This is a genomic window from Acinetobacter kyonggiensis, assembly GCF_900107285.1.
GTDB lineage: Bacteria > Pseudomonadota > Gammaproteobacteria > Pseudomonadales > Moraxellaceae > Acinetobacter > Acinetobacter kyonggiensis.
Genome location: NZ_FNPK01000003.1, coordinates 1 through 54,994, shown reverse-complemented (window position 1 = coordinate 54,994; position 54,994 = coordinate 1). Strand labels below are relative to the sequence as shown.

Genomic DNA, 54,994 nt, shown 5'->3' with positions numbered 1-54,994 from the left:
ATCACAATAAAACTTAAGAAACCCAGTGCTAGCAAGCTAGGTGGGCTCAGATTAATGGTATTGTGCTTTTTATTATGTAATCGATTCATATTTTATTTAAACCGTGCAGAAAGTTTTCGTAATGGTTCAAGTTCTCCTTCAACCACCAGAATATCCCCAACTTGTAAGATTAAATTTGGATCAATACTAAATAGAACGTCCTTACCACGTTTATGTAAAAGGGTTTTAATCTCGGGTGCATGTTCCATTAGGTGATTGAATCGTTCACCTTTGAGGCTATCTTTAATTTCAATTTTGACAATGAAATGATTGTCTTCTAAACCCATATATCGACTGACCATAGGGTAACTGAGGGATTGCGCAACGCGAACGCCCATATCTTCTTCAGGATGAATGATTTTATTGACTCCAAGATGAGTCAAAATCATGTGATGGGCTTTGGATTTAGCCTTGGCCCAGATCTTTTTAATACCCAAATTTTTAAGATGCAGTACGCATAAAATACTGGCTTCAATATCTTCACCAATGGCGACCACAACTGCTTCACAATTTTGAATGTTAAGTTCGTTAAGTACATGTTCATCGGTTGCATCGGCAATCACTGCATGTGTAATTTGATCTGAAATACTTTCTACAAATTTTTTATTGCTGTCGATACCAATCACATCATGATTTAAACTCACCAGTTGCGTGGCTATAGTGGCTCCAAAACTTCCTAATCCAATTACTGCAAACTGAGCCATTCAAGCATTCCTTATCCATTTTATGTGATTTAGATTCATAACGTGTATCTGAAAATCTATGTTCATTTTATAAGGTTATGGTTTATGCATCTATCAGGCTTACAAAATTATATATAACAAAAGCTTATTTTTAAGATGGAGCATTGTAGAAAAATAAAATGAATAGATAGCATATAAGCTTTTGCAAATTGAATAGCGTCATAAAACCTTCAAAAACTCTCGCTATAATTTTGTATATATAATTTTCTATTTTTATAGTGAATTTAAAGAAACTGAGCATAGAAGAATTAAAAATGGACGATAAAAAGATTTTTAAGATATTACAGCGATGGTTTTCGGTATTGGAACTTCGGGAAATTCCCAAGAAGAAATACCGATGTAATTTTGAGCAATTTTTGGTGTGGATTTCAGCTGAAAAATTAGGTAAGGATTTTCATGCTTATTTAATGTCGGTAGATTCTGAAAATCCCTATGAAAATGGATTGGAAAAGTGTGCTCATTTGCAGCATAAAAACATTGATATTGGTTTGGTACAGCAGGCTATTCGTAAAAAAACCACGCCTTTATATGAGCATTATGAGCAACATAAAGAAGTTATTGGGAAATATTACAATGTAAATGATCAGGTTTTTGATCTTGTTTTTGAAGAAATTTTTACGCTATTAAAGTCCCAGAATTTGGAATTGTTATTGATTTATGCAGATAGAACTTACTGGATGGCTGTTCCTAATGATGATGTTAAAATCCATAAATTTTGTAAATCTTTCACCAAGCAATTTAAGGATGAAGGTGTGTGTATAGAGCACTATACACAATTAGATTGTTTAAGATCGACTTGAAAATTTATCTTGTCCTGAAAATAGCTTGACACTGATTTTAAATAAAGTACTCCATAGATAATAAGAAACAGCAATATACTTTATCTATTTGTATTCATGCTGAATAGTCAATGTTTAATCATCATGGCTGATTTGGCACTCTTTGAATTCGGCTTCTCAATCATTATTTTTTGGCGTTGTATAGCTTTCAATGTTGGCAAAATTTGGGCATTCAGACATACGTTGCGTATGTTGAAACAGTACATCACCAAAAATATTTTTTACTGTATATTCAAATTGATGCTGGTCTTCTTTCATGATATTAAGCGTGGCTTTACGCTCAAGTTCAGGATATTGAGTTAAACGGTTTAAACCATAGCATGAAAAATCACGTACAAATATTGCGACATGGGGGTCAAGTTGTTTTTTCTCATAGTCATCGAGCATGATATACACTAAAAACTTAGGATATTGATTTAGCATTTCAGCTTTGGCACTATAACCCGCGATATTTTGTAAGTTGGTCGCGATCGCATTGTTTGGAATATTACGCATACTGTTTCGAATACGTTGTTCTTCTTGACTCAATTGATAAGCAGGATAGCCATAGAAATAAATGCCAAGTGTAGTGATGATAAAAATAAGAATAAGGCTTAATTTCATAAAAATTGGATTGTTTTATTTTTAGGCATTTTATAAGTTTAAAATTGTTTTGTCATTGTTTTTTCATAATTAAATTTCATTTATTTATCATTGTTTTTTATAGTAAAAAAACCGCCAGAAGGCGGTTTAAAAAATATTCAAAGCTTATTTCAAGAAACGTTGATAACCTAAGTTATTGGTAATTTCAGCATATGGATAAGTAATATTTTCCAATGTTTCAATTAAACCATCTGGGTTTTGTTTCGCGTCGCTTGCTTCAAGGCCCACCAGTACACGACCTTCAGCAGCACCATGATTACGATAGTGGAATAGGGTGATGTTATGCGTTGGCCCAAGACGTTCTAAGAAGGTTAATAACGCACCCGGACGTTCTGGGAACTCTACGCGGAATAAACGCTCATTTTCGATATCCGCATGTCCACCAACCAAATAACGAATATGCAATTTTGCTACTTCATCATCAGATAAGTCATCGACATCATAGTGAGCTTGTAAGAGCTCATGGATATCATGACGCTCTTTTTCACCACTTTTTAGACTGATTCCGACAAAGACTTGAGCGGCGCTTGAAGTGCTGGCACGGTAGTTAAACTCGGTAATGTTACGACCTTGTAAAGCACGGCAGAAGTTAAGGAAGGAACCTTTTTCTTCAGGAATAGTCACGGCAAAAATAGCTTCTTTACGTTCACCAAGTTCTGTTCGTTCTGCGATATAACGTAGGCGGTCAAAATTCATGTTGGCACCGCACACAATCGAAACCATGTTCTTATGTTCTAGGCCGTGTTGCTCGACATATTTTTTAATTCCAGCCAGTGCCATTGCACCAGAAGGTTCAACAATGCTACGACATTCATCATAGGTGTCTTTAATGGCAGCACAGATTTCATCTGTATTGACCAGAATGACATCACGTTCAACAATTGGCCCTGAATTATCCGATTTTTGTAGTTGGATCACTTGAAAAGGTTTTTCACCAATTTGTGCCACCGCCGTGCCATCGGCAAATAAGCCGACTTGTGGCAGAATTACACGCTCGCCAGCTTCAAATGCTGCTTTGAGGCATGCGGATTCATCGTATTCCACAGGAATGACTTTGACATGGGGTGCAACATCACCCAAGTAAGCCGCAACGCCCGCAATTAAACCACCACCGCCCACTGCAACAAAAACATACTCGACATCGCGCCATTGGCGTAGAATTTCATTGGCAATGGTGCCTTGACCCGCCATGACCAATTCATCATCGTATGGTGGAATAAAGGTCATGCCTTCATCTTTTGCACATTGAATGGCGTATTTATTGGCAACATCAAATGAGTCACCATGTAAAACCACATCACCACCTAAGCGTTTCACTGCTTGTACCTTAATGTCAGGTGTGGTTTTTGGCATCACAATAATGGCGCGAATTCCCAGTTTTTGACCAGATAGAGCCACACCTTGCGCATGGTTGCCTGCTGAAGCTGTAATAACGCCACGTTCTAACTGAGATTTCGGCAATTGACTAATACGGTTGTAAGCACCGCGTAGTTTGAAAGAAAAGACAGGTTGTAAGTCTTCGCGTTTGAAGCGAATATTATTGTTTAGTTTCTCACTAATTCGTGGCGCTGCTTCGAGTGGAGTTTCGATAGCAACGTCGTACACAGTTGCTTGTAATATTTGTCGAACCAAACGAGACAGCATGTTAATTTTCCATCTAACAGTTTAAAATAGATTTTTATTGTAACAAACCCCTGTACATTTGGGCTGTAAAATCAGCAACAAATGTCAAAAAATAGTTGAGCCAAGTTATGAGTCTGTATGCGACCCAAGATGAAAAGAAACAAGCTGCCGCGAAAGCTGCTTTAAAGCATTTGCCAAAGGGCGGTATTTTGGGTGTAGGTACAGGAAGTACTGTGAACTTCCTCATTGAGTTATTACCAGAACTGCAATTAGAAGCAGCAGTTGCAAGTTCTGAAGCGACTGCACAACGCCTTAAAAAGTTAGGTATTGAAGTGGTTGATATGAATCACGTCGGTGGTTTAGATGCTTATGTCGATGGTGCGGATGAAATTGACCGTCATATGCACATGATTAAAGGTGGTGGTGCTGCACTGACCCGTGAAAAAATTGTCGCGTCTATTGCGAAGAAATTTGTATGTATTGTCGATGACTCTAAATGGGTTGAACAGTTAGGGCATGATTTTCCACTGCCTGTAGAAGTGATTCCAATGGCACGTTCTGCTGTGGCACGTAAAATTGTGAGTCTGGGCGGCGATCCTGTATACCGTGAAGGTGTTGTTACCGATAATGGTAATGTGATTTTAGATGTGCATAACTTCAATATTTTAAATGCACTTGAACTTGAAAAAACCTTGAATAATATTCCGGGTGTTGTGACCAATGGTATTTTTGCCATTCAAAAAGCGGATATTGCCATTGTGGCAACCAATAACGGTATTGAAGAACGTACTGCTGTTTAAGAAATCCTCCCTGACCCTCCTTTTTCAAAGGAGGGGAAAGTCTGTAATTTAATAAGGCTCCTCGAAACTTTTAAAAGTTTGAACTTCCCCCTTTATCAAAGGGGGATCGAGGGGGATTAAAATAACGATTAAATATAAAAATGACCCTAAACGACCTGCCCGAAATTAAAATTGTCTATCATGCACGAGCGATACGATTGCGCTTGCGGGTCGAGCCAACACAAATTCGTTTGACGGCACCATTATTTTGTAGCAAAAAACAGATTCAAAATTTTATTGATCAATCAGAACAGTGGTTAGTCAAAACTTGGCAAGAACAGCAGCAGAAACAAGAAATACAGCTACAAAATAGGCTGTTCCCGACAGAACTTAAACTCTTTAATTTAGAACAATCTATACAGGTTACTTATCAAGCACAGCAGGGAAATTTTGTGTTTGATCATGAGCATTTGAAACTTAGTGTCAGTGATCGTCAGCCTGAACAATACTTAAAAGCGTTTGTAATCGCCTATGCAAAGCATCATCTTCCGATTTATTTAACGCAAGTGAGTACTGAAACGGGTTTGAGTTTTGCTCAATGTGCAATTCGGCAGCCAAAAACACGTTGGGGGAGTTGTACATCTAAACATGACATTATGTTGAATAGTGCTTTGGTGCTGTTTCCTCAAGAGGCAGTTAGATATGTATGTGTACATGAATTAGCACATACCCGATATTTTGATCATAGCCCACAGTTTTGGGCGCAAGTACAGCTACATGACCATAACTTTCAGCAGCATCAGAAAATGTTAAAAACAAAACAGTTACATTGTTGGTGGTTTTTTAGTAACCATTAAATGGATTGATGTTTTAATTTTTTATTTTTAAGTGTAGATTGAACCGTATAAAAACTGATTTAAAATTCATGTGTTGAACCTTTCTCCCATATCTTAATAAAAGAACTCAGATGTGAATTTTACAGATATTCATTATTTCGTATTAATCGTCCCGAGCTGTCTCATCTTGATGGGTAGTCTGTTCTTAATTTGTCATTTTTTCTTCAAAGCACCACATTATTTGTTGTGGTTGGGCATGGGCTATATTGTTCCAGCATGTGCTTTGGCAGCGCAAAGTTTAATGTCGAATCAACACATGACGATGTCTTCCCCCATACTAGGGATCATGTATTTGTTTGGTGCTTGGGCCAGTGCTTATGCGATGGCTTTAAGGAAAAATGCACAGGCACATTCTAAATTTGCATGGGTATTGATTGTGATGATTGCCGCCTTGCTTGCTTATTATGCCTTTGTAGATGAGCAGCTCTGGATACGCATGCTGATTTTGAATTTAGGTGTTGCTACGATTCAGGCCTTGGTTCTTATCTCAATGTTTTCCCATTTTAAACACAATGATCGGTTAAATAAAATCGTTGATCTTTCATATCTGTTTATTGTGTTTTATACCTTTGTTCGTAGCTTGATTATTTTTCTGTTTTTAAAAAATATTGATGCCAGCATGCTTTCGACTTCGGTTTGGTGGTTGATGATGTTAGCTGCCAGTATTTTATTGAGCATGTGGTTTGCTATAGTTTTATTGGGCACCATGGTGCGAGATATTGTCTTTAAACTCAGTGAGGAGCGTTCACGAGATTCATTAACCTATTTGCTCAATCGACGTGGTTTTTACGACGCTGCAAAAGTAAATTTAGCGCAAAGACCCGCGAAAAAATATTTTTTGCTGATGTGTGATATTGACCATTTTAAAAAAATTAATGATAGCTATGGGCATTTAGTTGGCGATCAGATTTTGCAACAAGTGGGTCAAATTATTAGCCAAAACGTGCGTGAAAATGATTTGGTTGGGCGTTTTGGTGGGGAGGAATTTATTATTTTATTACAAATAGAACAGGCCTCTGTTGCGTATCAAATTGCTGAGCGTATTCGCATGGCCATTGAGACTGAATTATTTTCAAAGAAAAGAATATCTGTAACGGCAAGTTTTGGTCTTGCTCATGTGAAAAACAAGAACCTAACCAATACAATTGATATTGCAGATAAATTGTTATATCGCGCAAAACGCGCAGGGCGAAATTGTGTTTTTTTGGAAATGCATGAAAGTACGAATAATAAAGCGCTTAGCAATGATGAGAAAATATCACTAAAACCAAGCAAAATAGTTCAGAAAACCTAAACTTCCTGTCATACTGTCTTGCTAAGAAATAGATACTTTGATTTGAGGTCGTGATCGTGATTAGTGTTGGTATTGTCGGCGGTACAGGTTATACAGGCGTTGAATTGTTGCGTCTTTTACTACGACACCCAAATGTACAGGTTAATGTACTGACATCACGTACTGAAAATGGTCGTCGTGTCGATGACATGTTCCCAAGCCTGCGTGGTCATACCGATCTTTGCTATTCAGATTTAAATATCGACGAACTTAAACAATGTGATGTTGTTTTCTTCGCAACGCCACACGGTGTGGCAATGAAACATGCAGCGGAACTGGTTGCTGCAAAGACTAAAATTGTCGATTTGGCGGCAGATTTTCGCTTACAAGATTTAGAACAATTTGAAAAATGGTATGGTCTGGAACATGCTTGTCCAGATATTTTAAAAGATTCGGTTTATGGTTTGTCAGAGCTGAACCGTGACAAAATTAAACAAGCCAATGTGATTGGTAATCCGGGTTGTTATCCAACAACCGTGCAACTGGGTTTAGCGCCATTGTTTAAACATAGCGACACATTGGTGAAACCTGAAAGTATTATTATTGATGCAAAATCAGGTGTTTCAGGTGCAGGGCGTAAAGCAAGCTTAGGCATGATTTATTCGGAAAATGCCGATAATTTTAAAGCTTATGCTGTTGGCGGTCACCGTCATCATCCTGAAATTGTGGAAGCATTGGAAAATATTTCAGGTCAAAAAGGTGTATTCAATCACATCGTCTTTGTACCCCATTTGGTTCCTATGATCCGTGGCATGCTTAGCACGATTTATATTGATTTAACTGATGCTGGTGATCAGACAGATTTACAAAGCTTATATGAGCAATTCTATGCCAATGAAGCTTTTGTTGATGTGATGCCTGCAAATAGTTCACCTGAAACACGTTCTGTTCGTGGTGCAAACCAACTTCGTATTGCTTTGTATAAACCACAGCCGAAAAAACTGATTGTTTTATCTGTGCAAGATAATTTGGTGAAAGGTGCAGCTGGGCAAGCGGTACAAAATATGAACCTAATGTTCGGTTTTGCCGAAAATGCAGGTTTAGAAGGAATTGGTTTATTACCATAAAAAACGTTTTTCAACTTCACACACATTTAGATTTGGATTTAAATGTGTGTTTTGAATGAATCAAAATAAGAGATGACGATGCTGGATACTGAATTAAATACTCCATCACAACAGGCTCCATTAAGTAAAAAGCCTTTTTTAAAGGGTAATTTACCTTTGGCGATGGGCGCTGCAATTTTGGTTGTGGGTAGTGGTTTTCTTGGCTATTCAATTGGGCATCGGCAAGGTCTAACCGTTGTCGGTTTTGAGGCGGATGCAGAACAACTGGTTGAAGTTGTACAAAAGCAAAAGAGTAGCTTAGAAACACTGAATAAAGGCTTGAATTTAGCAGTACAAGAGCGTGATGTTGCAGTAAGTAATTCAAATGATTTATTTGCTGAGCTGAATCAAGCACGTGTAGATAAAGTTCAATCTGAAGGTTTGGGTGCAATTTATCGTGAAGTATTGCGTCAACGTGGTGGTTTAAGTCTAACCATACAGAATATAGGGATTAAACCATTACCTGATAATGCTTATGAATATGAGCTGGATTTGGTACAAGTGAGTCCCAATAAACGCAGTGCATCTGGTAGTGTTGAATTACATTTAATTCAAGGTACGGAAGTTTTACTTGTACCGATGGACGACAAAAATTTCAATTTTCAAGATTCAGAGCGTTTAACTGGACGTTGGACAATGCCTAAAGGTTTTGCACCAGAATTTATTGAAGTTCGTTTAACTGGAACCAGTACGCCTGTAATTAAGCGGTTCAGTTGGGGGCGTGGAAAACCGATAGAAAGTCAATCAGCATTTATCTCTGATATTCCTCAAGCAGAAGCCAATGCACAATAAATGTGAATTTTAAATCCTATGCGAATGAATAAACGTCAAAATTGTTTAAATGACATCAAAAATTCTTTTCATCAATCTGGATATGTCGATTGGCATATTAGTCCACGCTTAAGCAATGAAACGCATGAGGAAGCAGAGGGTGATATTGCAGTACAAGCTGCGAAACCTGAATTAAAGCGTCCACCAATGTATTGTGTTGTTTTAATGAACGACGATTACACACCAATGGACTTTGTAATTGAAATTTTACAACAATACTTCGCTTTGAATCTTGACCAAGCCACTCAAGTAATGCTAACTGTACATTATGAAGGGAAAGGTATCGCAGGCGTTTATCCGAGAGACATTGCGGAAACAAAAGCGAACCAAGTAAATAATTATGCTCGGTCACAAGGTTATCCTTTGCTTTGTCAGATTGAGCCAAAAGATTAAGGGGATTACATGCTCAGTCGTCAATTGGAAGTATCTTTACGTTTGGCTGTTAGCATGGCTCGTCAAAAGAGACATGAGTTTCTGACGGTTGAACATTTATTGTTGGCGTTACTTGATAATGACTCTGCTGTAAATGCGCTTAAAGCGTGTGGTGCAGACATTATTGTTCTTCGCAAAGAATTAGAAGAATACGTTGAACAACATACCCCTAAATTAAGCGAACATAGCGATCAGGCACCACATCCGACTGAAAGTTTTGATCGTATTTTGCAACGTGCGATTTTCCATGTGCAATCTAGCGGTGGTGATCGTACAGTTGAAGGTGCGGACATTCTTGTTGCGATGTATTCTGAACGTGATTCATTTGCTGTTTATTTACTTAAACGCCATCAAATTAATCGTTTAACTTTAACTCAATATTTATCTCATGGTACGCGCAAAGAAGAAGTGCAAGCCGAAGAGGAAGTTGAAGAGTTGGATGGTGAAACATCTGCTTCTGCAAATGCAGGACCACTCGATTTATATACCACGAATTTGAATGTGGAAGCGCAAAAAGGCAAAACAGATCCTTTAATTGGTCGTGAAAAAGAAATTGAACGTGCAGCACAAATTTTATGCCGCCGCCGTAAAAACAATCCGTTGTTGGTGGGTGATCCAGGTGTTGGTAAGACATCGATTGCTGAAGGTCTAGCTTGGCTGATTGTTAATGGTAAAGCACCAAAACCACTTGAAAATGCTGAAGTCTTCAGTTTGGATATTGGGGCATTGGTTGCAGGTACAAAATACCGTGGTGATTTTGAAAAACGGTTAAAACAACTTTTAAATGCTTTGAAGAAGAAACCAGAAGCTATTTTATTTATTGATGAAATTCACATGATTATTGGTGCAGGCTCAAGTATGGGCAGCACGATGGATGCATCAAATTTAATTAAGCCAGCGTTGTCGAATGGTTCATTACGTTGTATTGGTTCAACGACTTTCCAAGAGTATCGTCAGGTCTTTGAAAAAGATCATGCTTTATCACGCCGTTTCCAAAAAATTGATGTCAATGAGCCATCTATTTCTGAAACAATTGATATTTTACGTGGTTTAAAATCTAGATTTGAAGATTTTCATCATGTTCAATATGACGATAGAGCGTTGGTTGCAGCTGTGGAATTGTCCGCGAAATTTATTAATGATCGTTTCTTGCCAGACAAAGCGATTGATGTAATTGATGAAGCAGGTGCACAACGTCGTTTGAAAGCTGAGCAAGATGATAGTTTAATTACGGTAGAAAATATCGAAGATATCATCTCTAAAATTGCGCGTATTCCACCGAAAACTGTATCGAAAGATGATAAGACTGTATTAATTAATCTTGAACGTGATTTGAAACGTGTGGTCTTTGGGCAAGATACGGCAATTGAAGCACTGGGTTCTGCGATTAAATTATCACGTGCAGGTCTGAAATCACCAGATAAACCTGTCGGTAGCTTTGTATTTGCAGGCCCTACAGGTGTGGGGAAAACTGAGGTAACCAAACAGTTGGCTAAACTGTTAGGTGTGGAATTGGTTCGTTTCGATATGTCTGAATATATGGAGCGTCATGCGGTTTCACGTTTAATTGGTGCACCTCCAGGTTATGTTGGTTTTGACCAAGGTGGCTTATTGACCGATGCTATTCATAAAAGTCCACATTGCGTCTTGCTACTGGACGAAATTGAAAAAGCACATCCAGATGTCTTTAATTTATTACTGCAAATTATGGATCATGGCTCATTGACCGATAATAATGGTCGTAAGTCTGATTTTCGTAATGTGATTCTTGTTTTAACCACGAATATTGGGGCGGACAGTATTTCTCGCGCCAGTATTGGTTTCATGGAGCAAGACAATAGTAATGACAATAAAGATGCAATGAAGAAGGCATTCTCACCAGAATTCCGAAATCGTTTGGATGGAATCATTCAATTTAATGCATTGCCGACGACGGTCATTGAAAATGTAGTGGATAAATTCTTAACTGAATTACAAGCTCAACTTGATGATAAGAAGGTAATTCTTGATGTCGATCAAAGTGCCCGTGAATGGATGGCTGAACATGGTTATGACCGTTTAATGGGTGCTCGTCCAATGCAACGACTCATTCAAGAGCATTTGAAAAAACCACTTGCTGAAATGATTTTATTCGGTGAGCTTGCTGAACATGGTGGTAATGTTGCCGTTTCTGTGAAGAAAGAAAATGGCAAGCCAGTAGGCTTGAAACTCGAAGTATTTGAAGATCAAACGGCTGAACCTGCATAATCACCAGAGTTGCTGAAATAACCCGTGTTCGCACGGGTTATTTTATTTCTACTCACCCTCATCTCGACCTTTTCCCAAAGGGAGAAGGAGAAACTGGTCTATATAGAAAGTTATGGATATTCAAATTACCAAGGTGATTATGACCTTTTGCCTTTTTTTTGTCACGGCGATTGCAGAAATTTTAGGTTGTTATTTTCCCTATTTAATTTTAAACCAAGGCAAGTCACACTGGTTCTGGCTGCCGACAGCATTAAGTTTGGCTGTATTTGTGTGGTTGCTAACTTTACATCCTGCTGCATCAGGTAGAATTTATGCGGCTTATGGTGGAATTTATATATTTACCGCTTTAATGTGGTTGCGTTATGTCGATCAGGTGGTGTTAACCCGTTGGGATATGTTGGGTGGTCTGGTAGTTATCTTGGGTGCGATGATGATTATTTTGCAACCTCAAGGTTTGATACGTTAGATGGCTAACGTATCAAATTATAATTTTAAAATTGACACTCACTGTTTTTAATTTTTAGATCATAGGTTTTATGAGGTGCACTCAATTTGACTTCAATATAATAAGGATTTACGCGTTGGAATTCATGCTCAAAAAATAAATGGCAATTGTTGATTAAGTTTTGTGTGATGAGTTGTTTCACTTCTTTATCGCCAATATCTTCAGCGAATTGTGTGAAATCTGGGGTGGTGATAATACCTTGGATATCACTGTGATCTGCATATAATCGTAATTGTTCAATCACTGTATTTTGATCAGCTTGATAGGGCATAGTGCGTGAGTCTTCATCACTCATAACAGTTAAAATTTCATTGAGCTTTTTGCTGTCTTTTATTTTATACGATGAGTCTATGATTTGATTTTTGACAAAATATTGATCCAGTTTCGTGCCTTTGGCTTGTGCCGTATGGATTAAAAAGAAAGTACTTAAGCATAAAACGATTTTTTTAAAAGACATGGTTAAAATCACTTATAAAAATTATGGATTTAATTATAGCGATTTGAATATAAAAAAAGCACCCGAAGGTGCTCAATTTTTAAGAATTTATCACTGAATTAGTCTTTCTTTAAATTTTCATTGAGTAAAAATTCAACCAAAGCTTTTTGTGCATGTAAACGATTTTCTGCTTCATCCCAAACCACTGCATTTTTATGGTCGAGTAAATTTTCAGAAATTTCTTCACCACGGTGCGCAGGTAAGCAGTGCATAAATAAACAATTTGAATGTGCTAAATCCATGAGTTTTTCATTGACTTGGAAATCAGCAAATGCTTTCTCACGAATTTTTTGCTCTTCCTCTTGCCCCATGCTTGCCCAAACATCCGTTACAATAAGGTCTGCATTGACCGCTGCATCTTCTGCTGAATCAACAAGTTCTACGCAGTGGGCAAATTCTGACAAGAATTTCGCTTGTGGCTCATAACCTTTAGGTGTAGCAATTTTTAATTTAAAGCCCCACATATGTGCCGCTTCAATATATGAATTACACATATTGTTGCCGTCACCAATCCATGCAACTGTTTTACCTTCGATAGAACCACGATGTTCAAGGAAAGTTTGCATATCAGCAAGAAGTTGGCAAGGATGATGATCATCAGTTAAGGCATTGATGATGGGTACTTTTGAATAAGAAGCAAAGCGTTCTACGATGTCATGACCAAAAGTACGGATCATAATAATATCAAGCATGCTTGAGATCACACGTGCAGAATCTTCAATTGGTTCACCGCGACCAAGCTGTGTGTCACGAGAAGATAAGAAAATCGCACTACCACCGAATTGACTCATACCTGCTTCAAACGAAACACGTGTTCGGGTACTCGATTTTTCAAAAATCATGCCCATAACTTTACCGACAAAAGGTTGGAACACCTCATTACTATGTTGCTTGCGTTTAAGTTCAATCGCGCGCTGCAAAATCTGGTTAAGTTCTAAAGTCGATAAATCACGTAAGGTCAGAAAATGACGTAGAGCCATGGTTACTCCACAATAATTGCTGAATAAAAAAACAAAACAACAATTAGTTGTTGGTTGGTTAAGTGAAAAAGAATCGATTAATATACTATACGTAGACAGAATTGCAAAAAAACTAGACTTTTTGATGGCCTTCTAAGAAGCGATCTACGCAATAATTGATGTATTTGATGGTTTCTTGATCATTTTCCTGAACTGGGATACCCATGAGTACGCGCCATTCAATATCACGGATAATCCCAAAATACAGTTGAGCAGAATAAATGGGTTGTTTACATTTAATTATGCCAAGTTCGTCGGCTTTGGTTAAAGCACAGGCTATTGCCATCTGAATATGCTTTGGCCCCTGTTCATGAATATACAGTGCCAGTTCTGGACTGCGCTGAGTCCGTTCAAGAATTAAACGAAGGAAAGCCGCATTTTCTGGAAGCACAAGATGGTGCTTAAAATTCATAAGGGTTTGAACTAAATAGGAGTGTAGATCATCTTTACCTTGTTCAAAAGGCACACAGATATCTTTAAAAAATTGCTCACGGCGATAATCACAAATAGCCGTAAATAAGCCTTCTTTATTACCAAAAAACTTATAAATTGAGGCTTTAGAGCCACCTGCATGGTGAACGATATCATCTAGAGATACTGCATCATAACCACGTTCTAGAAATAACTCATTTGCGCTAAGTAAAAGCGATAGGCATCGTTCATGACCACGTTTTGTTTGTGGCGTGTCGCGACCTAAGGGTTCTGGTTGAGCTAATTCTTGCATATGGCGTATAGAGTCAATAATTAAAAAAATGAAAACATTTGCAATTATAGCAAAAATATGCGCACATTTCTTAAAATAAAGCGGTTGTCTTGTTTTGGTCACAACCATGCAAAATGGAAATAACACTATAGGTTTGGTGAATATTTGACTAAAGTTTTAGAGTAGATGTTCTAAAAAGTCATAGATCTAAATATGTTTATGGATATACTCGAAATTCAATAAATAAAGTGAAACTGTGGAAAGGAATATGACACAACAAATGTCTGCAGGCTTAAGATTTAGACAAGCACTGGAAGTGGAAAAACCCTTACAAATCATAGGCACAGTGAATGCTTATGCAGCCATGATGGCGAAAGAAGTGGGCTATAAAGCCATTTATGTATCGGGTGCAGGTGTTGCCAATTATTCTTATGGTTTACCTGATTTGGGAATGACCAGTTTAGACAATGTGCTTGAAGATGTTCGTCGTATTACTGAACGGGTAGATACACCACTATTGGTTGATATTGATACAGGATGGGGCGGTGCTTTTAATATTGCACGTACTGTAAAGCAAATGATTGCTGCGGGCGCTGCTGCGGTTCATATTGAAGATCAGGTTGCACAAAAACGTTGTGGTCATCGTCCAAATAAAGAAATTGTGACGCAACAAGAAATGGTAGACCGTATTAAAGCGGCTGTCGATGCGAAAACTGATTCGAACTTTGTGGTCATGGCACGTACCGATGCACTACAAAAAGAAGGTTTGCAAGCAGTGATTGATCGTGCTTGTGCATGTGTGGAAGCGGGTGCGGATGCTATTTTTGCAGAAGCAATGACTGACATTACCATGTATAAAACAGTCTGTGATGCAGTCGGTGTACCTGTTTTGGCGAATATCACTGAATTTGGTGATACTCCTTATTACACCACTGAAGAACTGGGTGAACAAGGCATTTCAATGGTGCTTTATCCTTTGTCTGCAACGCGTGCAATGCAAAAAGCAGCATTAGAAGTGATGCGTTCTATCCGTGAAACCGGTACGCAAGTAAATGTATTGGATATTATGCAACAGCGTAAAGAACTGTATGAATTCCTTGATTATCATGCCTTTGAAAACACTTTAGATAAATTGTTTAAATAAAATATTCAACATGGAGAATTAAAAAAATGGCTGAAGGAAAAATACTCTCAGGCGCAGGATTGCGTGGACAAGTTGCAGGTAAAACAGCGCTTTCGACTGTAGGTAAAAGTGGTGCTGGTTTAACTTATCGTGGATACGATGTGCAAGACTTGGCTGAAAATTGCCAATTTGAAGAAGTTGCATATCTTATTTTCTTTGGTGAGTTACCGACTGCGGAACAACTTGCAACCTATAAAGCGAAATTAAAATCGCTGCGTCAATTGCCACAAGCATTAAAAGAAGTATTAGAGCGTATTCCTGCGGATTCGCATCCAATGGATGTGATGCGTACAGGTGTTTCAATGCTGGGTAACTTGGAAACTGAAAAATCATTTGCTGAACAGCAAGATGTTGCAGATCGTATTTTAGCAACTTTACCTGCCATTATTTGTTATTGGTATCGTTTTAGCCATGATGGCGTGCGTATTGAAGAAAATACCGATGATGATTCAATCGGTGCGCAATTTCTGCATTTGCTGCGTGGCGAAAAACCGAATGAATTGCATGAACAGGTGATGAATGTCTCACTCATTCTGTATGCAGAACATGAATTTAATGCATCGACATTTACTGCACGTGTATGCGCGTCAACATTGTCCGATATGCATTCATGTATTACGGGTGCGATTGGTTCGCTGCGTGGTCCATTGCATGGTGGTGCCAATGAAGCTGCCATGGAAATGATTGAAAACTGGACTTCTGCCGACGAAGCTGAACGTGAAATGTTGGGTAAACTTGAGCGTAAAGAAAAGATCATGGGCTTTGGCCATGCCATTTATAAAGATAATGATCCACGCAATGGCATTATCAAAATATGGGCAGAACGCTTGGCGAAAGATGTGGGCGATACGGTACTTTATCCAGTATCTGTGCGTTGTGAAGAAGTAATGTGGCGTGAGAAAAAATTATTCTGTAATGCTGACTTTTTCCATGCTTCGGCTTATCACTTTATGGATATAGCAACTAAACTGTTTACGCCAATCTTTGTGATGAGCCGCGTTACAGGTTGGGCAGCACATGTGATGGAGCAGCGTGCTGATAACCGTATTATTCGTCCAAGTGCGGATTATACAGGTCCTGAACTGCGTAAAGTTGTGCCAATTGAAGAGCGTAGTGCTGCGTAAGTTGCTCAAAGTTTTAATAAAGCCTCTTCGGAGGCTTTATTTTTTAGGCATCAATAAAACAGGATCTTCTATGGTATAACCCGTTTCAAAAGGAAGACCTAAGTATTTCACAGTGGCGATCACTTTCTGTTGATTAGGGATTTTATACGCTTGAGAGATACTCAAGCCTTGGCGATAATCTATCGCTTGATGTATTTGGCTTTTTAAATTTTTATTTGTTAACTGATATGTATAAGTATATTTAGGGATGTATTTATTTGGGTCATACCATGACTTTTCTTTCGATGTGGTTTTATTTAATACTTGAATTTTGATGGTATTTTTAGACAGAGTTGTAAGTGGTTGAAGGCGGTTTTTAATTTTATTAATTTTTTGATTAAACAAATGGTTATCTTGATCATAATCAATTTTTTGGGTTTTAGGGTTGATGTAGAGTGAGTTGACTTGAATGAGCTTTTCAGGATGTTGATTGTTCTTAAATTGATAATAATAGAGTTGTGGTAGACGACCACGACCATCTTCATAATGTTTGAGTAAGTAGACTTTTTGGTCTTGATGATCATAGCCTAATATTTCTATATTTTGCGGTCCACTTACCGTTGCAAAACTGGTGCAGGGCAGAAATATTAAACTGAGCAAACTGGTTTTGAGTTTCAACATAGCTAGATTTCCTCAATCATTTTTATGATGTCTTTTGCAATATATTCGGTTAAGACGGCTAGTCTTTCTGATGGTGTTCCATCAATAAAATAATGAAAATTATAGATCTCATTTAAATATAAAATTGAGATAAAAAATGTACCTTCAGGTTTTATTTCTGTTGCACTACCACCGGGTTTAAGTAACCCAGTACAAGCCACGATTATATCTGCTTGTGTAAATAATATTTTCCCGTGAATAGCCATTGCTTCAGTGACTTCAGCGGATTCAGCAGTATATTTTTCAATGAAAGCTGGCTCAATTTTGAGGATATTGACTTTTGTGGAAGGGTCGTAGCTCACTAAACCACCCAGTAATATTTCTGCACCACTATTTTTATAAATCGAAAATTGGCTTGAAAGATAGCCTGAGCTTGCGCTTTCAATAAAGGCAATCTTTAAATGATTGCTCTCTAATAAATCACAACATTTTTTTATCATCTATTAAACAACATGGGTGAAAAGCGTACGTATTGTAGCCTAAAAGCGATCACCTGATTGTTTGGTAATGATATTATTAATGTCAGCATGCGTTGGCTCACAATATTTTTTAGACCAGTATTTTGTTTCGTCTTTAAATATGTTGAGCGGAATTTATCTCAATAGAATAAAAGACTTGAAATGAATCAGTTTTAATTTATTTGGATATATGTAATCATATATTAATAAAATAGCATGTATGACTTTAATAGTAGATTTGGATTAGTATCGTGGAAATTGTGAAATTTATTAAAAGCTTTAATACCGTAAATACGTATTTATTGCTATCAATGTTTATTTTGGCTGTTATGGTGGTGTACTTTTATTTTATTAATCCTACTTAATGAATCAATATAATCGTTAATTTTTTGATCGTGATGTGGATTTACATTTTTATTTCATAAATTGGTCTGTGTTTTTGGCTGTATTTATTCGTGAATGAACTTAGATTTATTTGAAAAATTCAATCGTGATTCATTCTTATATAATATAGATCTACTCTTAAATAAAAACCCAGTGATTGCACTGGGTTTTTGCATTTCAAAAATGAACTTAGTTTTCAAGTGCAGGCGTGGCAGCAGCAATGGCAGCAGCAACAGCATCATCTTCCGACTGAGGTGTATTACTCGGTTTTTGTTGAGTGGCTTGAGTTGGTTTGTCTTCTGCTTTTGGTGCCTCAGCTTTTGCAGTAGGTTTGCTTTCAGTAGGTTTTGTTTCAACTACCTGAGGTTCACTTACTTCACGACGAATCTCTGTCGTTGTATTTGCTGTTTCGTGGCGTTCAACTTCTACATGCGTAGGAATTTCGATTTGGTTGCTTTCAACTGGAGTTAAAGGTTCTGCTTGTACCGGTTCAGTCACTTGCTCAGTTGTTGCAGCTTGTTCTGATTCATCTTCTTTCGGGGCTTCTTTTTTTACACACGCTGTTAATAATAAACCTGCTGCGATAGCACCACAAATTAAAAGTTTTTTATTCATAATTGCACAAAATAAAGCATTAATAGGATGTCAGCATTATAACAGCAAATACGAATATAAAAATCCTCTGCAACCCCTCTAATTTTTTATCGGAAATGCTGATAGAATAGCCAATTGTTTGTTGTTCTATGAATTGATGCGGATTGACTTTGCTTTATTGGTACAGAGTAAAGTAAAATTGCGCAACATTGTAGGCCGATTTAGGCTCGATTGTACGAGAAACCCAATGACCCATTTTATTTTCGTGACTGGTGGTGTAGTTTCATCACTAGGTAAAGGTATTTCAGCTGCTTCAGTTGCTGCACTTTTAGAAGCCCGTGGTTTAAAAGTAACCATGGTCAAAATGGATCCATACATTAATGTCGATCCAGGGACAATGAGCCCATTCCAGCATGGTGAAGTCTTTGTCACAGAGGATGGTGCTGAAACTGACCTAGATTTGGGTTATTACGAACGTTTCTTACGTCGTGCGAAAATGACCAAATTGAATAACTTTACTTCTGGCCGTGTATACCAAGATGTTTTAAATAAAGAACGTCGTGGTGATTATCTTGGCGGTACAGTTCAGGTTATTCCACATATTACGGATAATATTAAAGAACGTGTTCTTCGCGCAGGTGAAGGCTACGACGTTGCAATTGTAGAAATTGGCGGCACAGTAGGTGATATTGAATCTCTCCCATTTATGGAAGCTGTACGTCAATTAATGGTTGAGCTGGGTCATAAACGTACCATGCTCATGCATTTAACTTTGCTTCCATACATTAAATCTGCGGCTGAATTAAAAACCAAACCAACACAGCACTCTGTTAAAGAGCTATTGTCGATTGGTATTCAGCCAGATATCTTAATCTGTCGTACAGAATATGATGTTGATGCTGATACAACCCGTAAAATTGCGCTATTTACTAACGTAGAAGCACGTGCGGTTGTGGTGTGTAAGGATGCGCGTTCTATTTATCAAATCCCACGTACCTTCTATGAACAAAATGTTGATGATTTGATTTGTGAGCGTTTTGGTTATAACGACCTTCCTGAAGCTGATTTAACAGATTGGGATAATGTGGTAGATGCTTTACTTAATCCAGAATACACAGTACGTGTTGCAATGGTGGGTAAATATGTTGAACTTCCAGATGCCTATAAATCTGTAAATGAAGCACTTCTACATGCGGGTATTAAAAACCGCGTTAAAATTCAAATTGACTATGTCAATGCTGAAGAGTTAGAAAGCCAAGATGTAAGCGATGTATTGAAAGATGCGGATGCAATCCTTGTTCCAGGTGGTTTTGGTGAACGTGGTACTGAAGGCAAAATGAAAGCAATTCAATTTGCCCGTGAAAATGGTGTTCCATTCCTTGGAATCTGTTTGGGCATGCAGCTTGCTGTTATTGAGTATGCGCGTCATGTTGCTGGTATTACGGATGCAACGTCTACTGAATTTAATCGTTCAACGAAATCACCACTCATTGGTTTAATTACTGAATGGCTGGATGAGCGCGGTGAAGTTCAGCAGCGTAGTGTTGAATCTGACCTTGGTGGAACCATGCGTCTGGGTGCTCAAAAATCTGAATTGGTTGCAGGTACAAAGACTTGTGAAGTGTATGGTAGTGCGGAAATTATTGAACGTCACCGCCATCGTTACGAAATGAACAACCGTTTCATTCCAGCGCTTGAAGAAGCAGGGATGAAAATTTCAGGTTATTCACCAGTACAACACTTAGTAGAAACTGTTGAAATTCCTCAACATCCTTGGTTTATTGCTGTACAATTCCATCCGGAATTTACAAGTTCACCACGTGATGGACATCCGTTATTTGCTAGCTTTATTGACGCTGCTAAAAAACAGTATCAAAAAACCAAGTAACAATGGTCTGGGAATAAACTAGGAAAGTTTAAATGTCACAATTAAAACCACAAGAAATTGTACGTTTAGGCGATATACAAATGGCAAACCACTTGCCATTTGTACTATTCGGCGGCATGAACGTACTTGAATCTAAAGATCTTGCTTTTGAAATTGCTGAAACCTATGTGGATATCTGCACACGTTTAGATATTCCCTATGTTTTTAAAGCAAGCTTTGATAAAGCCAATCGCTCCAGCTTGAATTCTTTCCGTGGTCCAGGTTTGGAAAAAGGTCTTGAGTGGTTAGCAGACATTAAAAAACACTTCAATGTACCGATCATTACCGATGTACATGAGCCTTACCAAGCCGCACCTGTAGCTGAAGTTGCTGATATTATTCAGCTTCCTGCTTTTTTAAGTCGTCAGACTGACCTTGTTGAAGCGATGGCAAAAACAGATGCCATTATTAATATTAAAAAAGCACAGTTCCTCGCACCGCACGAGATGCGCCATATTCTAAATAAATGTTTAGAAGCTGGAAATGACAAGCTTATTCTCTGTGAACGTGGTTCAGCATTTGGCTATAACAATCTTGTTGTAGACATGCTTGGCTTCGACCACATGAAAGAAATGAATGTCCCTGTGTTTTTTGATGTGACCCATGCGCTGCAAACCCCTGGTGGTCGAGCGGATTCGGCAGGCGGTCGTCGTGCGCAAATCACGACACTTGCACGCGCAGGTATGGCGACAGGTTTGGCTGGTTTGTTCCTAGAGGCACATCCAGATCCAGAACATGCAAAATGTGACGGCCCATGCGCACTTCGTATGTCACAACTTGAGCCGTTCTTGGCGCAATTAAAAGAATTGGATACTTTGGTTAAAGGATTCAAAAAGTTAGATACTCATTGATGCTTTAAATAGCATCTAGTTATTCAATCAACTGAGGAATTGTTCATGAGTCAAATCGTTGACATTCGTGCACGTGAAATTTTGGACTCTCGTGGTAACCCAACCATCGAAGCAGACGTTATCTTAGCATCTGGCGTAGTTGGCCGTGCATGTGCACCATCTGGTGCTTCAACTGGTTCTCGTGAAGCTTTAGAACTTCGTGACGGCGACAAAGCACGTTACTTAGGTAAAGGTGTTCGCACTGCAGTAAACAACGTAAATACGTTGATTCGTGATCTTTTAATCGGTACTTCTGTATTTGAGCAAAAAGAAATCGACCAAAAGATGATTGATCTTGATGGTACTGAAAACAAAGAAAAATTGGGTGCAAATGCAACTTTAGCTGTTTCTTTAGCTGTTGCGCGTGCTGCGGCTGACGAAAAGAAAATTCCTTTGTTCCAATATATCGCAGACTTACGTGGTCAAACGATTTTGACTATGCCTGTACCAATGATGAACATCATCAATGGTGGTTCACATGCAGATAATAATGTTGATATTCAGGAGTTTATGATTGAGCCAGTAGGCTTTACTTCATTCTCTGAAGCATTACGTGCAGGTGCTGAAATCTTCCATTCTCTAAAATCAGTTTTAAACAAAAAAGGTTTAAACACTGCTGTAGGTGATGAAGGTGGTTTTGCACCGAACTTGCGTTCAAACGAAGAAGCAATCACTGTTATTCTTGAAGCTATTGGTCAAACAGGTTACAAAGCTGGTTCTGACATTATGCTTGCGCTTGACTGTGCATCTTCAGAATTCTACAAAAATGGTCAATACATCCTTGCAGGTGAAGGCAATAAAGCATTCACAAGCAACCAGTTCTCTGACTATTTAGCGGGTCTTGTAAACCAATATCCAATTATCTCAATTGAAGATGGTTTGGATGAGTCAGATTGGGAAGGTTGGTCTTATTTGACGTCTATCCTTGGCGACAAAATCCAGTTGGTGGGTGATGACTTGTTCGTTACAAACCCGAAAATCCTTCAGCGTGGTATTAATGAGAAAGTAGGTAACTCTATTTTAATCAAATACAACCAAATTGGTACGTTGACCGAAACTTTAGATGCAATTTATCTTGCGAAAGCAAATGGTTACTCTACAGTAATTTCACACCGTTCAGGCGAAACTGAAGATTCTACGATTGCAGATCTTGCTGTGGGTACTGCGGCTGGTCAAATCAAGACAGGTTCACTGTGCCGTTCTGATCGTGTTGCAAAATATAACCAATTACTTCGTATTGAAGAGTTGACTCATGCAGCGTATCGCGGTAAAGCTGAATTCAAAGGTTTGAACTAAGCGACTGAATGCTATTTATGTTAAGTATATTTAACTCCGCTGCGAGTAAAGTATTATTGGGCCTTGCGATCATTTTGATCGCAGGGTTTCAGTACTTATTCTGGTTTGGCGAAGGTGGTTATCATGATCATCAAAAATTAGCCCAAAAAATTCAACAACAAACAGAAATAAATACGGAATTAAAAGAACGTAATCGTGTTCTGGCTGCTGAAGTGTATGATTTAAAAAATGGCATTGAAGCGATTGAAGAGCATGCACGTTTAGATTTAGGTTTGGTTAAGCCAAATGAAACGTTTGTGCAAATGAGCATGATTGGAACGCAGTATAAGCCGATTTATATTGATCCAAATGCAAAAATAGATTTAAGAACCAATGAAGATGGCCAAGAAGAAGTGCCTGTAAATGCACCATAAAATTTGGGCGGTTATTCCTGCGGCAGGTTCTGGAAGTCGTTTTTCTAAAACTGAACTTAAACAGTATCAAATGATTCAAGGTCAGACTGTATTAGAACATACGGTGAGTCGTTTGAATCAATTGCCTATATTGGGTTATGTGTTGGCGATAAGTGAAGATGATTCAGTTGCTAAAACATTAAATTTTGTTCAGTTGGATAAAGCTCATTTTTGTGTGGGCGGTGCAGAGCGTGTTCATTCTGTGCTGAATGCATTGACTTATTTGAGTCGAATAGCTTCAGCTGATGATTTGGTTTTTGTACATGATGCTGCACGTCCATGCGTTACTCAAGAGTGTTTGAATCGTTTGGTGCATATGGCTATTCAAGAGGATTGTAGTGCAATTTTAGCCATTCCAGTCCGTGATACTTTAAAATTTGTGGCACAGCACGATAATATTGATAGGACTGTGAGTCGTGAGCATTTATGGCAAGCACAGACTCCGCAACTTTCAAAGTTAGGCATGTTGAAGTATGCCATTGAGAAAGCATTACAGGATGGTATTACGATTACGGATGAAGCCAGTGCTTTAGAGCATATAGGTGAAACGGTGAAAGTGGTGCAAGGTCGTTCAGATAATATTAAAATTACTTATGCCGATGATTTAGAACTGGCTAAATTAATTTTAGCTTCACAAAAATAAAATAAAAAATGGCGCCAGATGTATTATCTCTGGGGCTTTAAATTTATACTTTGCCATCTTATCTACACATTCAAATATTTCAAATGATACCATCACCTCAGTATCGTTTTTTACGTCACTCTTTACGTGATGGTAGAAGCATTAAAAATGATTCATCTAAATGGAAAAAATGGCATTTAGACCCTTGGTTATTATGCTTTTTAGTTCTGAATGCCGCGTTGGGTTTGATGGTTATTTACAGCGCATCAGCTCAAGATTCACAAATGGTGCTTCGTCAAGCCATTAGTTTTGGTGTTGGTTTTATCGCCCTGTTTATCTGCGCGCAAATTCCACCAAAAGTTTATCAAGCGGTTAGCCCTTATTTTTATATATTTGCCCTTTTTATGCTGGTGATGGTACTGGTCATTGGTGAAACTCGTATGGGGGCAAAAAGGTGGATTAGTCTACCGGGCATTGGCAGCATGCAACCCAGTGAATTTATGAAGTTTGCAATGCCTTTGATGATGGCATGGTATTTTTCGCGTCGTCCATTTCCACCTAAGTTCTTAGATATTATTATCGCTTTAGTGCTGATGATCATTCCTTTTGTACTTGTGGCTTTGCAGCCTGACTTGAATATTGGTCTGATCATTCCGGGCATCTTTGTTTTATTTTTAAGTGGTATGTCTTGGAAATTGATTGTAGGTGCGCTTTCAGCATTTGCGGTTGCAGCACCTGCACTTTGGATGTTCGTGTTGCAAGAGTATCAAAAAAAGCGTGTGTTGACTTTGTTTGACCCAGAATCTGATGCTTTGGGGGCAGGTTGGAATATTATTCAATCCAAAATTGCAATTGGCTCTGGCGGCTTAACAGGTAAAGGCTACCTTGAGGGAACGCAATCACACTTAGGTTACTTGCCTGAACATCATACCGATTTTATTATGTCGACTTATGCAGAAGAGTTCGGTTTTATTGGGGTGTTTCTGTTAATTAGTTTATTTGCTGCCATTATTATTCGTTGTTTAATGATCGGAATGAATAGCTTTCATAACTTTGGGCGTTTATTTGCGGGTGCGATTGGGCTGACTTTCTTCTTTTTTGTGTTCTTAAGTTCAGGAATGGTGAGTGGTATTCTTCCTGTGACAGGTGATCCATTACCATTGATGAGTTATGGTGGAACCGCTGTAATTTCCATGCTTGCCAGTATGGGAATTGTGATGTCGATTCATAGTCACCGTTAATGACGCAATAATTATGGTAAAAAAAAGCCCTTAATAAATTAAGGGCTTTTTGATTTTAAGCGAGGAGCCAAGTGTAGTAGCCCCAAAGCATGAGTGGCCATGCAATGAAAGGGCTAAATAACCATTTCCATAACCAAAACTTTGGAATAAAACCGACACCGTGAATAAAACCACCTGAAATACCAATCATAATAAACATCATGGCTCGATGGCTGTATTCACCATTGGCATCCAACATTGCAGCAGGATGGATGAGTAAAATAGCAGCAAGAGGCAATGCCAACAAAAATGAGAGGGCCATTGCAAATCTATTCGGCTTTTTTTCTGTTGTTGTCACTGCCACTTCCGTCATTTTCTATTCCTCATCTAAATCTTGATTGTGTTCAATGTAAAGAGCACTGAGTACACCTGCAAAACACGCCATCAAGATGCCAAGAATCCAAGCGAAATACCACATAACTATTCTCCTTATTTCTTGTAGACACAACCTTAATAAAGGCTGTGTGAGTTATCTTGAACGTGTTTATTGGTAATTACACCCCACATCTTATAGTAGCACCAAGTGGTGTAAACTATAATGAGTGGGACAAAAATACCCGCGACAACAGTCATCACAGTAAGTGTATTTTGACTTGAAACAGCATCCCACATGGTCAAACTTACGGTTGGATTAATGCTTGATGGCATGAGGAATGGGAATAGTGCAAAACCAGCCGTTAAGATGGAACCTGTTACGGCTAAAGTGGAGCCTGTAAAGCTAAGCCCCGCTTTATTTTTACCAGCAGCCAAGACAATCAGTAATCCACCCAAAACTGCAGCAATTGGAGCAAGCATAGTGATTGGATAGGTTGAATAGTTGTTCATCCAACCGTGGTTGCCATTGGTGAGTACTTCTTTTGCTAATGGGTTGGCTACACCATTGGTATCAAAAGGTTGTACTAATGTATAGCCTTCAATACCACCGAAGTATAACCATGCACCTGCGCCTAAGAAGCAAATTAAGTATACGATGCCCATAATTTGAGTTGCTTTTGCAGAGCGTTGACGCAAAACACCATCGGTACGAAGCATGAGCCATGCACCACCATGCGCACACAGCATCGATAAGCTGACTAAACCACAAACTAAAGCAAAGGGATTGAGTAGGGCGAAGAAGCTACCTGTGTAGGTTGAACGGACAGTTTCATCTAATGTAAAAGGTACGCCAAGGAACATGTTGCCAAATGCGACACCAAACACTAAAGCAGGAACTGCACCACCAATGGCTAAACCCCAATCCCAAGACGTACGCCATTGTGTATTTTGCAGTTTAGAGCGGTAATCAAAGCCTACAGGTCTTAAAAATAAAGCAAATAAGACCAGTAGTAGTGCCCAGTACATGCCCGAGAAAGCAGTGGCATAAACCATTGGCCAAGCAGCAAATAGTGCTCCACCAGCGGTCACGAACCAAACTTGGTTGCCTTCCCAGTGTGGTGCAATCGTGTTGATTGCAGCACGACGTTCATCATCTGTTTTTCCTACAAATGGCATGAGTGCCATTGAGCCCATATCAAAACCATCTGTAAGTGCAAAACCAATCAGTAAGACACCAACCAACACCCACCAGATGATTTTGAGAAGTTCATATTCGATCATGATTGAGGCTCCTCAACTTTAGCGTGATTTGCATTATCTTTTGCTGCTAATTTCTCGAAATGATATTTACCTGTATGTAACGAACTTGGACCTAAACGAGAGAATTTGATCATCAAGTACATCTCAATAATAAGAAGTACTGTATAGAATGCTGCAAGTGCAATGATTGAACCCCAAACATCGCCAGTACTTAATGAAGAAGTAGAGAGATGTGTAGGTAAAACTTCACCAATCGTCCAAGGTTGACGACCTACTTCAGCAACATACCAACCCGTTTGCGCTGCAACCCATGGTAAAGGTAAGGCAAATAGAGCGAATTTAAGTAACCACGGTTTGCTTTCTGCATTGCGTTTTGCTACAGCAAAAGTTGCAAGGGCAAATAACAACAACATTAAGAAACCAGAGGCCACCATGGCACGGAAAGCCCAGAATAAGCTTGGGACATGTGGAATGGTGTCTAAAGCGGCTGCTTTAATATTTGCTTCAGTCGCATCAACCACATTTGGTGTGTATTTCTTAAGAAGTAAGCCATAGCCTAAGTCTTTTTGAGATTGTTTAAATGCTGTTTTTAGCTCAGCGGATTGATCACCAGCACGAAGTTTTTCTAATTGTGCATAAGCAACCATACCATTACGGATACGTGCTTCATGCTGAATAACGAGGTCTTTGATGCCCGTTACTTCTTTTGTTGTTGAACGTGTTGCGATAATTCCCATGAGATAAGGGATTTTGACTGCATAGTCCGTAGTCATGGTTTCTTTATTTGGAATACCAAATAAAGTAAATGGTGCTGGTGCAGGATGGGTATCCCATTCTGCTTCAATTGATGCAAGTTTAGTTTTTTGCACATCACCAATTTCATAACCAGATTCATCACCCAGTAAAATCACCGATAGTGTAGATGCTAAACCAAAGATGGCTGCAATTGCGAACGAACGACGGGCAAAGGGGACATCACGTTTTTTCAATAAGTAGAAACTTGAAATCGCAAGTACAAAAATAGCACCCGTCACATAACCGGCTGAAACGGTATGTACAAACTTAACTTGAGCGACTGGGTTGAAAATCAAGGCACCAAAGTCAACTAACTCCATACGCATGGTTTGATAGTTAAATTCTGAACCGACTGGATTCTGCATCCAACCATTGGCGACTAAAATCCATAGTGCAGACAGATTGGAGCCAATAGCAACCAGCCAAGTGACCGCTAAATGTTGAGCTTTAGAAAGTCGATCCCATCCGAAGAAGAATAAACCAATAAAGGTGGACTCCAAGAAGAATGCCATCAGGCCTTCAATTGCAAGTGGAGCACCAAAAATATCACCCACATAATGTGAATAATATGCCCAGTTTGTACCAAACTGGAATTCCATGGTTAAGCCAGTGGTAACCCCTAAAGCGAAGTTAATACCGAAGAGTTTTCCCCAAAATTTAGTCATGTCTCTATAAATTTCTTTACCAGAAATCACATACGTGGTTTCCATAATGGCAAGAATAAAAGCCAGACCTAAAGTCAGTGGAACAAAAATAAAATGATACATCGCGGTCATCGCAAATTGGAACCGCGAAAGATCGACCACGCTTTCAGAAATCATCAACGTGTCTCCTTGATTTGGGAAGGGCTGCCAGCAATATGCTCGGCAACTTGATTGTCAAAATTTTTAGGAATGGTCGGAGCATCGAACCAGATATGTTTGATTGTTAGTAAGAGAACGATCTTAATTATTAATATGATCGTGATTTCTCGCACTAATTTTTGATTGAAATCTTTGGGGATTAAGCTCATCTACATAAGCCTATTTTGAAACATAATATCTATTATTAACAAAACAATAATAAAAATAAATAGCTGGAACACTTAAAATAAAAATATATTATTTAACTTAATTTAAACAACAACTTAAAAAACAGGTTAAACAAAAATTAAACTAATATTTCAGGATTTTAAAGTTGAGTAAAATGCTTTGTATTGGTTTTTTGTAAAACCAACGAAAATGCTTTAGTATTATTTTAAAGTTGACTAAAACAGTTGTGTATTATTAAAAACTGGCATTTAAGATAATGTTTATCAAATGAGATTGATTTTTATTTTAATTAGAATTTTGCATTTAAGCATAACAATAATGATGGAGATATTTTTAAAACAGTCGATTTTTTGCGGCATTTGGTGTGATTTTGTGAAATAAAAAAGACCACCTTTTAGGTGGTCTTTTGTTAATTCATTTGAACTTAGAATTTGATTTCCATACCTAAACCATAAACATTTTCGTCAGCATTTGGAATTGCAGCAGCAGCTCCAGCGCTTGTACGTTTGTTGTCCCACTCGCGTTGTACTGCACTCGCGAATAATTTTGTTTGGCTGTTTAATTTATAATCTGCACCAATACCCCATTGTTTTGCAGAGGTATCGCCCGTTACTGTAGCTGTAGTCCAGTCAGTGTCAGCTTCTTGATATTGAGCTTTAAAAGACCAAGGTGTATTTCCAAGCTTATACGTTGCTGAAATTAACCATGCATTTTCTTCTACATTACGATAGGTTTCAGTACCTAAATAATCAGAGACTTCAGCAGTTTGCCACATCGCACCTAAAAATAAGCCTGCCGCACCAATTTTACCTAGGTCGAAAGAAGCACCTACACGGATTGCGTCAGCAGGAGCATTTGAAATGCCAACAGCCGCGAAGTCACCTATAGATTTGAAGTTTCCTGAAATAACACCTTCTAAGCCGAGGTCTTTATTGGCATATGAAAGTGAAGTGGAGATACCATCGCCAATGCTGTCACGAGCACCGTCAGTATAAGTTACTGTACTGCTGGTAGATTCACCTTGTTGAGCTTGAAGAGCAAATACTAATCCACCCATCAGTTTAGGATCGGTTTCAATCCCAATGACATTTTCTACACGTTCTTCACCATACATCATTTCTTTGATGTCGGCATGTGCATAGTCATTAAATACGTCACGGTATCCATTAGCAGCATCTTTAAATGGTGTATCCATGATACCTGCTTTTAAGGTTCCTAGATTAGCCCACTTTAAACCAGCGAAAATATTACGTTTTTTAAATACGTCATCACCGCCATCTACATCAATTTCCCATTCAGCTTGGTAAACTGCTGAGAGTTTCTCAGTTAGTTTCTCTTCCCCTTTAACACCAAGGCGTGAAGCATTTGAATTGACTTCTACTTTGTCATCTTTTCCATCATCGTAGCTGTCGACACTTACATTCACTTTACCGTACAAAGTTGGTGCTGCTTGCGCTGCACTTAAGCTTAAAGTTGTAACTGCTGCAGCGAGAAGCAATTTTTTCATTGAGATTTCTCCAAAACACTGTTCTTAATGGCGATAGCCTTGCTTGACTCTTTTTTAGTTTGCTTAAGTACAAAAAGTTACAGAAGCTAACCAACTTGCTAAGCAGTATCTGTAATGGATATGACAGTGCGGTGAAGAAAAAATGACAGTTTGGTGACGTATTAAGGTTTTTTTATTTGGATCTAATATTTTTTATTATTATGGACTTATAAAAAATGGAGCCTAAACTCCATTTTATTTTAGATGATTTAAATTAAAGTGCGGCTTTAATTTTTTCAGCCAAGACCTTAATTTTTTCTTGATCACCCATGTGTAAAGCATGTTTACCTAATTCATGTACTGACGTTGGAATTAAGTGGAAATGCACATGCGGTACGGTTTGACCTGCTGCGGCACCTGAAAGTTGCATGAGGACAACACCTTTGATATCCAATGCTTTTTCCATAGCTTGTGCAATTTTTTGCACAATTTGAATGGTGTAAGCAGCAGCTTCTGGTGCGAGGTCAAGCAGTGTTACAGCTGGTGTTTTAGGGATAACCAACGTATGGCCTTCAGCTTGTGGCATGATGTCCATAAACGCAACAACTTGATCATCTTCATAAACTTTAATGGCAGGAAGTTCATTGCGGATAATGCGTGCAAAAATATTTTGATCATCGTAAAGCATGTCTAATCCTTAAAAGTAATTGTCTGCTGTAATTATTTACAGTTCAATTCTTTCTGACGATCTTTGATGGCGTCAAGTCGTTGTTGCTCTTTTTCTGAAAATTTTGGTTTAGTTGTATAGCAATTATCATTGCCAAACTTCGCCTTAGCTTCCGGATCTTTAAAGCAGAAACCTTTAGATGCATAAATGACATCATGGTCATTTTTCAATTGTTGACACTCTTGCTCGGCACTTGCTGCAAAGGTATTTGCCCCGATGAAGGTTGCAAGGCTTGCAAACATTGCAACTGTAAACTTAGTCATGAGAGTTTCCTCAGGTTTAACATTGTGTAAAGCACATCATCACAATATTAGGTTTAGTTATCATTATTCAATGGCGAGTTATTACTCAAGTGTAATTTTACTCCATAATTCACTCACATAATACGGAAAAACCTTAAATATCAATAACTTTTAAAAACCATATTAAAAAACAATTATTTAAGTTATTTTTTATTTGACTTTATTATTCTTGGTTTTGCTCCATGCTGCTTTTTTTGTACATTTATTTACGCCCTGATTTACGCCATATTACTTTCACTATATTGAGGTGTAAAAATGGGTACTGTTACTTCACGAGAACTTGCAAATGGCACTATTAAATATCGTGCTGAAATTCGCATCAATCGCAAGGGGTTACCTTCATATAAGGAAAGCAAAACTTTTGCATCTAAAAAGATTGCCAAAAATTGGCTAATCAAAAGAGAAGCTGAGATTGAACACAATCCTGAAATATTATTGAATAAAGGTATGGTCACTGTTGACTATACTCTACACCAAGCAATAGATAAATATCTGGAAGAAGTAGAAGGTGTTTACTGTAGATCAAAAGTAATTGCGCTTAAGCGTTTAAGAAGATTCCCAATTTCTAAGTGTAAAATTCAAAGTATTACATCCGAAAACTTATCAAATCATGTCAAGCTTCGTAGAAATGGAAGTGAAGAACTTGGATATAAGCCTAATAAACCTAGCGCCATTCAAACCGAAATGCTTAATATCCGCAGCGTATTGGTGCATGCTTCTGTTATGTGGAATGTTCCTGTTGATTTAAATACATTTGATCGTGTTGCTGCACAAATGCGAAAAACGCGTCAACTTGCTTTGGGTGTATCTCGTGACAGACTGCCAACATCTAAAGAATTATTGAAGCTCACAAAATATTTTGTAGAAAAGTGGAATCGCAGGACGAAAGGAAATACCTATCCAATGCATCTTATTATGTGGTTTGCTATTTTTTCATGTAGACGGGAGTCTGAAATTTGTAGATTACAATTGTCTGATTACGACACCTTTAATCAATCTTGGTTGGTTAAGGATTTAAAAAATCCAAGAGGGTCAAAAGGCAATAATAAAGAGTTTAATGTTCTGGATTCTTGTAAATCTATTATCGATATAGCAAAGAAGCCAGAATATAGGAACCGCATGTTGGAATTAAATTACAGTGATCAACTCTTATTCCCTGTAAATGTTAATACACTCGCAAAAGAGTTTAGAGAGGCTTGTAAGTTTTTAGGTATTGAAAATCTTCGCTTTCACGACTTAAGACATGAGGCGTGTACACGGCTTGCAGAACAAGGGTTTACGATTCCACAGCTACAGCAAGTAAGCCTTCACGAATCTTGGAAATGCTTACAGATATATGTATCAGCTAAAAAAAGGAAAGATGTTTTACAAATTGATGATGTGCTACATCTCATCGGTGAAATGTAGCATAGTCTTTTTTCGCAGTTTCATGGCGCTGATTAATACACACTGCCAATTCACTAATATGGACAAAATATGGTGATTTTTGACTTTTATCTAGTCGAAAGCACGGAAAAGGAAACTCTTGTTTGCAAGCTCGCTCATTCATTACTTTTTTTGTGAGGTTGGGGTAGTAGTCCTTGCACACATCTTCAAGCTGAACAACAAGAGCTTTGTACCTCATAAATAAGTAATCTTCTGTTTTTAGTTCTGGAACACTCACATCAAGCTCCCTTTGCTTTTTTTAAGCTTGGTAAGGCATCCAATAATTTTGCAAGGTGTTCAGCATTTCCACCAAATCCAAATTGAAAATAATTCTTAGTTATCTCGCCGTTCGATAATTCAATTATTTTTTGCTTGATTTCTTCCTTAAAAATAATGCCCCATGTTGTTTCCGAACAACATGTCGCATGATCAATATCAATAAGCTCATAAGGAATATTTTTCTTTTTTAGGACTGATTTAATTTTTCGAATACTCATGAAATCTCCTTCAAACTATTCACAATTGGATCAACCAACTCAGCTCTAAGCAATTTTAATTGAGCTAAGTCATACGAGTGAGTACTCGACTTCAATTTTATTTCAATTGAAACACCAGATTCATCAAGCGAGAGAGGGCCTAGATCATTACTAAACTCATCAAATGTTGATTGTAGCTCTCTGATTAAAACATCAACTTGTTCAAGCCCAAGATTCAATGAATTTTCGGTCTTCTCAATCATGACTTTGCTCCATCTTCATAAATCCAATCCAATGCGTATTTGCACGTTTTCCAGAAGGGTGTCCGAACCATGGTTTTTGATTGGTTAAGGCTAAAATTTCACTGACTTTAATTTGGGTTTCGTTCCATTTGAAAATCAGCATGCCATTTGGTTTTAACACTCGAAAACATTCAGAAAAACCACGAGTAAGATCATCTTTCCAATCTTGGTTAAGTTTTCCATACTTCAGCGCCAGCCAACTTTTATCGCCTGCATGAAGTAAGTGAGGTGGATCGAAAACTACTGCATGGAAGCTTTCATCTTCAAATGGCATTGCACGAAAATCCATTTCAATGTCCGGTGCAATATCAAGTGAACGACCATCGCACAAAACATGGCTTTCAGATCTAATATCACCAAAAACCACATTAGGATTTTGACGATCAAAGTGGAACATACGCGAACCGCAACAAGGATCAAGAACTTTAGCTATCATGACTTCGCTCCTGTGCTTCGATCATGGCCTTGTAGTTTTCTTGAAAGTCTCTAGCTTTGTTTTTGCACCATCTCAATCGAATTTCTTCCCGGTGTGTGGCTGTTGAGCCTCTGTGCTCATAATCAAACATGCTTTGAATATTATTAAAGGCATCAATTGCTAATTCATCTGCCAGTTCATCACTCAATAATTTTGGCATCACCACAAACCCTTCCTGCACCACTTGAGCTTTGGCTACTTGCCATGTTTTCCACATCAATTCAATATCGTTATACCCAAGCGAGCAATTTCCTTCACGCGTTAGATTAGTAATAACACCCAAAGCATTTCGACCAATTTTCACAACACCCAGAGTTCTGAGGTGCGCTACAAATAAATCCCATTCTTTCTGAATATCCATCACGCAACTCCAAAGAAGCGCTTGGCTTCATCAATATCTTTGGTAACCAAGACTTTGCCTTGGTTTGTGCATTTGACTAAATCTTTAGCTTTGAAGGCTTGGTCAATTCGATCTGCTGAATCACACTTAAACATTGGTAAGTCAAACCAAGCTTCATTGAATAAAATTTTCGCTACATGTTCTTCTGGTGTGCCATGCCACATTGCAACCCGAATACAATTGTTCATTGATTTAGCTATATCAGTGTCATAGCTATTGTTGTTAATTTCGTGATAGCGCTTTACAACGCGTTGAGCAATAGATTTACTGCTTGCAGGAGTTTGCTCAAAAGGCGAATCAGGTTCTTCAGCCATCTCAACACACCAGAGCAATTTCGATTCCCAGTCGGGCGCATGAATTTTAATGGCTTCCAGTAGCTCATCACGCTCTTTAATAACTTCAGCACCACGACCTAAAAGCTCGTTAATTTGATCTTCAGCCGTCCAGAGTTGAGAAGATAAGAACTCTGTATGTTCACGCTTTTTTTCACGATCAATCATCATTAAGGCCCAGAGCTGAAATGTTTTATTCGGGCGATGTTTATCAAGAAAAGCAACCATGTCTTTAAGTGGTTTATTTTCAGTATTTACCAAATTTGCTTTAAATTTTTCGAACTCTTGATCAAGTTGATCAAGTTTTTCTAAAGTTAATTCCATCATGCCACCTCAACTTTTAAAACGTATTTTTTGCTGCCACTGGTGAACTTGACCGACTTATCTTTACTAAGCAGGTAATGACCAATTGCCTCTAAGTTTTTAGCACTCATTTCTGTTTTAGCCCGCGCTCTGCGTCTATCGCATTCAAGGCAAATATTAGACTTAACAGATCGGTCGGCGGTTCCACACGATCTGCATGAAGCAACAGGCTTATAGCTTTTTAAACCTTGCTTTTCAGCACGTGTGCGTAAGATATGGTTTTGATGGCTGTTAGGACGCTCAGCACTTTTAACAGTGGTATCAGCATTACAATAATTAAAGTTAGTCTTGTTTGTATTTACGGCAAGTGCAATAACACAGCCATTTTTAACAAAGCTTGCTACATCGGTAGAATAATCAGGTTTAATTTGATTGTTTATCATCATGCTCTCCAAGTCGCTTCTTTCAATTTTGCATTGATGACTAATTCTTCAATTTCCCCAACACTTACATTGCTAAATTGATGTGTCATTTTTGCCCCGAAAACTTTTAGTGTCCGGGTGATAGCGGAGTAGTGGTAGCCTTGCCAGCCAACACTTGAACCAACATTGTCACGGAAGCATGCAAGATAAAATCTATTGCTCATGAATTTGCTCCTGTGCTTTGATCGTGGCCCGATAAGAAGACAAATATGAAATCTTCTTACGTAGCGTTCCGCGATTTAACCCAAGTACTTCAGCAGCTCTGGTTTGATTGCCGCGAGTCATGACTAATGTTTCTTCAAGCATGACTTTTTCAAATTCAACAAGTAGAGCGTTGTAGGCTTTACCTTTGTTATCACGAAGAATTTCAACTACTTTCTCGACATCAATATTCAGTACGTTTTTTTGTGTGGCTGTTACCATTTTTTTACCTATAAATTGTTTTCAGAAAAGGTTTGTGCCATTGGAGTTCTTAATTCCAAATTCATCAGGATCATTAACGATGGGTTTTAGCCCATTTCTTATAGTCATCAGATTGATAGTGGCCAATATTGTTTAAAGCGTCGTAATACTCAGCATTACGTTTTGCTTTACGGGCTGAAATTAATCCTTTGATGAGCGACTCAGTTGCTTCGTCTTTATCTACAGGAGTTAAATTGCCTTGTGATTCTTTGTAGATAATGAAGTCATCAAGATTGATACCACTACGCCCAGTGGGTTTAAGCACATAAAAGCTAGGATATTTTCCAATTCGATAGCGTTCGTTTTTATCGCCATCTAATCCAACGCATTCAGAAAAATACTTTTCTGCTTTAGCTTTTTGAGCACGTTTCAAACTTTCATCCAAGGTTTGAGCAAAACGAAACTTAATAAAGCCACCAAAGAAATCAGCAAAACCTAAACGACTTTGATGGGTTAGGAGTTCCCAGTCATTGGTATCAATTTCTGCAAATTCGATTTTGAAATCTTTGGCCAAGGCTTCGAAAACTTGCGTTGGCGATAAGGTTTGTTTAATTAGCTGAAGAGTCGTCATTAACGTGCTCCTTCATTTGATGAAGCGGAGAATTGCAATTGATATTTTAGAGCTTGAGCATGCTGACGATCTACGTCATTTGAACAACTACGGACTGTGAATACTGTTGATACTGAAGTACCAACGATTAGAGAAATAGCCATGAATTCTTTGAAGACTGCTTTAACTTTGGCTTGTTTGTTTGCCTTTGCAATTTGCTGGCTTGATGGCGGATGCTGGTAAAGGATCCCCGTTGATGGAATATTAAGAGTACACTCAGTCGTTTGACTTTTGTTAGCGTCAAGCTCTGGGGTTTGACTGTGAGATGGATTTTGATTCATACTGGCCTCGCTGTAAGAAGAAGCCCTGATCGCCGTCGAAAGTAATCAGGGCTTTTTATTGGGTATGAGATAAATATAGTTAAAACTATAAAACGAGTCAATGTTTTAACTCGAAAAATATAGTTATTTTTATAAATATTTTGTTTATGTTTTAATAGACAAAAGAAAACCCACACAGGGGTGGGTCTCAGGAAAATCAATTAAAGGGAATGCTAAATATTTTCACTAGCTCCTCGATGTCAAACGAAAAAACATATATCATATAGACTGAGGCGAGGTTTATTAAAGATATGCAAATTGAAGCAGTAGATTTATTCTGTGGTGTTGGTGGTCTAACAGCAGGTTTAATTAAATCAGGAATTAAAGTTAAAGCAGGTTATGACATCGCTGAAGAATGTCATTTCGCTTACGAATATAATAATAAAGCAATATTTGTTCACAAGGATGTTGCAGATGTAACTGCTTCTGAAATTTCATCATGGTACTCTAAGGGAAGTATTAGACTACTAGCAGGGTGCGCCCCATGCCAGCCATTCTCTACATATAATCAAGGTAAAGACACAACAAAAGACAAAAAATGGCCTTTGCTGTATCATTTTTCGCGTTTGATAAAGGAGGTTAAACCTGAGTTGGTAACTATGGAGAATGTCCCAGAAGTTATTAAACACAAGGTTTATCAAGATTTTGTAGATGAATTAAAGTTATTGGGTTATGCAGTTTTTTCTAAAGAAGTTGTATGTGTTCAATATGGCATCCCACAAACTCGAAAACGACATGTCGTTTTAGCATCTAAAATTGGATATATTGAATTATTACCTCCAACTCATATAAAGCCCGTTACTGTTAAGCAGGTTATAGGTAAATTAGAGCCTTTACATGCTGGCGAAAAGTCTACAAAAGATCCATTACATATTGCAGCCAAGCTTAGTGAGTTAAATCTTCAAAGGATCAAAAAATCTATACCTGGTGGGACTTGGAGGGATTGGCCAGAAGACCTAAGAGCAGAATGCCACAAAAAGCAATCAGGAAAATCATATCCTGCTGTGTATGGCCGAATGGAGTGGGATAAGCCTGCTCCAACAATGACCACTTTATGCTTTGGTTTTGGTAATGGTAGGTTTGGCCATCCTGAACAAAATCGTGGAATTTCACTAAGGGAGGCAGCCCTATTTCAGACTTTTCCTAAAAACTATCAGTTTACCGAAACCCCTCAAAAAATTAACTTTAAAGGGGTCGGACGTATGATAGGTAATGCTGTTCCTGTAAGGTTGGGTGAAATAATTGGGATGAGCTTTAAGACGCTAATCCAATAGCCTCTTGATCTAAATTATTACAAAAACCTTCTAGCAGAATTTTTGACTTATTAAATAATTGTTTTAATGTATTTACATTACTTTCTAAAGTTTCCCAAGATATTTGTTTACCCACTTCAGAAAATGATGAGCCTCCATGTGCTAATAATTGGCGATTATCTTTAAGTGTCTGAATTTGAGATAAATCCAATTCATTTAATAGAGCTATATCTATTCCAAAGGCTGTTAGAAATTCCTTGATTTTTTTCCCATCAAGATTGCCATTGACAAGAAATTTTTGCTCTTCAGGATCTAGATCAAAACAAACTTGCATAGCACAGTTTGAAAAGTTTAACGTTGATGTGTTATCTGAGAGTTGACGCTGTATACGATCATGTTTTTTTTGATGTGAGCGCTTGATAATCGAGTACATATTGTAAGTAAAAGACTTATTTAAAGCATCCACAGATAAGCTACAATTTTTTAAATAGTTATAAAGACACTTGTACAATTCTAGAAATGTGCTTTCAAGAATATTGTATTGCATAAGTACAATGTTGGATTTTAAAATATGTTCTTGATTTCTACTAATACCAATTCCAGCTTCATCCTTCAAAAGCTGGAATTTAGTTAAGAAGTCGTTCATTTCTTCATGCCTTTCTGTAAATATCACTTCGGCAGAATCAAAATAGGTCATATTGATCACCACGAATACCAACTTCTTCTTCATCAGGCCCTTGCTCTAAGAAAGGAATGACAGATTTCCCAGCTAAAGATTTAATAAAAGCAGTAGATGATGGTTGCCATGGTAGATTTAAAAGGTTATTAACCACATAAAAAGTCCTATCTTTTAATTTAGGAATAGAATTACTAGCATCACTATCAGTTAATGTAGAAAAGATATCCGAATTTAACCATTCAGGAATATTTTCTTTAAAAATTGGTTGCCCACTACTCAAGGCTAAGGAGACACCTACTGATAATGCCTCAAAGCGAATACGGGGTACGGAAATATTTTTTATACTTTTTTTGAAATATAAGGGTTCAAAATTATTATCGACAAAATTTAGCATTTCCTCAAATACATTTCTAAAATGAACTTGATCAAAAATTATTTTAGATTCTCCCTCTTTATAAATATATTTCCCGTTCATTTTAGCCATGAAATTTGTTAAAAAACTACGAACTTCTTTTACATATGATTCCATGTCAAAACGATACGCAAAAAATCTCAATAGCATTTCCTCATATTCTCTATTCCTAATTCTACCCTGAGAGATGGGGCATAAACGCTTAAATTTTTCATCTTTTGCCAACTCTTGTAAAAATAATAAAAACTCTCCATCATTTGTCCCAAAACGGATTTCCATTGGATTTAGAGTAACGCCACCAGAATTGAGGCGATAAAAAATTTGACGTCGAGCTTCCTCATCAACACCTATAAGCTCTATAAAGCGTATTGTTTTTCTTTTAAGTCGTAACTGTCGAGAACCTTTGAGATCTTTGAATTTAAAACCATTTAATTCAGGTACAAGTGTCAAACTCTCTAACTCGAACATATTATTCAAAAATCTTGCTATCGTTCTAATACGTTGAGACCCATCGATAATCTCTATACGCCCTTCATTGTCACCATCACTTACATCTGCTACATAAATATAAGGAATGGGTAAATCTGTGATTACCGATTCTATAAATTCTGATTGTTGTTTTATAGACCATTTAAATTCGCGCTGATATTCAGGCATAAATAGTTCTGTTTTATTATCAATCTCTGGAATTGGTCTAGTATATTTGTCGACAATTAATTCTGTTGGAAACTCGCGTATATCAAAGTCAGAACTTTTTTGTTTTAGTTTTATTGCCTGTTCAGCTAGTTCTTTTGCCTCATCAGAAATTACTTTATCGTCAGTTAATAGTGATAAATTTGTCATAATTACTCCCAATTAAATTTATATTAAACAGCCATATATCTTAGATAATGGTCGTTGAGCTTCCGAACACATTTTAATCCAATATGCATATTAAAATATCAAATCACCACAACCCCAAATTACCGGTGACTTGCTTTTTAAACAACCCGATGCAACCTAAATAAACTCAAGTCGCTTCGGGTTCGCAGTTTTATTTATCCAGCCAACAAAAAATGGTTTAGGGGTTTATAACTCAGAATACTTTTCTAAAAATTCATCTATCCATCCTTGTGCCACTTCAAGATTGGTTATGTCCGTCAGCTTTAAATTAGTACCTTCTGCTTCGTTAAAGCCCTCAATAATAGCTTCAAAGATATTTGCTTCACTAATGACCTCGCGCGCCATTTCCGCAGCGTCATAGCTTTGCTTGGCTTTTTTAAGCGAGGCTATTTGTTTATCAATTCCTGCGCCAATTTTATCTAATGCCAATTTAAATTCTTGACGATTAATCGTTAGTGCAGTTTTGGATTTATTAAGTGTTGCAATCATTATGTTTTCCTTTTCAACATCTTGGTTTACATCGAATTGAGGTTTTTTGGTTAATGAGAGCTTCTAAGTTTGATTATCTTCGAACTTTTCGTATTTCAGATTTCCACCAATACTGACCAATGATTTGAATGTTCTCAGATTCTATTTGAGCTGGCGAATAATATTCATCAGGGTAGCGCACTTTGTCAGAATTACGCGAAACTGCTCTAAAACCACCTTGTCCTTCTTCACCCCAATTAAAAAGTATTTTAATTTTAAGCTCACTACCTTTTGTAAATGCGTAGATTTCACCGTCATAGATTTTTTTGGCCGACATATCTATAGAAATTTTTTGCTCAGGGTATAGATCTGGCATCATACTTTCGCCATCCACATTAATAATCTTACAATGCGTCGCACAAGCACCCGAGTTGAGTATCTCAACATTAGGAATAAATAGTTTGTATGGACTACTTTCTTCCAAGTTTATATAGCCGTTTCCAGCACTGGCTTTAATCTCAGGATAGTAATCAATTGCGGTATAACCTTCAGGCACAGGGTCGCCGAATGTATAAAGATTAATACCTATATTCTGATCACTTAAGTCTGTTTTCGATCCACCGAATTTCTTTTTTATTTCATTGAAACTTAATGTCTTGAATAAATTAGATTCTTTTCCAGTTTTAAGCCAATCAACATCAACCTCAAGAAACTTTGCTATTTCAGGCAAGTAAGATGATTTTTTAGTTTTTCCTGACTCTAGTGCTTGATATGTTGGTTGTTTTATACCAGCAGCATCAGCCACTTCACCTTGTGTTTTATTAGCTTTTAGGCGGGCTTCTTTTAGTCGATTAGCCAGAGTATTCATAAAAATAGTCCTTAAGTTCATTCCTATTTTATAGTTGCAACTATAAACATTCAAATAGTTGTAATTGTTGACAGTCGATAGTTAAAACTATAAATTGACTGTAAAATATAGGATATCAATAGATGAATATTGAATTAATTAATTTATATAAGTGTGTTGTTGAGCATTTTGGCTCCCAAACCCTGACAGCTCAAGCGCTTGATCTTGAACAGCCATCTGTGTGGGCGTGGATTAATGGGAAAGCAAAAATGTCATCAGAAACAGCTCTTCTTGTTCAAGAAAAAACAAATGGAAAATTCAAATACAAAGATTTATTTCCATCTAGAAAGAAAAGTCAGCAAGCAGTATAGGAACCACTATGACCCGAAAAATAGCCCAAAGAAAAACTGTATGTATGCCTATTTGGATTGAATTTCATCCAAGTGCAGTTGCTTAAAAGGGAACTAAAAATGTCTGAAAAACTAACTGAAAGCATTACCTTTAAATGCACTGACAGCGAAAAATTAAAATTAGAAGCAATTTTTCGCACTCGTAAACTTAAATTAGGTGATAGAGATATCCCAATTGAGCGTGAATACCAAATTAAAGATGTAGCAGCTGGAAGAAAGCCTTTACACAAAGTTGCAAGGTCTTGAGGTAATTTAATGTCCGAAAAACTAACAGAAAGCATTACTTTTAAATGCACTAACAGCGAAAAATTAAAGTTAGAAGCAATTTCTCGCACTCGTAAACTTTCATTATCTGAATTTATTCGATCTATCTGCATGGCTGAAATCTCAGTAGTGGAAGAGCTATTACATTCTCTTCAAAAAGAGTTTGCTCTTACCACAGATACCGTAGATACGTTCCGCTTAGAACTTGCGCCACCTCCAATGCGTGATGTCACACCAAAATATACAGGCACAAAAAATGCCCAACTGTGCGACCAGTTGAGCATTTTTGCCATCCAACACAAAAGTGAAGAATGAGGAACCCTAATGCCAAATTTAGCACAAACAGCAACACCTTACAACGATTGCGATTTTTTGCCTGAAGATGTCGTGGTTTTAAAAGAATTGGATCTTTTATGCGTAAAGGATCTCATCACGCTTAAATATTTTGATGGTGAGTTCTGGGAAACAGATCACCGCATTGGTCGAGTCTCTGAAAAGGTTATTCGTTCTGCATCACTAGCAGAACTCAGAGCCAAACGTCGTCTTGATCCACTAACCAGCCAAGCATTGGATAAGAAGCGTTGTGATGATGATTCTCAGCTTATGTCACAGGTGTAGGCATTCCAAGAGAACAGTTCGATCTAATCGAACGGAGCGAACACTAAGAATTACAAGGGGGTAATCCATGAATGCTTTGGTGAAAACAGCTATTGCCATTGGGGGTATTGAAATTCGGACAGATACGGATGGCCGCTTCTGTTTGAATGATTTGCATAAAGCTTCTGGCAATGATCGCAAGAATGAGCCTGGGTTATTTTTGGCAAATAAGCAAACTATGGAACTTGTTCAGGAATTAACCGTTACAGGAATTCCTGTATCTGAAAAAATCAATAACTTAGCACCAGTTAGTGTGATTCGTGGTGGATTAGATCAGGGTACATACGTTGTCAAAGAATTAGTTTACTCATATGCAATGTGGATTAGTGCTGCATTCAATTTGAAAGTAATTCGCACATTTGATTCTCAATCAAATATTCCATCTGTTGCATTACCCAATTTCACCAATCCTGCTGAAGCAGCCCGTGCATGGGCAGAGCAATTTGAAGCAAAACAAATAGCAGAACAGCAAATTACGATATTGGCACCTAAGGCAGAAGCATTAGAAACCATTGCGGATACTTCAAACACTTATTGCATACGTGAATGCGCAAAAACCATTGGCATAAAAGAATCTGAGCTGATCCAGCTGCTGATTAATAAAAAATGGATTTACCGCGATGCAGACAGAAAATTGCAGCCACATGCCCAGTACACGATTAATGGCGTATTCATGAATAGAACATCACCAGTGATTAAAAATCAGTATGACGGCAAAGAGCGTGTATTTCTTCAAATGCGCGTAACAGCATTTGGTTTAACCCGTATTACCGGTCTTGTAAATAAATCTAAAAAGGAGAAAAGCATTGTATGAACCAATTAAGCGCTTATCAGGAACAAAAGTTAAAGATTTAGCTAAACAATTTTCTGTAAGCACTAGCACCATTGAATCGGTGCTTTATGGCAAGTCTTATAAGGTGATCCAAGGCGGTAGTAAGTGAAAGAAATAGACAAAGTTCTTCTTTTTATTTTCATGTTATTTGGGGCTGTTTTGGTCAAGGGTGGGGAATTTATATGAGTAATTTTACATATGCCACTTGGCAAGTGTTTGTTGCAGAACTGAAAGAAAGTCATGACAAGCATAACTGCTCTACACGTGACCCAATTTGGATAGTTCAAGAGCTTCAAAAAACATATGGTATGGATTCTGAATATGTTGATGATTCAACTTGGCTAGTAGATGGGGAAGGCTATTATAAAAACGCTCAAGCGTTGTTTGAGAGTCTTGATGCCGAAGAACGTCATGATATCAATGCATTCGTTTTAAAAGAGTCAGACATATTATTTGATGACTTAGATGGTGATGAATCTTCTCAAGATGATCTGCTTGAAAGTTATGCACGTAGTAAAGGATTCAATTGGGAAAAGGTTTATTACGTCGAAGAATGGGTAAGTGTTCAAACTTTTGCTACCCGCCATGATGCAGACCGTTTTATTAAACGCCAAGGACATAACTACAAAGAATTACGTGTGTATGTTGAATCGCTCTGGCGCTCTCCTCAGTTGTGCGACCTGATGCAAGCCATTCTTGATGGTGAATTAAAACTGGTTAAGGCGGAGGAGTTAGTATGAGCTTAGATGCAACTATTTGGGCTTGGAAAGTTCGCCAAAAACAAAAGAAAGGTGGGAGCATAAAACCGCTTAAAAAATTGGTTTTACTCTCACTTTCTGACCGTGCAGGTGAAGATCATTGCGCCTATCCAAGTGTTGCTCGACTGGTTGAAGACACAGAAATGGACCGTAAAACTGTTTTAAAAATCATCGATGAGCTTATTGAAGATGGCTTAATTGTAGACACTGGTGAGAGAAAAGGACGTACAAAACAGGTCAAAGTTTATCAATTAATGGGTGTAAATGGTCGGGAAACAGTCCCAACAACGGTACTCTTAGATGCTGGAAATGATGATTTAAACAGTCCCAACAGTGGAACAGTTCCAACAACGGAACAGTTCCAACAATTCCATGAAAGAGTCCCAACAATTCCGTTAAAGAGTCCCAACGTTGGGACACGGAATCTTTCAAAGAACCTCTCATTAGAATCTAAAAATAAAAAAGACTGGTTTTGCTTTAAAAAACTTCGTGAAGAAATTTATCTTGCCGATGACAGTATCGACTTTGAATCCATCATGAATTCGAAATGGGCTGAACGTGAAAAACGAGCATTCGAAATTTACAACGCTGAAAAAACCATGAGCGATGATCTGATGATTTATCACTTCACGGATTGGTTGATCAACGCATACCGAACCAAGTATTCGAATAATCAAAATTCAACTTCTGAAAAACCATCGAGTACAGGATCTAAATCTCAGCAGCTTTCTGAAAAACAAATTCACAGCTTCGCTTTAAAACTTTCACAGCATCCTGAATTCGCAAGCAAGTTCTCTGAGCCGGGAGAGTCATACGAGAAACTTGCAGCACGTATCGCCGTAAAGCTTGAAGATCCAGCTCAAGCGAAGAAATGGGAATCATATTTGAAACAGGTTGGGTTCAGTGGAACTTTGGGAGCTGTAGCATGAATTTAATTGAAAAAATTGGAAATATTGTTCAAGCAGAAATGATTACATCTTGCCTTTTGACTACCGCAAATAACCCTGAGTATTTCAGCTTAAATCCAAAGCAGTACTTCAATGTGGTGGATGGTATTGTTTATTTTTATAACGATGATGAGCAACAGTTTTTTGAATACAAGCCATTGGTTGAATGTGATTTTGAATATGTATTAATTGCCGATCTCCGCACTGCAATTGCCAATCATGATCTTACTGTCTCGAATTCAAACCAAAATGATAAGCAAATTGATTTGTCTATCAAAAAGGATATTGAAGACCACTGCACCGACATTGGCAACCACATTTCACCACTAACTAGAGTGATTGATCGATGAGAAAGCGCAGTGCATGGGATTTATGGTCAAAAAATAATGTTGGCAGGTTCTCAGATCCATTTGAAGTAAAGCAAACAAACCGCCCAGCGCGTGAACGCCGTGCACTGGGAGGTGAGATCGTTTATCCATGTTCTTTAAAAACAGAAGTGATTGATCAAGATTCAGTACACCGTGGTAGTACTGGCGGAATAATTATCACAGGTGACAATTTCATTACTGTGAAGCTGCCTTACGGAATTAGTGCTAATGATATTTGGCGTGCAACGATTGACGAAAATGGCAAGCAAAGGAATAGCCTTTCTGTAGGCGCTAAGAAGTTTAAAAAGAAAGTTTTTGATACTTATGCTCCAATTTTCAAGGCTCTAAATTGGAAGGCTTTAAATCAAGATTGTGAGGTACGTTTAATGGTGCAGCCACCACTTAAACCACGCAATTACACAGTCAGAAGCTACCCACGCTTTGATATTGATAATTACCCAAAGCTGTTAATCGATTCCTTAAAAGGAACTGAATTACTTTATAAAGATGACAATATTTTTGTCAGTGAAAAAATTGAATTTGCAGAGCCTGTTCAGGACGGCTGTGTATGGCTTTCATGCATATTTATTAAAGAAACAAATTGGCTTGAAAAGAAAGTTAATTTCGACTGGTTGGCAGGGAGAAGTATTTAATGGCTAAACAATCTGATTTAGAAACTCGTGCAATGATCGGTCGTAAACTTGCGCTGGCGCGTGAACGCAGCGGGATGCTTCAGCATGAAGTTGCTATCGAATTATTTGGCGTAGCACAAAAGAATCGTATTAGTGAAATGGAAAATGGGAAAACTCTGCCCGATGCAGAATTACTTCAAGTGATGTGTAGTCTTTACCGGGTTTCAGTAGATTGGGTACTGGGCTTTACAATTAACCCAGAGCTAAATGAAACAGAATCAGTAGCTGGTGTTCTGTTTAACAGCGTAGGAGATATTCTTTCTGAAAACTTAAATGCCGTTGCAGCACAAATGTCCATGCTGTGTGCAAAGCATATTGCCAGCTTTCCAAAAGCATTAACGCTTCAGCTTTTAGAAAATGCAAAGACTGTAGCTAATCAATACCTGAATCAAGTGGATCAAGGCTCAGAACTTAAATTCCAGCAGGCTATGATGGATTTGATTCAAACAATTAAAGAATGTGAAAAGGATCGTGCAATTCAGTTTAATTATTTGGCCAAAGGCTTAGATGATATTTTTGAGCGTGATGAAAGTGATGTGCAGGAGAAAATTTTACTTGATCTTAAAAAATCAAGAAAAACACGCTTTTCTCAAACGACATTGCCGAAAAGTGATTGCCAAGATAAGCAGATGGATTTTTTAGACGGTTCTGGATTGGGTTGATTTATGGCTGTGCAATCTTATTCCCAAGAGGTTTGGGATCGATTAAAGGAGGTGTTTGAAACATCTCCTAAAATGACATGGCAGCAGCTGGTAGATTTGGTTGCTGAAGAACTGGGCTGTGAAATGCCATCAGCATCGGTTGTACGCCGTAAAGCATTAGCTGAAAAATGGAAGAAGAGGACTAAATCACTAGTCAAAAAGAGTGCCCGTGAGCTCAATAATGAGATCAAAAAAATGACTAGTCAAAAGACTGGTCGGAAAAACTCTCAAGCTGATGATAGTAAAGATAAAAATAGCACTGAAAACGACGTCAAAAATCCGTCATTTTCACCTGCTTTTACTAGTCAAAGTGATGAGAAATCATATAGCGATGACCGCATTCATAAAAACAAACTTTCAGCAGCGACCATTATCAGGAAAAACCGCAATCGATTGGCGAGTTTGGGCGAGTTAGCAGGTGACACAATTGATAGTGTGATCCATATCCGCGATGAAATATTGCAGATCGATATAAGTGGCGCAATAACTGAAGAAACTGAATGGGTGATTAAGAATGTAAAGTTTAAGATGGGGCTGATTAGTCAAATTGTTGAGTTGAATGTAAAGCAGAGTATTACCCTAACGAATATTGCCCGATCTGAAGCCTTGTTCTGGGGCTTCGAGCAGGAAGATCTTAAAGACCTATCAGAAGTACAGGCACGGCGTACAGCTGTTGTCTCAGATGCTGAAAGAAAACTAGAGGAAGCCAAAGCGAAGATGAAAGAAGGTAAACGTGCGGCATTCCAGCGTAAGCTTGAAATCATTGAGGCGGGTGAAGTAGACGATGATGGGATAACGGTTATAGATGGGACGGATGTTCATTAATACTCACATAGATATTCCGTAGTGATCTTTTAATTAGCGACTTTAAAATTAATATAGTAATAAAAATTGGGTCATTTAATATTTTCGCGGATTCAAATCCCAAGTGCGACACATTTGTAGTTAGTTGAAAAAGTTAGGTGTATTAGAATCATTAGACTTTTTCAACTCGCAATTGGAAAGCACACAATGAAGCAATACACCCAACTTTCTCAAGAAGAAAGATACGAAATTTATGCTGCCTTGAAAAGTAAATCTTCAATCTCTACTCTTTCCAGAGAGCTTGGTCGTTCCAGATCAACCCTCTATCGTGAGATCAAAAGGAATACAGGGGAACGCGGCTATCGGGCTAAACAGGCTGATCGGTTTTCAAGTCAACGACGATACCGTTCTTCATCTCAGATGACAGACTTCGCCATATTTTACATCCGTTATCTGATTGCTCTGGATTGGTCGCCTGAACAGATTTCCGGGGCATTGAAACAACGCGGCTGGCTAGATGTCCCATCACATGAGTGGATCTATCAGTACATCTATCAGGATAAATCTAAGGGTGGAGAACTGCATCAACATTTAAGACACCAGAAAACCTATCGCAAGCGGGGTTATAAAAACACAGACCGTAGAGGCCAACTGGTTGATAGAACAAGCATTCACTGTCGCGACGAGATCATAGACAAGCGTCAACGTCTTGGTGATTTTGAAGGTGATACCGTGATAGGCAAGAATCATAAGGGGGCATTATTAACCCTGGTTGATCGCAAGAGTCTGTATCTACATATCGCTCATTTGGGGAAAACTAGAACCTCAGCTAAAACGATCACGTGTGCTTTAGAGTGTTTGCGCCACAGTCATGCATATAGTGTGACCTTTGATAATGGCAAGGAATTCTCAGAGCATTGGCGGATAAAGGAAGCAGGTATAGAAACTTACTTTGCAGATCCGTACAAGTCGATTCAACGTGCCAGAAATGAAAATAGCAATGGTCTGATCAGGCAATATCTGCCAAAATCCTCATCGTTTGATGATGTTTCAAAAGAACGGATAGAACAGATAGAATCTGCTCTAAATAATCGCCCCAGAAAGACACTGGGATGGTATACGCCCAGTGATGTTATGGCTGGTTTTTATACTGTTGCACTTGCCGCTTGAATCCGCCTTTTTAAATAAACTATTAATTAGAGCTAATAATTTTGCTTAATTATTATTATGGTATATTTTGCCACTGTTAATCATTTGATTAGTGTTAAAAATACCCTCCAGAAACTAGCTGTAGTTTCTAATACTTTTAAACTGTTTTAGTTTCGGCCCATTCATTCGTGTTTGGGCTTTTTTTGTATAAAGATAAATTATGAAAGCTCTAAGCAATATTGTGTGAAAATTAAAAAAAGCAAAGTGTTTGAAATATTTCTTGTAATAAATATTCGATAAAAATATTAGAAATTAGCTGTGATGAGTTTCATAATAAATTAATTTATTGATGATTTAATATTTTTAGTATTTTGAAAAGGGGATTTTTATGTCTAATCACTACAGGCTTGAAGAAGTTACCGCATCTAATGATGATGGAGATACTGTCATAATTAATAGGATTTATGAATTAAAAATTAATCATAATTTAGATTCAAGTATTGATGGAAATATATATCAACCATCAAATAAAGTTATTATTGATGGGCAGGTAATTAAATTAACCTTAGATAGTTGCTTTCACCATCCCAAAAATAAAAAGATATATTCAATTTAATCTGTGAATTTCAGTCAAAACCACCTGCGGGTGGTTTTTTAATCTAATAATTAGTATGTTGTGATAATTTAAAGAAGGGGGGAGGTGCATGAAAAATATGATTTTTGGGTTTTTTATGTTGCTAGGGCTTTCAACTGCGACTTTTGGAGAAATATCTCAAGATAGAATTGAACAACTTACTAAAACGCTATCAGCAGATATATATAGCGAATTTAATTCTCTTCAAGATTCGCAAACAGTGGACTCTTCAAAAGACGAATTTTATCCCATAGCAAATAAGTATGTGAATACAGAAAAAATTAATATTAGAAATGCTCCAGTTGATGGAAGAATTATTGGATATTTAAAGCGTGGAAAGCAGGTTCTTATTTATGACAGAAAAGGCGAATGGGAAAGAATATCCAAGGAAAATGAAGCTCCAAAATGGGTTTCATCCAAGCTTCTTTGTACTGGTAGTAGTTGCTATATAAATTCAGTTCAGAATTCCTATTCATCTTATTCAAGTAAACTCCCATTAAATACCAACAGGACGAGCTCATTTAAGTCTAGTAATCAAGCTAAATCATCGGCTGGATTATCTAGTGGAAGTTGTCCATGCTCGGGCATTAGTAATTGTGTAGGTCCAAGAGGCGGGATTTATTGTATTACTTCGGGTGGAAATAAAAGGTATAGATAGATTAATTGCACGTGGAACTGACATTCAATCAGCCACTGCCAATACATCACAATCACCTTATATAAAATAGGGTGATTTTTTTATGTCTCAATCTGCAAGTGGTTTGCAATATGATGAGCTAGGTTTTCTGATTGGCTTGAAAAAGACTGGCCGTGATGTAGCCAAGATTGACAAGAATGTAGAGCAGATTATCAATCTGCTTGAACAGGCTTTAAAAGCCAGAGAAAGCCAGCAGTATCAGCATGAACCTTCTCAGCCTAAACTGAGCGCATTAGCACAGGCATTGATTGATGCACAACGTGAGCCGGTTAATTCAGAGGATTTGATCCGAGAACAAAGACAGGCTACAACTGCCATAAATCAATTATTAGAAACAGTAGAAGATCTAGTCTCTGAATCAGTACAGTCATCTAATTCAAAAGCGAAACCAAAACGGTCAACAATACAGAATGATTCAGTCACAATTGATTCACAGGAAAGCATTGCGCGTGAACTGGGATCAGACCGCCAGCGGGATGCAAATGGGCGGTTTATTGGCTCTGGCCAAGAGAGTGGATCAGCCTTAGGTAAAATTACTCAAACGCTCAGTACGGCGATAACAAATGGCTTGAATAGCACCCCTCAAGGCATAGATCCGACTGTTGATGCTATCAATGAAGTGGCAACGGTACTTTCACCAGTTAAACGCGTGGCTGGCTTTATGCTGCGTCCTTTGTCCGGTTTGATGAAGAGCCGTAAACGCAGTGAGCCATTGCCTAAGGAAGAAAGCGAACACAATAAGAAGCAGATTAAGATGCTTCAAAAGATTGCTGACAACTTGGCTTCAAGAGGTGGATTGCTGGGTGGTATTGGTAAACTTTTGGGGGCTGGTGGTGGCCTTTTAGGTGGTCTATTAGGCGGCTTATTTGGCAAAGGTGGTAAAGGTTTAACTAAATTACTGAAATTTGGTAAAGGGTTGCCAGTCATTGGGGCTTTACTTACTGCATTGTCATTCAGTGATTGGAAAAGTCAGAGTACCAAAGAGAAAGGCGGTACGGTAGGTAGTCTTGCAGGTGGAACAATAGGCGCTATTGCTGGAAGTTTGCTTGGACCTGTAGGAACACTTATCGGTGGTATGGCGGGCGCTTGGATTGGAGATAAGCTGGGCAGTACTGTAGCGCCGTATTTTAAGGAATGGACAGACAGCTTAAAGGCAGCAGATTTACCCGGTATCTTAAAGGCTGGTTGGGACAGTTTTATAGATTTAGCGACTAAGGCTTTTAATCTAACGCCAGTTGGTCAGAGTACCAGTTTAATTAAAGATGGCTATGACTGGATAAAACAAAAGCTATCGGGTAACAGTAGCGGTACGTCACTCTTATTTCGTAAACAATACGGCGGACAGGGATTAGATGAGCCTGCGCAGTTTGGTGGAGCGTCTTTAAATTCATTTTCAGCGAGTGAATATGCACCAATATTAGATGAGATTGCTCGAGGAGAATCAACCAAAGGGGCATTTGGTACATCTGGATATGATGCAGTCTATAGTGGTGCCCCGATTAGACCACCTAAACCAATTTCACAAATGACTTTTGGTGAGGTTAAGGCATATCAAAAGCAATTGATTAAAGCAGGATCAAAGTCAACAGGGGCAGGGCGATATCAGAATATTTGGAATAAAGGCGCATTTGCGAAAATGGCTGAGCAAGCAGGTTTTAAAGACAGTGATATATTTAACGCAGAGAACCAAGATAAGCTGGCAATTCACTATGCTGGTGGGAAGAAACAGCTAGACAAGTGGATCGAAACTAAAAATGGTGTTGCCCTAGCAAACAAAACTTCTCAACAATGGGCAGGCGTGAAAAATGCACGTGGCGTTGGCAACTATGACGGTGATGGTTTAAATAAAGCTCGTCATGGAGGTGTTGAGGCTATGCGTAAGGCCAGTGAAGAGATTTTAAATAAGAGAAAACAGTCTGCTAGTTCAAAATCGCCAGTTAGTAACCAAGCCGCATCAATCGTAAATAGTGCAAAAAATAATACTGCATCTGCAATTGCATCCAGAAATGCTGAAGTTCCTGCAGTTACTCGAACAAACTCCTTAGCTTCTACATTTACACCGCCTAAGATTAATACTCAGATAGAACCAGCTAAAGAATACCTAACATCTCCAAGCCCTCAGCAAGTCGTTGTTGTTAATCAAAATAGTGGTAATATTAATCAAAATGTGAGCGATAGATTATTGGCTCATGCTATTACAGGTGGTTTAGGAATGGGGGATATGTGGAATGGTTAAGGCAGTTTTATTAGGCATGGGCGTATTGTTAACTACTTCAGCATATGCGAAGTATTTTCCGCCTGCAGATGTGCAGCAATTAATAGAAAAGTCTGAAACTTTAAATGATAAATGCAGAGGAGGATCTGGTAATAATCCTTCTACTATGAAGGCTTGTGATCAGAGAGATAAGCTTATAGAAAGAATTGAAAAGAAAGGCTATTGTTATGGTTCATTTAATCGCGATGACGCCCGTTATAGTTACCGATGGCTTCCCTGCAAGATGGATAAGACACGATAATAATAGTTCGTATTATCGAAAATGTGAGTGGTAATTACTGGTGGAATTATTTACTGTTTTATGAAAAATTTTTTAAAATTAGATGTTGCCTTAAAACAGCAAGACTTGTGTCTGAGCAAAAAGGAGACAAGGGAGAAAGCCTAACATCGTTGTTAGGCTTTTTTATTACCTATTTAATTTCAAAATGGTGCTTCTTAGTCACCATTTTTATTTCTATACCCCGATAATATCTAATCATTGGGTCTTTTATGTCTTTAGTGACGTGCTCATGAAACTTTGCATCTTTCATTAGCTTGGAGTAGGTCATATATCCAATAACGAGTAAGTTTGGACCCTTTTTAGTTTTCTTGAATTCTTCAATATGTTTATTAATTTCTTTAACACTAATATTCATTTTAAATTACTACCGATAAACATTGTTTTGTCTATATAACAGAAAAATATGACAATTTAAAAATTTAGTTGAACTTTTTTATTTGGAACTGCCTCCAAGCTCTTATAGTTCACTTTGCCAAAATTGCCCTATTCAACAATAGGGCTTTTTTTATGGGTAATCTCAACCTTACAGCTATTACAGACCAAACGCCGTATGTTCAAAAGATTAAAGGCGCTTTAGAGAAAGCATCGGGACAATCCATCCCACTGATAGAAGTAAAGAAGGTACAGCGTAAAGGCGGCATCAGTGTTGCACCGATTGTATTTTTATTTGCTGGTGGTCAGGAATTAACTTTATTTGCCCGCGCTAGTGCAGATGTATTCAAAGCTTCGCTGAACGGTAAAGAAATCGTACTATCTGGTGACTTTAGTGATGATTATAAGCAGACATTTGATAACGCCGTATCAGGTGTTGCCCAGTTGATCCGCACTGCACAGCCGAAGATTGAGCAGCAGAATAAAAAAGAAAAGGTGAATATCCCACGGCGTCCGTCTAATAGCATTCCTAAACAGCTGTCAGAAAAACTGGAGCAGGAAAAGCAACTTGATCAAGAAATAGCGGATAAGACAACACAGCGTGATCAGCTACTTCAGCAGTTAGAGCAGGCAAATACACAGTCGAACAAAATATAAGGTAATACTATGAAACAAGCACTAAAAATCAAATTAAAAAGCCATGCTCAATTTTTAGAAGCATGGAAGTTGTTCATTAAATTAGGCTACCACTGTGACAATAAACCACATACATGCCCATACTTGTATGCCGATAAAGAAGGAGCTTTAACTTATGATTTCTTTGATGTTGAAGGTTCTGATGGTGCATTGCAGTATTTTAATGATCATACAAATCAGGAAGTAACTTTAGTTGAATTACAAAGTATGGTGAATTTGCAAAAATTTTGGTCTAAAGCACCAGTGGATGCTTGGGTGTGGGAACGACTCCCTAACGGTAAATGCGTTTGGCATTGTCGTAAAGAAGGGAAATCTTTTGATAAAAAAGCCCCAAACTATGAAACGGAACGAAATACATTATGGCGTTCATCTGATAAGCAAAAAGAAGCTAATCAGATGAACGCTAGTATCAATACACAATTGTCAAAATTAAACATTGTTTTAGCATAATTGAGCAGTACAATAGAGGTGGTCCCACTTGTTTGAACAACTAAAAGCTTATTTATAAGTGATACTCTGCTCTAGTTAAGCTACCTTATTTTGTTGTGGTAGCTGGTCATAGTAAAACTCATCTGGAGTCATTTTGTCCAGACTCGAATGAGGTCGTTTCAAATTATAAAATTCAAAATATGCGTTTAATTGCTTCTTCGCATCCAAAACATTGCTGTAGGCTTTGAGATACACCTCTTCATATTTAACGCTCCGCCATAATCGTTCAACCATCACATTATCAACCCATCGACCTTTACCATCCATACTGATTTGAATGCCATTTGATTTCAATACATCAATAAATGCATCACTGGTAAACTGACTGCCTTGGTCTGTATTAAATATTTCAGGTCGACCATATTTTTCAATAGCTTCATTTAATGTTTCTATGCAAAATGTAACCTCCATACTAATCGATACTCTATGCGCAAGTACCTTGCGGCTATGCCAATCAATCACAGCACATAAATAAACAAAGCCTTTTGCCATAGGGATATACGTTATATCCGTAGACCACACTTGATTACTGCGCTGAATAGCCAATCCTTTGAGCAGATATGGATATTTGCGGTGAGCTTGATTAGCCTGGCTTAAATTTGGTTTGCAATATAACGCATTAATGCCCATTTTCTTCATTAAAGTACGTGTATGACGTCGTCCTATATGATGTCCTTGACGATTCAACAAATCACGCATCATACGGCTACCTGCAAAAGGGTATTGCATATGTAACTCATCCATACACCGCATCAGCTTCAGATCTGATGCACTCACAGGTTT

General features: G+C 38.0%; 71 protein-coding genes (1 of these 71 cut by a window edge). 37 read left to right on the top strand and 34 right to left on the bottom strand.

Going from position 1 to position 54,994, the window contains the following annotated elements; genetic code table 11:
• Nucleotides 1-89: the start of a TrkH family potassium uptake protein gene (locus BLV99_RS03370; RefSeq protein WP_086183310.1), read on the bottom strand. The gene continues 1,252 nt to the left of window position 1, outside the view; the window shows 89 of its 1,341 coding nt (coding positions 1-89); its start codon is at nt 87-89; the stop codon falls past the left edge of the window.
• A gap of 3 nt (nt 90-92) precedes the next feature.
• The gene (locus BLV99_RS03365; protein ID WP_092687731.1) at nt 93-743 is read right to left on the bottom strand and encodes a potassium channel family protein; all 651 of its coding nucleotides are present in this window, start codon (nt 741-743) and stop codon (nt 93-95) included.
• Nucleotides 744-1,036: 293 nt separating this feature from the next.
• Between BLV99_RS03365 and BLV99_RS03360 the strand changes: the two genes are divergently transcribed.
• Nucleotides 1,037-1,582 (top strand): hypothetical protein, encoded by a 546-nt coding sequence (locus tag BLV99_RS03360; RefSeq protein ID WP_092687728.1) that lies wholly within the window; start codon nt 1,037-1,039, stop codon nt 1,580-1,582.
• Nucleotides 1,583-1,738: 156 nt separating this feature from the next.
• Here BLV99_RS03360 and BLV99_RS03355 read toward each other — a convergent pair whose 3' ends face one another.
• Complete coding sequence (locus BLV99_RS03355) at nt 1,739-2,224, bottom strand: hypothetical protein (protein ID WP_092687725.1); 486 nt, start codon at nt 2,222-2,224, stop codon at nt 1,739-1,741.
• Nucleotides 2,225-2,368: 144 nt separating this feature from the next.
• Entirely contained in the window at nt 2,369-3,907 is a 1,539-nt protein-coding gene (gene ilvA, locus BLV99_RS03350; RefSeq protein WP_092687722.1) for a threonine ammonia-lyase, biosynthetic, read from the bottom strand.
• Nucleotides 3,908-4,014: 107 nt separating this feature from the next.
• On the opposite strand from ilvA, the gene rpiA reads away from it, so the two are divergent.
• The 8 genes from rpiA (at nt 4,015) to BLV99_RS03310 (ending at nt 11,976) form a co-directional block, all read left to right on the top strand.
• Nucleotides 4,015-4,686, top strand: coding sequence for a ribose-5-phosphate isomerase RpiA (rpiA, locus tag BLV99_RS03345; protein ID WP_086183305.1), 672 nt, complete (start codon nt 4,015-4,017; stop codon nt 4,684-4,686).
• A 140-nt stretch (nt 4,687-4,826) separates the two neighbouring features.
• On the top strand, nt 4,827-5,522 hold the full coding sequence (locus BLV99_RS03340) for a M48 family metallopeptidase (protein WP_092687718.1): 696 nt from the start codon (nt 4,827-4,829) through the stop codon (nt 5,520-5,522).
• Between the two features lie 169 nt (nt 5,523-5,691).
• Complete coding sequence (locus BLV99_RS03335) at nt 5,692-6,855, top strand: GGDEF domain-containing protein (protein ID WP_092687715.1); 1,164 nt, start codon at nt 5,692-5,694, stop codon at nt 6,853-6,855.
• Nucleotides 6,856-6,905: 50 nt separating this feature from the next.
• Entirely contained in the window at nt 6,906-7,961 is a 1,056-nt protein-coding gene (gene argC / locus BLV99_RS03330; protein ID WP_171259145.1) for an N-acetyl-gamma-glutamyl-phosphate reductase, read from the top strand.
• Between the two features lie 78 nt (nt 7,962-8,039).
• Nucleotides 8,040-8,792: a DUF6776 family protein gene (locus BLV99_RS03325; RefSeq protein ID WP_092687708.1), complete on the top strand. Its 753-nt coding sequence runs from the start codon at nt 8,040-8,042 to the stop codon at nt 8,790-8,792.
• 18 nt (nt 8,793-8,810) lie between these two features.
• Nucleotides 8,811-9,224 (top strand): ATP-dependent Clp protease adapter ClpS, encoded by a 414-nt coding sequence (gene clpS / locus BLV99_RS03320; protein ID WP_004651813.1) that lies wholly within the window; start codon nt 8,811-8,813, stop codon nt 9,222-9,224.
• Between the two features lie 9 nt (nt 9,225-9,233).
• Entirely contained in the window at nt 9,234-11,510 is a 2,277-nt protein-coding gene (gene clpA, locus BLV99_RS03315) for an ATP-dependent Clp protease ATP-binding subunit ClpA (protein ID WP_092687705.1), read from the top strand.
• Between the two features lie 112 nt (nt 11,511-11,622).
• The gene (locus BLV99_RS03310) at nt 11,623-11,976 is read left to right on the top strand and encodes a YnfA family protein (protein ID WP_092687701.1); all 354 of its coding nucleotides are present in this window, start codon (nt 11,623-11,625) and stop codon (nt 11,974-11,976) included.
• A gap of 25 nt (nt 11,977-12,001) precedes the next feature.
• Here BLV99_RS03310 and BLV99_RS03305 read toward each other — a convergent pair whose 3' ends face one another.
• The 3 genes from BLV99_RS03305 to BLV99_RS03295 all read right to left on the bottom strand — a co-directional run bounded on the left by BLV99_RS03305 (nt 12,002) and on the right by BLV99_RS03295 (nt 14,254).
• On the bottom strand, nt 12,002-12,472 hold the full coding sequence (locus tag BLV99_RS03305; protein ID WP_092687698.1) for a hypothetical protein: 471 nt from the start codon (nt 12,470-12,472) through the stop codon (nt 12,002-12,004).
• Between the two features lie 98 nt (nt 12,473-12,570).
• The gene (gene argF / locus BLV99_RS03300; RefSeq protein ID WP_074944792.1) at nt 12,571-13,491 is read right to left on the bottom strand and encodes an ornithine carbamoyltransferase; all 921 of its coding nucleotides are present in this window, start codon (nt 13,489-13,491) and stop codon (nt 12,571-12,573) included.
• Between the two features lie 112 nt (nt 13,492-13,603).
• Nucleotides 13,604-14,254 (bottom strand): TetR/AcrR family transcriptional regulator, encoded by a 651-nt coding sequence (locus BLV99_RS03295; RefSeq protein WP_086183697.1) that lies wholly within the window; start codon nt 14,252-14,254, stop codon nt 13,604-13,606.
• A gap of 247 nt (nt 14,255-14,501) precedes the next feature.
• Between BLV99_RS03295 and prpB the strand changes: the two genes are divergently transcribed.
• Together prpB and prpC are read left to right on the top strand one after the other, a co-directional pair.
• Nucleotides 14,502-15,377 (top strand): methylisocitrate lyase, encoded by an 876-nt coding sequence (prpB, locus tag BLV99_RS03290; protein WP_092687695.1) that lies wholly within the window; start codon nt 14,502-14,504, stop codon nt 15,375-15,377.
• 26 nt (nt 15,378-15,403) lie between these two features.
• Entirely contained in the window at nt 15,404-16,540 is a 1,137-nt protein-coding gene (prpC, locus tag BLV99_RS03285) for a bifunctional 2-methylcitrate synthase/citrate synthase (protein ID WP_092687692.1), read from the top strand.
• A 36-nt stretch (nt 16,541-16,576) separates the two neighbouring features.
• Here the strand turns inward: prpC and BLV99_RS03280 are convergent, their stop codons facing one another.
• The 3 genes from BLV99_RS03280 to BLV99_RS03270 all read right to left on the bottom strand — a co-directional run bounded on the left by BLV99_RS03280 (nt 16,577) and on the right by BLV99_RS03270 (nt 18,696).
• Nucleotides 16,577-17,200 carry an aminotransferase gene (locus tag BLV99_RS03280; protein ID WP_086183297.1) on the bottom strand — a complete coding sequence of 208 codons (624 nt, stop codon included), beginning with the start codon at nt 17,198-17,200 and terminating at the stop codon, nt 16,577-16,579.
• 2 nt (nt 17,201-17,202) lie between these two features.
• On the bottom strand, nt 17,203-17,679 hold the full coding sequence (locus tag BLV99_RS03275) for a CinA family protein (RefSeq protein ID WP_086183296.1): 477 nt from the start codon (nt 17,677-17,679) through the stop codon (nt 17,203-17,205).
• A gap of 591 nt (nt 17,680-18,270) precedes the next feature.
• Nucleotides 18,271-18,696, bottom strand: a complete 426-nt coding sequence (locus tag BLV99_RS03270) for an internalin (RefSeq protein WP_086185729.1) — start codon at nt 18,694-18,696, stop codon at nt 18,271-18,273.
• 226 nt (nt 18,697-18,922) lie between these two features.
• Between BLV99_RS03270 and BLV99_RS03265 the strand changes: the two genes are divergently transcribed.
• From BLV99_RS03265 to rodA, 6 genes are all read left to right on the top strand, one after another.
• Nucleotides 18,923-20,563: a CTP synthase gene (locus BLV99_RS03265; RefSeq protein ID WP_092687688.1), complete on the top strand. Its 1,641-nt coding sequence runs from the start codon at nt 18,923-18,925 to the stop codon at nt 20,561-20,563.
• Nucleotides 20,564-20,595: 32 nt separating this feature from the next.
• The gene (gene kdsA / locus BLV99_RS03260) at nt 20,596-21,453 is read left to right on the top strand and encodes a 3-deoxy-8-phosphooctulonate synthase (protein WP_004651826.1); all 858 of its coding nucleotides are present in this window, start codon (nt 20,596-20,598) and stop codon (nt 21,451-21,453) included.
• A gap of 45 nt (nt 21,454-21,498) precedes the next feature.
• Nucleotides 21,499-22,788 carry a phosphopyruvate hydratase gene (gene eno / locus BLV99_RS03255; protein WP_086185731.1) on the top strand — a complete coding sequence of 430 codons (1,290 nt, stop codon included), beginning with the start codon at nt 21,499-21,501 and terminating at the stop codon, nt 22,786-22,788.
• A gap of 17 nt (nt 22,789-22,805) precedes the next feature.
• The gene (ftsB, locus tag BLV99_RS03250) at nt 22,806-23,201 is read left to right on the top strand and encodes a cell division protein FtsB (RefSeq protein WP_086163962.1); all 396 of its coding nucleotides are present in this window, start codon (nt 22,806-22,808) and stop codon (nt 23,199-23,201) included.
• Nucleotides 23,191-23,883, top strand: a complete 693-nt coding sequence (gene ispD, locus BLV99_RS03245) for a 2-C-methyl-D-erythritol 4-phosphate cytidylyltransferase (protein ID WP_092687685.1) — start codon at nt 23,191-23,193, stop codon at nt 23,881-23,883. Before ftsB ends, ispD begins: the two co-directional genes overlap by 11 nt.
• A gap of 83 nt (nt 23,884-23,966) precedes the next feature.
• The gene (rodA, locus tag BLV99_RS03240) at nt 23,967-25,103 is read left to right on the top strand and encodes a rod shape-determining protein RodA (protein ID WP_086185733.1); all 1,137 of its coding nucleotides are present in this window, start codon (nt 23,967-23,969) and stop codon (nt 25,101-25,103) included.
• A 55-nt stretch (nt 25,104-25,158) separates the two neighbouring features.
• Here rodA and BLV99_RS03235 read toward each other — a convergent pair whose 3' ends face one another.
• The 8 genes from BLV99_RS03235 to BLV99_RS03200 all read right to left on the bottom strand — a co-directional run bounded on the left by BLV99_RS03235 (nt 25,159) and on the right by BLV99_RS03200 (nt 31,019).
• A complete protein-coding gene (locus BLV99_RS03235; protein WP_086163959.1) occupies nt 25,159-25,455 on the bottom strand; it encodes a cyd operon YbgE family protein in 297 nt (98 codons plus the stop codon).
• Nucleotides 25,456-25,458: 3 nt separating this feature from the next.
• Nucleotides 25,459-25,560 carry a cytochrome bd-I oxidase subunit CydX gene (gene cydX / locus BLV99_RS03230; protein WP_004651833.1) on the bottom strand — a complete coding sequence of 34 codons (102 nt, stop codon included), beginning with the start codon at nt 25,558-25,560 and terminating at the stop codon, nt 25,459-25,461.
• 32 nt (nt 25,561-25,592) lie between these two features.
• Entirely contained in the window at nt 25,593-26,738 is a 1,146-nt protein-coding gene (gene cydB / locus BLV99_RS03225) for a cytochrome d ubiquinol oxidase subunit II (RefSeq protein ID WP_092687682.1), read from the bottom strand.
• Nucleotides 26,735-28,333: a cytochrome ubiquinol oxidase subunit I gene (locus BLV99_RS03220; protein WP_092687679.1), complete on the bottom strand. Its 1,599-nt coding sequence runs from the start codon at nt 28,331-28,333 to the stop codon at nt 26,735-26,737. Before BLV99_RS03220 ends, cydB begins: the two co-directional genes overlap by 4 nt.
• A complete protein-coding gene (gene cydP / locus BLV99_RS03215) occupies nt 28,333-28,524 on the bottom strand; it encodes a cytochrome oxidase putative small subunit CydP (protein ID WP_004651836.1) in 192 nt (63 codons plus the stop codon). Before cydP ends, BLV99_RS03220 begins: the two co-directional genes overlap by 1 nt.
• Before the next feature lie 443 nt (nt 28,525-28,967).
• Nucleotides 28,968-30,050 carry a porin gene (locus BLV99_RS03210; RefSeq protein WP_092687676.1) on the bottom strand — a complete coding sequence of 361 codons (1,083 nt, stop codon included), beginning with the start codon at nt 30,048-30,050 and terminating at the stop codon, nt 28,968-28,970.
• Between the two features lie 253 nt (nt 30,051-30,303).
• The gene (locus tag BLV99_RS03205) at nt 30,304-30,717 is read right to left on the bottom strand and encodes an HIT family protein (RefSeq protein WP_086185738.1); all 414 of its coding nucleotides are present in this window, start codon (nt 30,715-30,717) and stop codon (nt 30,304-30,306) included.
• Nucleotides 30,718-30,749: 32 nt separating this feature from the next.
• The gene (locus tag BLV99_RS03200) at nt 30,750-31,019 is read right to left on the bottom strand and encodes a YARHG domain-containing protein (protein ID WP_086163954.1); all 270 of its coding nucleotides are present in this window, start codon (nt 31,017-31,019) and stop codon (nt 30,750-30,752) included.
• A 294-nt stretch (nt 31,020-31,313) separates the two neighbouring features.
• Here BLV99_RS03200 and BLV99_RS03195 point away from each other — a divergent pair, with 294 nt between their 5' ends.
• Nucleotides 31,314-32,465 carry a tyrosine-type recombinase/integrase gene (locus BLV99_RS03195; RefSeq protein ID WP_092687673.1) on the top strand — a complete coding sequence of 384 codons (1,152 nt, stop codon included), beginning with the start codon at nt 31,314-31,316 and terminating at the stop codon, nt 32,463-32,465.
• Here the strand turns inward: BLV99_RS03195 and BLV99_RS03190 are convergent.
• The 11 genes from BLV99_RS03190 to BLV99_RS03140 form a co-directional block, all read right to left on the bottom strand.
• Entirely contained in the window at nt 32,449-32,721 is a 273-nt protein-coding gene (locus BLV99_RS03190; RefSeq protein WP_092687670.1) for a pyocin activator PrtN family protein, read from the bottom strand. The genes BLV99_RS03195 and BLV99_RS03190 overlap by 17 nt on opposite strands.
• 1 nt (nt 32,722) lies before the next feature.
• Nucleotides 32,723-32,980 carry a hypothetical protein gene (locus BLV99_RS03185; RefSeq protein WP_092687667.1) on the bottom strand — a complete coding sequence of 86 codons (258 nt, stop codon included), beginning with the start codon at nt 32,978-32,980 and terminating at the stop codon, nt 32,723-32,725.
• Nucleotides 32,977-33,222 carry a hypothetical protein gene (locus tag BLV99_RS03180; RefSeq protein ID WP_092687663.1) on the bottom strand — a complete coding sequence of 82 codons (246 nt, stop codon included), beginning with the start codon at nt 33,220-33,222 and terminating at the stop codon, nt 32,977-32,979. Before BLV99_RS03180 ends, BLV99_RS03185 begins: the two co-directional genes overlap by 4 nt.
• Entirely contained in the window at nt 33,215-33,697 is a 483-nt protein-coding gene (locus tag BLV99_RS03175) for a class I SAM-dependent methyltransferase (RefSeq protein WP_092687660.1), read from the bottom strand. The genes BLV99_RS03180 and BLV99_RS03175 overlap by 8 nt, the downstream gene beginning before the upstream one ends.
• A complete protein-coding gene (locus BLV99_RS03170) occupies nt 33,687-34,097 on the bottom strand; it encodes a hypothetical protein (protein ID WP_092687656.1) in 411 nt (136 codons plus the stop codon). Before BLV99_RS03170 ends, BLV99_RS03175 begins: the two co-directional genes overlap by 11 nt.
• Nucleotides 34,097-34,795 (bottom strand): hypothetical protein, encoded by a 699-nt coding sequence (locus tag BLV99_RS03165; RefSeq protein WP_139243520.1) that lies wholly within the window; start codon nt 34,793-34,795, stop codon nt 34,097-34,099. Before BLV99_RS03165 ends, BLV99_RS03170 begins: the two co-directional genes overlap by 1 nt.
• Complete coding sequence (locus BLV99_RS03160) at nt 34,792-35,214, bottom strand: hypothetical protein (RefSeq protein WP_092687650.1); 423 nt, start codon at nt 35,212-35,214, stop codon at nt 34,792-34,794. Before BLV99_RS03160 ends, BLV99_RS03165 begins: the two co-directional genes overlap by 4 nt.
• On the bottom strand, nt 35,214-35,417 hold the full coding sequence (locus BLV99_RS03155; RefSeq protein WP_092687647.1) for a hypothetical protein: 204 nt from the start codon (nt 35,415-35,417) through the stop codon (nt 35,214-35,216). Before BLV99_RS03155 ends, BLV99_RS03160 begins: the two co-directional genes overlap by 1 nt.
• Nucleotides 35,407-35,676, bottom strand: a complete 270-nt coding sequence (locus BLV99_RS03150) for a helix-turn-helix domain-containing protein (protein ID WP_092687644.1) — start codon at nt 35,674-35,676, stop codon at nt 35,407-35,409. The genes BLV99_RS03155 and BLV99_RS03150 overlap by 11 nt, the downstream gene beginning before the upstream one ends.
• Nucleotides 35,677-35,749: 73 nt before the next feature.
• Complete coding sequence (locus BLV99_RS03145) at nt 35,750-36,286, bottom strand: hypothetical protein (RefSeq protein ID WP_092687641.1); 537 nt, start codon at nt 36,284-36,286, stop codon at nt 35,750-35,752.
• Entirely contained in the window at nt 36,286-36,606 is a 321-nt protein-coding gene (locus tag BLV99_RS03140) for a hypothetical protein (RefSeq protein ID WP_092687638.1), read from the bottom strand. The genes BLV99_RS03145 and BLV99_RS03140 overlap by 1 nt, the downstream gene beginning before the upstream one ends.
• Nucleotides 36,607-36,896: 290 nt before the next feature.
• Here BLV99_RS03140 and BLV99_RS03135 point away from each other — a divergent pair, with 290 nt between their 5' ends.
• Nucleotides 36,897-37,919 carry a DNA cytosine methyltransferase gene (locus tag BLV99_RS03135; RefSeq protein ID WP_092687635.1) on the top strand — a complete coding sequence of 341 codons (1,023 nt, stop codon included), beginning with the start codon at nt 36,897-36,899 and terminating at the stop codon, nt 37,917-37,919.
• Here the strand turns inward: BLV99_RS03135 and BLV99_RS03130 are convergent.
• The 4 genes from BLV99_RS03130 to BLV99_RS03115 all read right to left on the bottom strand — a co-directional run bounded on the left by BLV99_RS03130 (nt 37,900) and on the right by BLV99_RS03115 (nt 41,207).
• Nucleotides 37,900-38,595 (bottom strand): MAE_28990/MAE_18760 family HEPN-like nuclease, encoded by a 696-nt coding sequence (locus tag BLV99_RS03130; protein WP_092687632.1) that lies wholly within the window; start codon nt 38,593-38,595, stop codon nt 37,900-37,902. The two genes, BLV99_RS03135 and BLV99_RS03130, sit on opposite strands and share 20 nt — an antisense overlap.
• Nucleotides 38,582-39,832: a DUF262 domain-containing protein gene (locus BLV99_RS03125; RefSeq protein ID WP_092687629.1), complete on the bottom strand. Its 1,251-nt coding sequence runs from the start codon at nt 39,830-39,832 to the stop codon at nt 38,582-38,584. The genes BLV99_RS03130 and BLV99_RS03125 overlap by 14 nt, the downstream gene beginning before the upstream one ends.
• A 225-nt stretch (nt 39,833-40,057) precedes the next feature.
• A complete protein-coding gene (locus BLV99_RS03120; protein WP_092687626.1) occupies nt 40,058-40,360 on the bottom strand; it encodes a hypothetical protein in 303 nt (100 codons plus the stop codon).
• Between the two features lie 73 nt (nt 40,361-40,433).
• Nucleotides 40,434-41,207, bottom strand: coding sequence for an XRE family transcriptional regulator (locus BLV99_RS03115; protein ID WP_092687623.1), 774 nt, complete (start codon nt 41,205-41,207; stop codon nt 40,434-40,436).
• Between the two features lie 122 nt (nt 41,208-41,329).
• Between BLV99_RS03115 and BLV99_RS03110 the strand changes: the two genes are divergently transcribed.
• The 18 genes from BLV99_RS03110 to BLV99_RS03010 all read left to right on the top strand — a co-directional run bounded on the left by BLV99_RS03110 (nt 41,330) and on the right by BLV99_RS03010 (nt 54,172).
• The gene (locus BLV99_RS03110) at nt 41,330-41,557 is read left to right on the top strand and encodes a YdaS family helix-turn-helix protein (protein WP_092687620.1); all 228 of its coding nucleotides are present in this window, start codon (nt 41,330-41,332) and stop codon (nt 41,555-41,557) included.
• A 99-nt stretch (nt 41,558-41,656) separates the two neighbouring features.
• A complete protein-coding gene (locus BLV99_RS03105) occupies nt 41,657-41,842 on the top strand; it encodes a hypothetical protein (protein WP_092687617.1) in 186 nt (61 codons plus the stop codon).
• A gap of 9 nt (nt 41,843-41,851) precedes the next feature.
• On the top strand, nt 41,852-42,175 hold the full coding sequence (locus BLV99_RS03100) for a hypothetical protein (protein WP_092687614.1): 324 nt from the start codon (nt 41,852-41,854) through the stop codon (nt 42,173-42,175).
• A gap of 9 nt (nt 42,176-42,184) precedes the next feature.
• The gene (locus BLV99_RS03095) at nt 42,185-42,478 is read left to right on the top strand and encodes a hypothetical protein (RefSeq protein WP_074947758.1); all 294 of its coding nucleotides are present in this window, start codon (nt 42,185-42,187) and stop codon (nt 42,476-42,478) included.
• A gap of 67 nt (nt 42,479-42,545) precedes the next feature.
• Nucleotides 42,546-43,331: a phage antirepressor KilAC domain-containing protein gene (locus tag BLV99_RS18390; protein ID WP_228144087.1), complete on the top strand. Its 786-nt coding sequence runs from the start codon at nt 42,546-42,548 to the stop codon at nt 43,329-43,331.
• 200 nt (nt 43,332-43,531) lie between these two features.
• On the top strand, nt 43,532-44,089 hold the full coding sequence (locus tag BLV99_RS03075) for a hypothetical protein (RefSeq protein ID WP_092687611.1): 558 nt from the start codon (nt 43,532-43,534) through the stop codon (nt 44,087-44,089).
• Nucleotides 44,086-45,036 carry a helix-turn-helix domain-containing protein gene (locus tag BLV99_RS03070; RefSeq protein WP_092687608.1) on the top strand — a complete coding sequence of 317 codons (951 nt, stop codon included), beginning with the start codon at nt 44,086-44,088 and terminating at the stop codon, nt 45,034-45,036. Before BLV99_RS03075 ends, BLV99_RS03070 begins: the two co-directional genes overlap by 4 nt.
• On the top strand, nt 45,033-45,404 hold the full coding sequence (locus BLV99_RS03065) for a hypothetical protein (protein WP_092687605.1): 372 nt from the start codon (nt 45,033-45,035) through the stop codon (nt 45,402-45,404). The genes BLV99_RS03070 and BLV99_RS03065 overlap by 4 nt, the downstream gene beginning before the upstream one ends.
• The gene (locus BLV99_RS03060) at nt 45,401-46,075 is read left to right on the top strand and encodes a RusA family crossover junction endodeoxyribonuclease (RefSeq protein WP_092687602.1); all 675 of its coding nucleotides are present in this window, start codon (nt 45,401-45,403) and stop codon (nt 46,073-46,075) included. The genes BLV99_RS03065 and BLV99_RS03060 overlap by 4 nt, the downstream gene beginning before the upstream one ends.
• Nucleotides 46,075-46,776 carry a helix-turn-helix domain-containing protein gene (locus tag BLV99_RS03055; RefSeq protein WP_092687599.1) on the top strand — a complete coding sequence of 234 codons (702 nt, stop codon included), beginning with the start codon at nt 46,075-46,077 and terminating at the stop codon, nt 46,774-46,776. Before BLV99_RS03060 ends, BLV99_RS03055 begins: the two co-directional genes overlap by 1 nt.
• 3 nt (nt 46,777-46,779) lie before the next feature.
• The gene (locus BLV99_RS03050; protein ID WP_074947765.1) at nt 46,780-47,640 is read left to right on the top strand and encodes a hypothetical protein; all 861 of its coding nucleotides are present in this window, start codon (nt 46,780-46,782) and stop codon (nt 47,638-47,640) included.
• A 186-nt stretch (nt 47,641-47,826) separates the two neighbouring features.
• Nucleotides 47,827-48,789, top strand: coding sequence for an IS30 family transposase (locus tag BLV99_RS03045; protein WP_074947987.1), 963 nt, complete (start codon nt 47,827-47,829; stop codon nt 48,787-48,789).
• A gap of 367 nt (nt 48,790-49,156) precedes the next feature.
• On the top strand, nt 49,157-49,384 hold the full coding sequence (locus BLV99_RS03040) for a hypothetical protein (RefSeq protein ID WP_074947766.1): 228 nt from the start codon (nt 49,157-49,159) through the stop codon (nt 49,382-49,384).
• A gap of 88 nt (nt 49,385-49,472) precedes the next feature.
• Entirely contained in the window at nt 49,473-50,060 is a 588-nt protein-coding gene (locus BLV99_RS03035; RefSeq protein ID WP_074947767.1) for an SH3 domain-containing protein, read from the top strand.
• A gap of 82 nt (nt 50,061-50,142) precedes the next feature.
• Nucleotides 50,143-52,335, top strand: coding sequence for a hypothetical protein (locus BLV99_RS03030; protein WP_092687596.1), 2,193 nt, complete (start codon nt 50,143-50,145; stop codon nt 52,333-52,335).
• Complete coding sequence (locus BLV99_RS03025; protein ID WP_092687592.1) at nt 52,328-52,615, top strand: hypothetical protein; 288 nt, start codon at nt 52,328-52,330, stop codon at nt 52,613-52,615. Before BLV99_RS03030 ends, BLV99_RS03025 begins: the two co-directional genes overlap by 8 nt.
• Nucleotides 52,616-53,161: 546 nt before the next feature.
• Nucleotides 53,162-53,683, top strand: a complete 522-nt coding sequence (locus tag BLV99_RS03015) for a hypothetical protein (protein ID WP_092687586.1) — start codon at nt 53,162-53,164, stop codon at nt 53,681-53,683.
• Between the two features lie 9 nt (nt 53,684-53,692).
• Nucleotides 53,693-54,172: a hypothetical protein gene (locus BLV99_RS03010; RefSeq protein WP_092687583.1), complete on the top strand. Its 480-nt coding sequence runs from the start codon at nt 53,693-53,695 to the stop codon at nt 54,170-54,172.
• Between the two features lie 75 nt (nt 54,173-54,247).
• Here the strand turns inward: BLV99_RS03010 and BLV99_RS03005 are convergent.
• A partial coding sequence (locus BLV99_RS03005; RefSeq protein WP_092687580.1) for an IS3 family transposase occupies nt 54,248-54,994 on the bottom strand: 747 nt, incomplete at its 5' end.

Coding starts and splice junctions, on each gene's coding strand:
- BLV99_RS03365 (WP_092687731.1), bottom strand. CDS start 743: ATGGCTCAGTTTGCAGTAATTGGATTAGGAAGTTTTGGAGCCACTATA.
- BLV99_RS03360 (WP_092687728.1), top strand. CDS start 1,037: ATGGACGATAAAAAGATTTTTAAGATATTACAGCGATGGTTTTCGGTA.
- BLV99_RS03355 (WP_092687725.1), bottom strand. CDS start 2,224: ATGAAATTAAGCCTTATTCTTATTTTTATCATCACTACACTTGGCATT.
- ilvA (WP_092687722.1), bottom strand. CDS start 3,907: ATGCTGTCTCGTTTGGTTCGACAAATATTACAAGCAACTGTGTACGAC.
- rpiA (WP_086183305.1), top strand. CDS start 4,015: ATGAGTCTGTATGCGACCCAAGATGAAAAGAAACAAGCTGCCGCGAAA.
- BLV99_RS03340 (WP_092687718.1), top strand. CDS start 4,827: ATGACCCTAAACGACCTGCCCGAAATTAAAATTGTCTATCATGCACGA.
- BLV99_RS03335 (WP_092687715.1), top strand. CDS start 5,692: ATGGGTAGTCTGTTCTTAATTTGTCATTTTTTCTTCAAAGCACCACAT.
- BLV99_RS03325 (WP_092687708.1), top strand. CDS start 8,040: ATGCTGGATACTGAATTAAATACTCCATCACAACAGGCTCCATTAAGT.
- clpS (WP_004651813.1), top strand. CDS start 8,811: ATGCGAATGAATAAACGTCAAAATTGTTTAAATGACATCAAAAATTCT.
- clpA (WP_092687705.1), top strand. CDS start 9,234: ATGCTCAGTCGTCAATTGGAAGTATCTTTACGTTTGGCTGTTAGCATG.
- BLV99_RS03310 (WP_092687701.1), top strand. CDS start 11,623: ATGGATATTCAAATTACCAAGGTGATTATGACCTTTTGCCTTTTTTTT.
- BLV99_RS03305 (WP_092687698.1), bottom strand. CDS start 12,472: ATGTCTTTTAAAAAAATCGTTTTATGCTTAAGTACTTTCTTTTTAATC.
- argF (WP_074944792.1), bottom strand. CDS start 13,491: ATGGCTCTACGTCATTTTCTGACCTTACGTGATTTATCGACTTTAGAA.
- BLV99_RS03295 (WP_086183697.1), bottom strand. CDS start 14,254: ATGCAAGAATTAGCTCAACCAGAACCCTTAGGTCGCGACACGCCACAA.
- prpB (WP_092687695.1), top strand. CDS start 14,502: ATGACACAACAAATGTCTGCAGGCTTAAGATTTAGACAAGCACTGGAA.
- prpC (WP_092687692.1), top strand. CDS start 15,404: ATGGCTGAAGGAAAAATACTCTCAGGCGCAGGATTGCGTGGACAAGTT.
- BLV99_RS03280 (WP_086183297.1), bottom strand. CDS start 17,200: ATGTTGAAACTCAAAACCAGTTTGCTCAGTTTAATATTTCTGCCCTGC.
- BLV99_RS03275 (WP_086183296.1), bottom strand. CDS start 17,679: ATGATAAAAAAATGTTGTGATTTATTAGAGAGCAATCATTTAAAGATT.
- BLV99_RS03270 (WP_086185729.1), bottom strand. CDS start 18,696: ATGAATAAAAAACTTTTAATTTGTGGTGCTATCGCAGCAGGTTTATTA.
- BLV99_RS03265 (WP_092687688.1), top strand. CDS start 18,923: ATGACCCATTTTATTTTCGTGACTGGTGGTGTAGTTTCATCACTAGGT.
- kdsA (WP_004651826.1), top strand. CDS start 20,596: ATGTCACAATTAAAACCACAAGAAATTGTACGTTTAGGCGATATACAA.
- eno (WP_086185731.1), top strand. CDS start 21,499: ATGAGTCAAATCGTTGACATTCGTGCACGTGAAATTTTGGACTCTCGT.
- ftsB (WP_086163962.1), top strand. CDS start 22,806: ATGTTAAGTATATTTAACTCCGCTGCGAGTAAAGTATTATTGGGCCTT.
- ispD (WP_092687685.1), top strand. CDS start 23,191: ATGCACCATAAAATTTGGGCGGTTATTCCTGCGGCAGGTTCTGGAAGT.
- rodA (WP_086185733.1), top strand. CDS start 23,967: ATGATACCATCACCTCAGTATCGTTTTTTACGTCACTCTTTACGTGAT.
- BLV99_RS03235 (WP_086163959.1), bottom strand. CDS start 25,455: ATGACGGAAGTGGCAGTGACAACAACAGAAAAAAAGCCGAATAGATTT.
- cydX (WP_004651833.1), bottom strand. CDS start 25,560: ATGTGGTATTTCGCTTGGATTCTTGGCATCTTGATGGCGTGTTTTGCA.
- cydB (WP_092687682.1), bottom strand. CDS start 26,738: ATGATCGAATATGAACTTCTCAAAATCATCTGGTGGGTGTTGGTTGGT.
- BLV99_RS03220 (WP_092687679.1), bottom strand. CDS start 28,333: ATGATTTCTGAAAGCGTGGTCGATCTTTCGCGGTTCCAATTTGCGATG.
- cydP (WP_004651836.1), bottom strand. CDS start 28,524: ATGAGCTTAATCCCCAAAGATTTCAATCAAAAATTAGTGCGAGAAATC.
- BLV99_RS03210 (WP_092687676.1), bottom strand. CDS start 30,050: ATGAAAAAATTGCTTCTCGCTGCAGCAGTTACAACTTTAAGCTTAAGT.
- BLV99_RS03205 (WP_086185738.1), bottom strand. CDS start 30,717: ATGCTTTACGATGATCAAAATATTTTTGCACGCATTATCCGCAATGAA.
- BLV99_RS03200 (WP_086163954.1), bottom strand. CDS start 31,019: ATGACTAAGTTTACAGTTGCAATGTTTGCAAGCCTTGCAACCTTCATC.
- BLV99_RS03195 (WP_092687673.1), top strand. CDS start 31,314: ATGGGTACTGTTACTTCACGAGAACTTGCAAATGGCACTATTAAATAT.
- BLV99_RS03185 (WP_092687667.1), bottom strand. CDS start 32,980: ATGAGTATTCGAAAAATTAAATCAGTCCTAAAAAAGAAAAATATTCCT.
- BLV99_RS03180 (WP_092687663.1), bottom strand. CDS start 33,222: ATGATTGAGAAGACCGAAAATTCATTGAATCTTGGGCTTGAACAAGTT.
- BLV99_RS03175 (WP_092687660.1), bottom strand. CDS start 33,697: ATGATAGCTAAAGTTCTTGATCCTTGTTGCGGTTCGCGTATGTTCCAC.
- BLV99_RS03170 (WP_092687656.1), bottom strand. CDS start 34,097: ATGGATATTCAGAAAGAATGGGATTTATTTGTAGCGCACCTCAGAACT.
- BLV99_RS03165 (WP_139243520.1), bottom strand. CDS start 34,795: ATGATGGAATTAACTTTAGAAAAACTTGATCAACTTGATCAAGAGTTC.
- BLV99_RS03160 (WP_092687650.1), bottom strand. CDS start 35,214: ATGATAAACAATCAAATTAAACCTGATTATTCTACCGATGTAGCAAGC.
- BLV99_RS03155 (WP_092687647.1), bottom strand. CDS start 35,417: ATGAGCAATAGATTTTATCTTGCATGCTTCCGTGACAATGTTGGTTCA.
- BLV99_RS03150 (WP_092687644.1), bottom strand. CDS start 35,676: ATGGTAACAGCCACACAAAAAAACGTACTGAATATTGATGTCGAGAAA.
- BLV99_RS03145 (WP_092687641.1), bottom strand. CDS start 36,286: ATGACGACTCTTCAGCTAATTAAACAAACCTTATCGCCAACGCAAGTT.
- BLV99_RS03140 (WP_092687638.1), bottom strand. CDS start 36,606: ATGAATCAAAATCCATCTCACAGTCAAACCCCAGAGCTTGACGCTAAC.
- BLV99_RS03135 (WP_092687635.1), top strand. CDS start 36,897: ATGCAAATTGAAGCAGTAGATTTATTCTGTGGTGTTGGTGGTCTAACA.
- BLV99_RS03130 (WP_092687632.1), bottom strand. CDS start 38,595: ATGACCTATTTTGATTCTGCCGAAGTGATATTTACAGAAAGGCATGAA.
- BLV99_RS03125 (WP_092687629.1), bottom strand. CDS start 39,832: ATGACAAATTTATCACTATTAACTGACGATAAAGTAATTTCTGATGAG.
- BLV99_RS03120 (WP_092687626.1), bottom strand. CDS start 40,360: ATGATTGCAACACTTAATAAATCCAAAACTGCACTAACGATTAATCGT.
- BLV99_RS03115 (WP_092687623.1), bottom strand. CDS start 41,207: ATGAATACTCTGGCTAATCGACTAAAAGAAGCCCGCCTAAAAGCTAAT.
- BLV99_RS03110 (WP_092687620.1), top strand. CDS start 41,330: ATGAATATTGAATTAATTAATTTATATAAGTGTGTTGTTGAGCATTTT.
- BLV99_RS03105 (WP_092687617.1), top strand. CDS start 41,657: ATGTCTGAAAAACTAACTGAAAGCATTACCTTTAAATGCACTGACAGC.
- BLV99_RS03100 (WP_092687614.1), top strand. CDS start 41,852: ATGTCCGAAAAACTAACAGAAAGCATTACTTTTAAATGCACTAACAGC.
- BLV99_RS03095 (WP_074947758.1), top strand. CDS start 42,185: ATGCCAAATTTAGCACAAACAGCAACACCTTACAACGATTGCGATTTT.
- BLV99_RS18390 (WP_228144087.1), top strand. CDS start 42,546: ATGAATGCTTTGGTGAAAACAGCTATTGCCATTGGGGGTATTGAAATT.
- BLV99_RS03075 (WP_092687611.1), top strand. CDS start 43,532: ATGAGTAATTTTACATATGCCACTTGGCAAGTGTTTGTTGCAGAACTG.
- BLV99_RS03070 (WP_092687608.1), top strand. CDS start 44,086: ATGAGCTTAGATGCAACTATTTGGGCTTGGAAAGTTCGCCAAAAACAA.
- BLV99_RS03065 (WP_092687605.1), top strand. CDS start 45,033: ATGAATTTAATTGAAAAAATTGGAAATATTGTTCAAGCAGAAATGATT.
- BLV99_RS03060 (WP_092687602.1), top strand. CDS start 45,401: ATGAGAAAGCGCAGTGCATGGGATTTATGGTCAAAAAATAATGTTGGC.
- BLV99_RS03055 (WP_092687599.1), top strand. CDS start 46,075: ATGGCTAAACAATCTGATTTAGAAACTCGTGCAATGATCGGTCGTAAA.
- BLV99_RS03050 (WP_074947765.1), top strand. CDS start 46,780: ATGGCTGTGCAATCTTATTCCCAAGAGGTTTGGGATCGATTAAAGGAG.
- BLV99_RS03045 (WP_074947987.1), top strand. CDS start 47,827: ATGAAGCAATACACCCAACTTTCTCAAGAAGAAAGATACGAAATTTAT.
- BLV99_RS03040 (WP_074947766.1), top strand. CDS start 49,157: ATGTCTAATCACTACAGGCTTGAAGAAGTTACCGCATCTAATGATGAT.
- BLV99_RS03035 (WP_074947767.1), top strand. CDS start 49,473: ATGAAAAATATGATTTTTGGGTTTTTTATGTTGCTAGGGCTTTCAACT.
- BLV99_RS03030 (WP_092687596.1), top strand. CDS start 50,143: ATGTCTCAATCTGCAAGTGGTTTGCAATATGATGAGCTAGGTTTTCTG.
- BLV99_RS03025 (WP_092687592.1), top strand. CDS start 52,328: ATGGTTAAGGCAGTTTTATTAGGCATGGGCGTATTGTTAACTACTTCA.
- BLV99_RS03015 (WP_092687586.1), top strand. CDS start 53,162: ATGGGTAATCTCAACCTTACAGCTATTACAGACCAAACGCCGTATGTT.
- BLV99_RS03010 (WP_092687583.1), top strand. CDS start 53,693: ATGAAACAAGCACTAAAAATCAAATTAAAAAGCCATGCTCAATTTTTA.